The sequence below is a fragment of the Pseudonocardia sp. genome, assembly GCF_025465255.1.
In the GTDB taxonomy this organism is placed as follows: domain Bacteria; phylum Actinomycetota; class Actinomycetes; order Mycobacteriales; family Pseudonocardiaceae; genus Pseudonocardia.
Map to the genome: position 1 here is coordinate 1 of NZ_JAODNI010000026.1, position 56197 is coordinate 56197.

Annotated in this window: 55 protein-coding genes (1 of these 55 cut by a window edge); 13 read left to right on the forward strand and 42 right to left on the reverse strand. The window is 73.7% G+C overall.

All coding sequences use genetic code 11. The features are described 5' to 3' along the window. From nuoI to JWP64_RS02525, 11 genes are all read right to left on the reverse strand, one after another. Window positions 1–338, reverse strand: a 338-nt coding sequence (gene nuoI / locus JWP64_RS02475) for an NADH-quinone oxidoreductase subunit NuoI (protein WP_297491779.1), incomplete at its 3' end; no start/stop codon positions are given. Continuing rightward, window positions 339–1631, reverse strand: a complete 1293-nt coding sequence (gene nuoH / locus JWP64_RS02480; protein WP_297491781.1) for an NADH-quinone oxidoreductase subunit NuoH — start codon at window positions 1629–1631, stop codon at window positions 339–341. Further along, window positions 1628–4090 (reverse strand): NADH-quinone oxidoreductase subunit G, encoded by a 2463-nt coding sequence (locus JWP64_RS02485; protein WP_297491783.1) that lies wholly within the window; start codon window positions 4088–4090, stop codon window positions 1628–1630. Before JWP64_RS02485 ends, nuoH begins: the two co-directional genes overlap by 4 nt. Further along, the gene (gene nuoF, locus JWP64_RS02490; RefSeq protein ID WP_297491964.1) at window positions 4087–5391 is read right to left on the reverse strand and encodes an NADH-quinone oxidoreductase subunit NuoF; all 1305 of its coding nucleotides are present in this window, start codon (window positions 5389–5391) and stop codon (window positions 4087–4089) included. Before nuoF ends, JWP64_RS02485 begins: the two co-directional genes overlap by 4 nt. Before the next feature lie 97 nt (window positions 5392–5488). Then, a complete protein-coding gene (gene nuoE, locus JWP64_RS02495) occupies window positions 5489–6295 on the reverse strand; it encodes an NADH-quinone oxidoreductase subunit NuoE (RefSeq protein ID WP_297491785.1) in 807 nt (268 codons plus the stop codon). Then, window positions 6292–7644: an NADH-quinone oxidoreductase subunit D gene (locus JWP64_RS02500; protein ID WP_297491787.1), complete on the reverse strand. Its 1353-nt coding sequence runs from the start codon at window positions 7642–7644 to the stop codon at window positions 6292–6294. Before JWP64_RS02500 ends, nuoE begins: the two co-directional genes overlap by 4 nt. Next, window positions 7641–8492, reverse strand: a complete 852-nt coding sequence (locus tag JWP64_RS02505; RefSeq protein WP_297491789.1) for an NADH-quinone oxidoreductase subunit C — start codon at window positions 8490–8492, stop codon at window positions 7641–7643. The genes JWP64_RS02500 and JWP64_RS02505 overlap by 4 nt, the downstream gene beginning before the upstream one ends. Window positions 8493–8499: 7 nt before the next feature. Further along, the gene (locus JWP64_RS02510; RefSeq protein ID WP_366889263.1) at window positions 8500–9048 is read right to left on the reverse strand and encodes an NADH-quinone oxidoreductase subunit B family protein; all 549 of its coding nucleotides are present in this window, start codon (window positions 9046–9048) and stop codon (window positions 8500–8502) included. A 27-nt stretch (window positions 9049–9075) separates the two neighbouring features. Then, window positions 9076–9441 (reverse strand): NADH-quinone oxidoreductase subunit A, encoded by a 366-nt coding sequence (locus JWP64_RS02515; RefSeq protein WP_297491791.1) that lies wholly within the window; start codon window positions 9439–9441, stop codon window positions 9076–9078. Between the two features lie 89 nt (window positions 9442–9530). After that, the gene (locus tag JWP64_RS02520; RefSeq protein WP_297491793.1) at window positions 9531–9725 is read right to left on the reverse strand and encodes an FAD-dependent oxidoreductase; all 195 of its coding nucleotides are present in this window, start codon (window positions 9723–9725) and stop codon (window positions 9531–9533) included. Between the two features lie 104 nt (window positions 9726–9829). Further along, on the reverse strand, window positions 9830–10528 hold the full coding sequence (locus JWP64_RS02525) for a demethylmenaquinone methyltransferase (RefSeq protein WP_297491795.1): 699 nt from the start codon (window positions 10526–10528) through the stop codon (window positions 9830–9832). 116 nt (window positions 10529–10644) lie between these two features. On the opposite strand from JWP64_RS02525, the gene JWP64_RS02530 reads away from it, so the two are divergent. Beyond that, window positions 10645–10848, forward strand: coding sequence for a hypothetical protein (locus tag JWP64_RS02530; RefSeq protein ID WP_297491797.1), 204 nt, complete (start codon window positions 10645–10647; stop codon window positions 10846–10848). Between the two features lie 43 nt (window positions 10849–10891). Here the strand turns inward: JWP64_RS02530 and JWP64_RS02535 are convergent, their stop codons facing one another. Both JWP64_RS02535 and JWP64_RS02540 read right to left on the reverse strand, forming a co-directional pair. Further along, window positions 10892–11995, reverse strand: a complete 1104-nt coding sequence (locus JWP64_RS02535) for a glycosyltransferase (RefSeq protein ID WP_297491799.1) — start codon at window positions 11993–11995, stop codon at window positions 10892–10894. Between the two features lies 1 nt (window position 11996). Beyond that, window positions 11997–13154, reverse strand: a complete 1158-nt coding sequence (locus JWP64_RS02540; protein WP_297491801.1) for a glycosyltransferase family 1 protein — start codon at window positions 13152–13154, stop codon at window positions 11997–11999. A gap of 164 nt (window positions 13155–13318) precedes the next feature. Here JWP64_RS02540 and JWP64_RS02545 point away from each other — a divergent pair, with 164 nt between their 5' ends. Then, complete coding sequence (locus JWP64_RS02545; RefSeq protein WP_297491803.1) at window positions 13319–14167, forward strand: inositol monophosphatase; 849 nt, start codon at window positions 13319–13321, stop codon at window positions 14165–14167. Here the strand turns inward: JWP64_RS02545 and JWP64_RS02550 are convergent. Next, a complete protein-coding gene (locus tag JWP64_RS02550; RefSeq protein ID WP_297491805.1) occupies window positions 14164–14634 on the reverse strand; it encodes a DUF3592 domain-containing protein in 471 nt (156 codons plus the stop codon). The genes JWP64_RS02545 and JWP64_RS02550 overlap by 4 nt on opposite strands. A 127-nt stretch (window positions 14635–14761) precedes the next feature. Between JWP64_RS02550 and JWP64_RS02555 the strand changes: the two genes are divergently transcribed. Beyond that, on the forward strand, window positions 14762–16012 hold the full coding sequence (locus JWP64_RS02555) for an isochorismate synthase (protein ID WP_297491807.1): 1251 nt from the start codon (window positions 14762–14764) through the stop codon (window positions 16010–16012). 41 nt (window positions 16013–16053) lie between these two features. On the opposite strand, the gene JWP64_RS02560 is transcribed toward JWP64_RS02555, so the two are convergent. Both JWP64_RS02560 and menD read right to left on the reverse strand, forming a co-directional pair. Continuing rightward, window positions 16054–16866: a hypothetical protein gene (locus JWP64_RS02560; RefSeq protein WP_297491810.1), complete on the reverse strand. Its 813-nt coding sequence runs from the start codon at window positions 16864–16866 to the stop codon at window positions 16054–16056. 113 nt (window positions 16867–16979) lie between these two features. Then, entirely contained in the window at window positions 16980–18623 is a 1644-nt protein-coding gene (gene menD / locus JWP64_RS02565) for a 2-succinyl-5-enolpyruvyl-6-hydroxy-3-cyclohexene-1-carboxylic-acid synthase (protein WP_297491812.1), read from the reverse strand. Between the two features lie 139 nt (window positions 18624–18762). Between menD and JWP64_RS02570 the strand changes: the two genes are divergently transcribed. After that, window positions 18763–20394, forward strand: coding sequence for an ABC-F family ATP-binding cassette domain-containing protein (locus JWP64_RS02570; protein WP_297491815.1), 1632 nt, complete (start codon window positions 18763–18765; stop codon window positions 20392–20394). Between the two features lie 17 nt (window positions 20395–20411). Beyond that, window positions 20412–21605 carry an MFS transporter gene (locus JWP64_RS02575; RefSeq protein WP_297491818.1) on the forward strand — a complete coding sequence of 398 codons (1194 nt, stop codon included), beginning with the start codon at window positions 20412–20414 and terminating at the stop codon, window positions 21603–21605. A 127-nt stretch (window positions 21606–21732) separates the two neighbouring features. Here JWP64_RS02575 and JWP64_RS02580 read toward each other — a convergent pair whose 3' ends face one another. The 9 genes from JWP64_RS02580 to JWP64_RS02620 all read right to left on the reverse strand — a co-directional run bounded on the left by JWP64_RS02580 (window position 21733) and on the right by JWP64_RS02620 (window position 31110). Next, window positions 21733–22047 carry an adhesin gene (locus JWP64_RS02580; RefSeq protein ID WP_297491820.1) on the reverse strand — a complete coding sequence of 105 codons (315 nt, stop codon included), beginning with the start codon at window positions 22045–22047 and terminating at the stop codon, window positions 21733–21735. A 76-nt stretch (window positions 22048–22123) separates the two neighbouring features. Beyond that, window positions 22124–22948, reverse strand: a complete 825-nt coding sequence (locus JWP64_RS02585) for an aldo/keto reductase (RefSeq protein ID WP_297491821.1) — start codon at window positions 22946–22948, stop codon at window positions 22124–22126. Between the two features lie 51 nt (window positions 22949–22999). Next, the gene (locus JWP64_RS02590; protein ID WP_297491823.1) at window positions 23000–23860 is read right to left on the reverse strand and encodes a patatin-like phospholipase family protein; all 861 of its coding nucleotides are present in this window, start codon (window positions 23858–23860) and stop codon (window positions 23000–23002) included. Next, window positions 23860–24597 (reverse strand): DUF998 domain-containing protein, encoded by a 738-nt coding sequence (locus JWP64_RS02595; RefSeq protein ID WP_297491825.1) that lies wholly within the window; start codon window positions 24595–24597, stop codon window positions 23860–23862. The genes JWP64_RS02590 and JWP64_RS02595 overlap by 1 nt, the downstream gene beginning before the upstream one ends. 147 nt (window positions 24598–24744) lie before the next feature. Then, window positions 24745–27645: an FAD-binding and (Fe-S)-binding domain-containing protein gene (locus JWP64_RS02600; RefSeq protein ID WP_297491966.1), complete on the reverse strand. Its 2901-nt coding sequence runs from the start codon at window positions 27643–27645 to the stop codon at window positions 24745–24747. Between the two features lie 10 nt (window positions 27646–27655). Next, on the reverse strand, window positions 27656–28132 hold the full coding sequence (locus JWP64_RS02605) for a zinc ribbon domain-containing protein (RefSeq protein ID WP_297491827.1): 477 nt from the start codon (window positions 28130–28132) through the stop codon (window positions 27656–27658). Between the two features lie 65 nt (window positions 28133–28197). Continuing rightward, entirely contained in the window at window positions 28198–29496 is a 1299-nt protein-coding gene (locus JWP64_RS02610) for a hydroxyacid-oxoacid transhydrogenase (protein ID WP_297491829.1), read from the reverse strand. Further along, complete coding sequence (locus tag JWP64_RS02615) at window positions 29493–30305, reverse strand: N-acyl homoserine lactonase family protein (RefSeq protein WP_297491831.1); 813 nt, start codon at window positions 30303–30305, stop codon at window positions 29493–29495. The genes JWP64_RS02610 and JWP64_RS02615 overlap by 4 nt, the downstream gene beginning before the upstream one ends. Window positions 30306–30408: 103 nt before the next feature. Then, window positions 30409–31110: a GntR family transcriptional regulator gene (locus JWP64_RS02620; protein WP_297491833.1), complete on the reverse strand. Its 702-nt coding sequence runs from the start codon at window positions 31108–31110 to the stop codon at window positions 30409–30411. A 257-nt stretch (window positions 31111–31367) separates the two neighbouring features. Between JWP64_RS02620 and JWP64_RS02625 the strand changes: the two genes are divergently transcribed. The 5 genes from JWP64_RS02625 to JWP64_RS02645 all read left to right on the forward strand — a co-directional run bounded on the left by JWP64_RS02625 (window position 31368) and on the right by JWP64_RS02645 (window position 36494). Further along, window positions 31368–32039 carry an ANTAR domain-containing protein gene (locus JWP64_RS02625; protein WP_297491835.1) on the forward strand — a complete coding sequence of 224 codons (672 nt, stop codon included), beginning with the start codon at window positions 31368–31370 and terminating at the stop codon, window positions 32037–32039. Window positions 32040–32071: 32 nt separating this feature from the next. Continuing rightward, window positions 32072–32992 carry a 1,4-dihydroxy-2-naphthoyl-CoA synthase gene (locus tag JWP64_RS02630; protein WP_297491837.1) on the forward strand — a complete coding sequence of 307 codons (921 nt, stop codon included), beginning with the start codon at window positions 32072–32074 and terminating at the stop codon, window positions 32990–32992. Between the two features lie 10 nt (window positions 32993–33002). Further along, window positions 33003–34148 (forward strand): o-succinylbenzoate--CoA ligase, encoded by a 1146-nt coding sequence (menE, locus tag JWP64_RS02635; RefSeq protein ID WP_297491968.1) that lies wholly within the window; start codon window positions 33003–33005, stop codon window positions 34146–34148. A 138-nt stretch (window positions 34149–34286) separates the two neighbouring features. Further along, window positions 34287–35603 (forward strand): hypothetical protein, encoded by a 1317-nt coding sequence (locus tag JWP64_RS02640; RefSeq protein WP_297491839.1) that lies wholly within the window; start codon window positions 34287–34289, stop codon window positions 35601–35603. Between the two features lie 9 nt (window positions 35604–35612). Then, a complete protein-coding gene (locus JWP64_RS02645; RefSeq protein WP_297491841.1) occupies window positions 35613–36494 on the forward strand; it encodes a 1,4-dihydroxy-2-naphthoate polyprenyltransferase in 882 nt (293 codons plus the stop codon). On the opposite strand, the gene JWP64_RS02650 is transcribed toward JWP64_RS02645, so the two are convergent. Then, entirely contained in the window at window positions 36450–36869 is a 420-nt protein-coding gene (locus JWP64_RS02650; protein ID WP_297491843.1) for a DUF4229 domain-containing protein, read from the reverse strand. The two genes, JWP64_RS02645 and JWP64_RS02650, sit on opposite strands and share 45 nt — an antisense overlap. Window positions 36870–37099: 230 nt before the next feature. On the opposite strand from JWP64_RS02650, the gene JWP64_RS02655 reads away from it, so the two are divergent. Together JWP64_RS02655 and JWP64_RS02660 are read left to right on the forward strand one after the other, a co-directional pair. Beyond that, window positions 37100–37321 carry a BldC family transcriptional regulator gene (locus JWP64_RS02655; RefSeq protein ID WP_297491845.1) on the forward strand — a complete coding sequence of 74 codons (222 nt, stop codon included), beginning with the start codon at window positions 37100–37102 and terminating at the stop codon, window positions 37319–37321. A 181-nt stretch (window positions 37322–37502) separates the two neighbouring features. Next, window positions 37503–37718 (forward strand): hypothetical protein, encoded by a 216-nt coding sequence (locus JWP64_RS02660; RefSeq protein WP_297491847.1) that lies wholly within the window; start codon window positions 37503–37505, stop codon window positions 37716–37718. A gap of 87 nt (window positions 37719–37805) precedes the next feature. Here the strand turns inward: JWP64_RS02660 and JWP64_RS02665 are convergent, their stop codons facing one another. From JWP64_RS02665 to hemB, 10 genes are all read right to left on the reverse strand, one after another. Then, complete coding sequence (locus JWP64_RS02665) at window positions 37806–38972, reverse strand: MinD/ParA family protein (protein ID WP_297491970.1); 1167 nt, start codon at window positions 38970–38972, stop codon at window positions 37806–37808. 836 nt (window positions 38973–39808) lie between these two features. After that, on the reverse strand, window positions 39809–40771 hold the full coding sequence (ccsB, locus tag JWP64_RS02670; protein ID WP_297491849.1) for a c-type cytochrome biogenesis protein CcsB: 963 nt from the start codon (window positions 40769–40771) through the stop codon (window positions 39809–39811). Window positions 40772–40775: 4 nt separating this feature from the next. After that, complete coding sequence (locus JWP64_RS02675) at window positions 40776–42434, reverse strand: cytochrome c biogenesis protein ResB (protein ID WP_297491851.1); 1659 nt, start codon at window positions 42432–42434, stop codon at window positions 40776–40778. Beyond that, window positions 42434–43210: a cytochrome c biogenesis CcdA family protein gene (locus JWP64_RS02680; RefSeq protein ID WP_297491853.1), complete on the reverse strand. Its 777-nt coding sequence runs from the start codon at window positions 43208–43210 to the stop codon at window positions 42434–42436. Before JWP64_RS02680 ends, JWP64_RS02675 begins: the two co-directional genes overlap by 1 nt. Before the next feature lie 76 nt (window positions 43211–43286). Next, window positions 43287–43889: a TlpA disulfide reductase family protein gene (locus JWP64_RS02685; protein ID WP_297491855.1), complete on the reverse strand. Its 603-nt coding sequence runs from the start codon at window positions 43887–43889 to the stop codon at window positions 43287–43289. Then, window positions 43886–44566, reverse strand: a complete 681-nt coding sequence (locus JWP64_RS02690) for a histidine phosphatase family protein (protein ID WP_297491972.1) — start codon at window positions 44564–44566, stop codon at window positions 43886–43888. The genes JWP64_RS02685 and JWP64_RS02690 overlap by 4 nt, the downstream gene beginning before the upstream one ends. Window positions 44567–44571: 5 nt before the next feature. Further along, on the reverse strand, window positions 44572–45870 hold the full coding sequence (gene hemL / locus JWP64_RS02695) for a glutamate-1-semialdehyde 2,1-aminomutase (protein WP_297491974.1): 1299 nt from the start codon (window positions 45868–45870) through the stop codon (window positions 44572–44574). Window positions 45871–45941: 71 nt separating this feature from the next. Next, a complete protein-coding gene (locus JWP64_RS02700; protein ID WP_297491857.1) occupies window positions 45942–46832 on the reverse strand; it encodes a hypothetical protein in 891 nt (296 codons plus the stop codon). Window positions 46833–46873: 41 nt separating this feature from the next. Beyond that, entirely contained in the window at window positions 46874–47419 is a 546-nt protein-coding gene (locus tag JWP64_RS02705; RefSeq protein ID WP_297491860.1) for a DUF4282 domain-containing protein, read from the reverse strand. Window positions 47420–47505: 86 nt separating this feature from the next. Then, complete coding sequence (gene hemB, locus JWP64_RS02710; RefSeq protein WP_297491862.1) at window positions 47506–48480, reverse strand: porphobilinogen synthase; 975 nt, start codon at window positions 48478–48480, stop codon at window positions 47506–47508. 88 nt (window positions 48481–48568) lie between these two features. Here hemB and JWP64_RS02715 point away from each other — a divergent pair, with 88 nt between their 5' ends. Continuing rightward, window positions 48569–49333 carry a hypothetical protein gene (locus JWP64_RS02715; protein WP_297491864.1) on the forward strand — a complete coding sequence of 255 codons (765 nt, stop codon included), beginning with the start codon at window positions 48569–48571 and terminating at the stop codon, window positions 49331–49333. Between the two features lie 168 nt (window positions 49334–49501). On the opposite strand, the gene JWP64_RS02720 is transcribed toward JWP64_RS02715, so the two are convergent. The 6 genes from JWP64_RS02720 to JWP64_RS02745 form a co-directional block, all read right to left on the reverse strand. After that, complete coding sequence (locus tag JWP64_RS02720) at window positions 49502–51043, reverse strand: uroporphyrinogen-III synthase (RefSeq protein ID WP_297491866.1); 1542 nt, start codon at window positions 51041–51043, stop codon at window positions 49502–49504. Further along, window positions 51040–52029: a hydroxymethylbilane synthase gene (hemC, locus tag JWP64_RS02725; protein ID WP_297491868.1), complete on the reverse strand. Its 990-nt coding sequence runs from the start codon at window positions 52027–52029 to the stop codon at window positions 51040–51042. The genes JWP64_RS02720 and hemC overlap by 4 nt, the downstream gene beginning before the upstream one ends. Next, window positions 52026–53417, reverse strand: coding sequence for a glutamyl-tRNA reductase (locus tag JWP64_RS02730; protein WP_297491870.1), 1392 nt, complete (start codon window positions 53415–53417; stop codon window positions 52026–52028). The genes hemC and JWP64_RS02730 overlap by 4 nt, the downstream gene beginning before the upstream one ends. Beyond that, complete coding sequence (locus tag JWP64_RS02735) at window positions 53414–54235, reverse strand: redox-sensing transcriptional repressor Rex (RefSeq protein ID WP_297491975.1); 822 nt, start codon at window positions 54233–54235, stop codon at window positions 53414–53416. The genes JWP64_RS02730 and JWP64_RS02735 overlap by 4 nt, the downstream gene beginning before the upstream one ends. 402 nt (window positions 54236–54637) lie before the next feature. Continuing rightward, window positions 54638–55309, reverse strand: coding sequence for a fasciclin domain-containing protein (locus tag JWP64_RS02740; protein ID WP_297491872.1), 672 nt, complete (start codon window positions 55307–55309; stop codon window positions 54638–54640). A gap of 177 nt (window positions 55310–55486) precedes the next feature. Continuing rightward, on the reverse strand, window positions 55487–56197 hold the end of the coding sequence (locus tag JWP64_RS02745; RefSeq protein ID WP_297491875.1) for a molybdopterin-dependent oxidoreductase. 873 nt of this gene lie beyond the right edge of the window; 711 of the gene's 1584 nt are visible here — the last part of the coding sequence; its start codon lies beyond the right edge, outside the window; its stop codon occupies window positions 55487–55489.

Consider the following 56197-nt stretch of genomic DNA (forward strand, 5'->3'; position numbering starts at 1 on the left):
ATCGTGAGCGAGCGCGTGGGGCAGGCCTCGATGCACAGGCCGCAGCCGATGCAGCGCAGGTAGTTGATCTGGTAGATCGCGCCGTAGCGCTCCCCCGGGGAGTAGCGCTCCTCCTCGGTGTTGTCACCGCCCTCGACGTAGATCGCGTCGGCCGGGCAGGCCCAGGCGCACAGCTCGCAGCCCACGCACTTCTCCAGCCCGTCCGGGTGCCGGTTGAGCTGGTGTCGGCCGTGGTAGCGGGGTGCGGCGGGCGGGAAGTCCTCGGGGTACTCCTCGGTGACGACCTTCTTGAACATCGTCGAGAAGGTGACGCCGAAGCCCTTGAAGAAATCGAACATCTACTCGGTCTCCTTCCCCGGGTCGCCGGTGAGAGCCCCGGCGGGCTCGCGCCGCTTCTCGCGCGCGACGGCCTTGCGCTTCGCCGTCCGCCTGGGGGTGTCCGGCACGGCCAGGTCCAGCGGCGGCACCGGGTAGTCCGACGCCGGGTCGACGGCCGCCTCGGCGCGCCGCCGCTCGGGCACCAGGAACGCGATGGCCAGCACCGCGACCAGCACGATGCCCAGCGTGATGAGCAGGACCGCGACGCTGCCGCCGGAGCTGTTCCGGTAGGTGCGGATCGCGAAGATCACCAGGATCCACAGCAGGCTGACCGGGACCAGGGCCTTCCAGCCGAGCCGCATGAACTGGTCGTAGCGGAAGCGGGGCAGCGTGCCGCGCAGCCAGATGAAGACGAACAGGAAGATCAGCGTCTTGACCAGGAACGCGACGAACATCAGCCAGCCGTTGTCGTTGAACGACGACAGCGGCCACGGCCAGCGCCCGCCCCCCAGGAACAGCGTGGTGGCCATCGCCGAGACGGTGACCATGTTGACGTACTCGGCGAGGAAGAAGAGCGCGAACTTCAGCGACGAGTACTCGGTGTGGAAGCCGCCGACCAGCTCGGACTCGGCTTCCGGGAGGTCGAACGGGGCCCGGTTCGTCTCGCCGACCATCGCGATCACGAAGACCACGAAGCTCGGGACCAGCAGCCAGAAGTACCAGCCGCCGCCCTGGGCCTCGACGATGTCCGCGGTCGACATGGAGCGGGAGTAGAGGACCACCGCGACGATCGAGAGGCCGAGCGCGATCTCGTAGGAGATGACCTGCGCGGCGCTGCGCAGCGCGCCGAGCAGCGCGTACGGCGAGCCTGAGGCCCAGCCGCCGAGCACGATCCCGTAGACGCCGATCGAGGAGCAGGCCAGCACGACCAGCACGCCGACGGGGAGGTCCACGAGCTGCAGCACGGTGCGCTCACCGAAGATCGAGACCTCGCCGCCGAACGGGATGACGGAGAAGGCCACGAACGCCGGGATCGTCGAGACGACGGGTGCGATGAAGAAGACCTTCTTGTCCGCGTGCGTCGGCATGATGTCCTCTTTGAACGCCAGCTTGAGCCCGTCCGCGAGGGACTGCAACCAGCCGCCGGGCCCGGTCCGGTTCGGGCCGGGACGCTGCTGCATCCGGCCGACGACCTTCCGTTCCCAGTTGATCATGAAGAGGGTCAGCACGACGCCGACGCCGAACAGCACGACGACCTTGAGGACGATCAGCCAGAACGGGTCGTCGGCGAGGAGCTGCTGGGTGCGCGTCATGCCGCACCGCCGGCACTGACGCGGACCAGCGAGCCGTGGCCGGCGCCGAGCGTGGCCCGTACCGCCGAGCCCGGTGAGTTGGCCGGGAGCCAGACGACGCCGTCCGGGAGGTCCGTGAACTCGACCGGCAGCGTGATCGCACCCCGGTCCGTCGCGACGCTCGCCTCGAGCCCCTCGACGAGCCCGAGGCGTTCCGCGGTGGCCGCGTTGACCCGGGCCCGGGCCGGGCGCGCGGTGCCGGCCAGGGCCGGCTCGTCGATGCTCAGGGATCCGTCGTCGACGAGCTGGCGCCAGGTGGCGAGGACCGCCTGCCCGTACTCGGCGGGGCGCGGCGCGGCGCCGGCCTCGACGGTCGGCCCGGCGGGCGCGGTGCCGGTGTGGGCACCGAGCCGCTGCAGGTCCCCCATCGCCGCGGCCGGGGTCTGGGTGAACAGGTCCGCGTCCATCTCGACGGCGAGCGTGTCCAGCACCCGGCAGTCCGGCAGCACGCCGCTGGGGTCCAGCGTGCTGGGGAACTCCCGCAGCCGGCCCTCCCAGTTCAGGTAGCTGCCGGCGCGCTGGGCGTCCGGGGCCACCGGCAGCACGACGTCCGCCAGCTCGGTGACCGCGGAGTGGTGCATCTCGAGGCTGACCAGGTAGCCGACCTCGCGGAGCGCCCGCCGGGCGAGGGCGGGGTCCGCCAGGTCGTCCGGGTCGACCCCGCCGACGACGAGCCCGGAGAGCTCGCCGCGCGCGGCCGCCGCCAGGATCTCGTCCGTGCTGCGGCCGGGGGTGGCCGGCAGCTCGTGCACGCCCCACGCCTGCGCGACCTCGGCCCGCGCCGCGGCGTCCGCGACGGGACGGCCACCGGGCAGCAGGGTCGGGACCGCGCCCGCGTCGAGCGCGCCCCGGTCGCCGGCCCGGCGCGGGATCCAGGCGACCTTCGCGCCGGTGCGCGTCGCCAGCGCGGTGACGGCGGAGTAGAGGCCGGGGACCTCGGCGGCCCGGTCGCCGACGAGGACCACCGCGCCCGGACCGCTGAGGGCGTCGATCAGCTCGGACGCCGGCGCGTCCTTCTCGCCGGCCGCGGAGATCAGCTCGCGGAGCACGGCGGCCTCGGCCCCCGGGACCGCCTTGACCAGGGTCGCCTCGGTCTTGCGGGTGCCCGGGGTCGTCCACTGGCCGAGCTGGAAGACGCGCTGCCCGCGCTTGCGGACGGCCTTGCGGAGGCGGAGGAAGACGATGCCCGCCTCGTCCTCCGGGTCCAGGGCGACGGTCAGCACCGCCGGAGCCGCCTCGACCGCGGTGAACGTGACCCCGGTGTCAGGAGTGGTCCCGACGGCGTGGGCGGCGAGGAACTCCAGCTCCTCGGCGCTGTGCGGCCGGGCCCGGAAGTCGACGTCGTTGGTGTGGGCCGCGACCCGGGCGAACTTCGCGTAGGAGTAGGCGTCCTCGACGGTCAGCCGGCCGCCGGTCAGCACCCCGATCCCGTTGTGCCCGCGCGCCGCCAGCAGCCCGTGCGCCGCGGCCCGCAGGGCCTCGGTCCAGGACGTCTCGACGAGCTCGCCGTTCTCCTCGCGGATCATCGGCCGGGTGATCCGCCCCTTGGACTGCAGGTAACGGAACGCGAAGCGGCCCTTGTCGCAGGTCCACTCCTCGTTGACCTCGGGGTCGTTGCCCGCGAGGCGCCGCATGACCGAGCCGCGGCGGGCGTCCGTGCGCTGCGCGCAGCCGGAGCTGCAGTGCTCGCACACCGACGGCGTCGAGACGAGGTCGAACGGCCGGGAGCGGAACCGGTAGGCCGCGCTGGTGAGCGCCCCGACCGGGCAGATCTGGATGGTGTTGCCGGAGAAGTAGGACTGGAAGGGCATGTCCTCAGCCGTGCCGATCTGCTGGTTCGCGCCGCGCTCCAGCAGGTCGATGAACGGGTCCCCGGCGATCTCCTCGGAGAAGCGGGTGCAGCGCTGGCAGAGCACGCAGCGCTCGCGGTCCAGCAGCACCTGCGAGCTGATCGGCAGCGGCTTCGGGAACGTCCGCTTGGTCTCGACGAACCGCGAGTCCGTGCGGCCGCTGGTCATGGCCTGGTTCTGCAGGGGGCACTCGCCGCCCTTGTCGCAGATCGGGCAGTCCAGCGGGTGGTTGATCAGCAGCAGCTCCATCACGCCCTGCTGCGCCTTGTCCGCGACGGCGGAGGTGTGCTGAGTCTTGACGACCATCCCGTCGGCCACCGTCATGGTGCAGCTGGCCTGCGGCTTCGGCATCGGCCGGCCGCCCATCTCCACCTCGACGAGGCACTGCCGGCAGGCGCCGGCCGGCTCCAGCAGCGGGTGGTCGCAGAACCGCGGGACGATGATCCCGAGCCGCTCGCAGGTGCGGATCAGGATCTCGCCCTTGGGGGCGTCGACCTCGATGCCGTCGATGGTCAGGCGCACGTACCCGTCGGGCACGGGCTTCGTGTCCTTGTCAGGAGCGATCGTCATGCGGGGGCTCCGGTCAGCTCGGCCAGCTGCTCCGGACGCGCGACCGCAGGCTGCTGCGCGACGAGGTCCAGGAACTCCTGGCGGAAGTACTTGATGCCACTGGTGATCGGGCTCGTCGCACCGTCGCCGAGCGCGCAGAAGGAGCGGCCGAGGATGTTGTCGCAGATGTCGAGCATCGTCTCGACGTCCTCCGCGGTGCCCTCGCCGTGCACCATCCGCTCCAGGATCTGCACCAGCCAGTAGGTGCCCTCCCGGCACGGCGTGCACTTGCCGCAGCTCTCGTGCTTGTAGAACTCGGTCCACTTCATGACCGCCCACGGCACCGAGACGGTCTCGTTGAAGACCTGCACCGCGGTGGTGCCGAGCATCGAGCCGGCGGCTGCGGCGCCCTCGAAGTCGAGCGGCACGTCGAGGTGCTCGGCGGTGAAGATCGGGGTGGACGACCCGCCGGGGGTCCAGAACTTGAGCGGGATCCCGTCCTTCATGCCGCCGGCGAGCTCGAGCAGCTGCCGCAGCGTGACCCCGAGCGGGGCCTCGTACTGGCCGGGCCGCTCGACGTGTCCCGAAACCGAGTAGATCTTCGGGCCGGGGCTCTTCTCGCTGCCCATCGTGCGGAACCAGGCGGAGCCGCCGGCGACGATCGCAGGGACGCTCGCGATGGTCTCGACGTTGTTGACGACCGTCGGCGACGCGTACAGCCCGGCCGTCGCGGGGAACGGCGGCTTGAGCCGCGGCTGGCCGCGCCGGCCCTCGAGGGAGTCCAGCAGCGCCGTCTCCTCACCGCAGATGTAGGCGCCCGCCCCGGCGTGCACCACGATGTCCAGGTCGAACCCGGAGCCGAGGACGTCCTTACCCAGGTAGCCGGCGGCGTAGGCCTCCGCGACCGCGGCGCGCAGCCGGCGGATCGGGTGCAGGGCCTCCCCGCGCACATAGATCGCGCAGAAATTCGCGCGGATCGCGTAGCTGGTGATGACGCAGCCCTCGATCAGCGAGTGCGGGTCCGCCATCATCGTCGGGATGTCCTTGCAGGTCCCGGGCTCGCCCTCGTCCGCGTTGACCACGAGGTACTTGGGCTTGGCGCCCGGGCCGGTGGAGCCCTGCGGGATGAAGGACCACTTCATGCCGGTCGGGAAGCCCGCGCCGCCACGACCACGCAGGCCGGAGTCCTTCACCAACGAGATCAGCTGGTCCGGGTGCGCCGTCAGCGCGGTGCGCAGGGCCCGGTAGCCGTCGAGCTGCTCGTAGGACTCGAGGGTCCAGGAGCGCTCGGCCGTCCAGCGCCGGGTGAGGACCGGGGTCAACGGGGCCGGGCCCTCAGGGCCGGGACCGGTGTCCGCGGGCCCGGCGGTGTCCAGGCCGGAGGCCTTCTCCGGCTTGTCGGGAGTGCTCATCGGCTCCTCACTTCTCCGGGAGGGGCGGGAGGGCGGGGTGCTCGCCGGGCATCGCCGGTGCGGCCCAGCCGCGCTCGGCGGCCATCTGCACGCCGCGCAGCGTCTCCGGGGCGGCCGACGGGCCGGCGACGGCGGCCGCGGCGAGCGCCGGGTCGTCCGTGAAGCCGGCGAGCTCCAGCTCGACGGTCCGCAGGTCCGTCAGCGGCGCCCCGCGCGTCGGCGGGGGCTTCTCCCCGCGGCGCAGCGCATCCACCAGCGCCTCGGCCGAGGCCACGCTCTGGTTGTCGTAGTACTCGTAGTTGACCTGCAGCACGGGTGCGAGGTCGCAGGCCGCGAGGCACTCGGCGTGTTCGAGGGTGATCGAGCCGGTCGTGCCGGGCTCTCCCACCGTCTCCTCGTGGCCGATCCCGAGCCGGGCCTTCAGGGCCGCGTAGATGTCGTCCCCGCCGAGCGCCGCGCAGAGGGTGTTCGTGCAGACGCTCACCAGGTGCTCGCCGCAGGGCGTGCGCTTGTACATCGTGTAGAACGTGGCCACCGCGCTGACCTCGGCGGTCGTGAGCTCCAGCGTCTCCGCGCAGAAACGGATGCCGTCCTGGCTGACGTGGCCCTCCACCGACTGCACGAGGTGCAGCAGCGGGAGCAGCGCGGAGCGGGCCACCGGGTAGCGGGCGATGATCCCCTTGGCCCGCTGGCGGGTGAGCTCGTCGAACGTCGGGGAGACGGGGCCCTGGTCCGGCTGCGCCGTCCAGGTCCGCTCCGCCGGCGCGACGGCCACGCGGCTGTTGGTCTCCGGGTTCCCCTCGGGCAACGTCATCGGTCGACACCTCCCATGACCGGGTCGATGCTGGCGACGGCGGCGATGACGTCGGCGACCATGCCGCCCTCGCTCATCGCCGGCATGCACTGCAGGTTCACGAAGCTGGGGTCCCGGACGTGCACGCGCACCGGCCTCGTCCCGCCGTCGGACACGAGGTGGTAGCCCAGCTCGCCGCGCGGGGACTCGACGGTCGAGTACACCTGCCCGGCGGGGACGTGGAAGCCCTCGGTGACCAGCTTGAAGTGGTGGATCAGGGACTCCATGGACTGTCCCATGATCTTGCGGACGTGCTCGAGCGTGTTGCCCATGCCGTCGCTGCCGATCGAGAGCTGCGCCGGCCAGGCGATCTTGCGGTCGGAGACCATCACCGGCCCGGGCTCGAGCTTCTGCACGGCCTGCTCGACGATCTTGAGCGACTCGTGGATCTCGGCGACGCGCAGCCGGTAGCGGGCGTAGCAGTCCGCCTCGGTGGCCGTCGGGACCTCGAAGTCGTACTCCTCGTAACCCGAGTACGGCTCGACCATGCGCTGGTCCCAGGGCAGGCCCGCGCTGCGCAGGATCGGGCCGGTGGCGCCGAGCGCCAGGCAGCCGTCGACGGGCAGGTACCCGACGCCCTCGAGGCGCTGACGCCAGATCGGCTGGCCGGTGAGGAGCTTGTCGTAGTCGGGAAGGCGCGATTTCATCACCTTGACGAAATCGGTGACCTTCTCCTTCCAGTCCTCGGGGAGGTCCTGGGCCAGGCCGCCGGGCCGGATGAAGGCGTGGTTCATCCGCAGGCCGGTCAGGTGCTCCAGCAGGTGGAGCACCTCCTCGCGCTCGCGGAAGCCGGCCGTCATGCCGGTGAGCGCGCCGAGCTCCATAGCACCGGTCGCCAGGCAGACCAGGTGCGAGCCGATCCGGTTGAGCTCCATCAGGAGCACCCGGATGTGCTGCGCCCGGCGGGGCACCTCGACGCCGAGCAGCTTCTCGACGCCCAGGCAGTACGCGGCCTCGTTGAACAGCGGCGCCAGGTAGTCCATGCGCGTCACGAACGTGACGCCCTGGGTCCAGGTCCGGTACTCGCAGTTCTTCTCGATGCCGGTGTGCAGGTAGCCGATCACGGTGCGGCCCTGGGTGACCGTCTCGCCCTCGAGCTCGAGGACCAGCCGGAGCACCCCGTGCGTCGACGGGTGCTGCGGGCCCATGTTGATGACGATCCGGTCGTCGTGCTCGGAATCGAGCAGCGTGTCCCAGTCCCCGCCGGTGACCGTGTAGACGGTGCCCTCGGTGGTCTCGCGCTGCTGGGCCGCGTACGCGTCCCGGACCGCCTGGGCCTCGCGCGCGTCGAGGTCGTCGGTCGTGCTCATGAGTACGCCCTCCGCTGGTCGGGGGGAGGGATCTCCGCGCCCTTGTACTCCACGGGGATCCCGCCGAGCGGGTAGCTCTTGCGCTGGGGGTGACCCTCCCAGTCGTCCGGCATGAGGATCCGGGTCAGCGCCGGGTGACCGTCGAAGACCACGCCGAACATGTCCCAGGTCTCGCGCTCGTGCCAGTCCGCCGTCGGGTAGACCTCGACGACACTCGGCACGTGCGGGTCGGCGAAGTCCAGGGCGACCTCGAGGCGGATCCGGCGCCGGTACGTCATCGACAGCAGGTGGTAGACGACGTGCATCGGCTTCACCACCGACGCGCCGTCCGGGGCGCTGTAGTCCACACCCGACACGCTGGAACAGAGCTCGAAGCGCAGGTTCGGGTCGTCCCGGAAGATCCGTGCGAGCTCCAGGACCCGTTCGCGCGCAACGTAGAACGTGATCTCCCCGCGGTCCACGGTGACCTGCTCGATCGCGGCGCGCGGGATGCTGCGCTCGTCGAGGGCCTCGGCCAGGTCGTCCGCGAGGTCGTCGAACCAGCCGCCGTAGGGCCGCTCCGCCGGGGCGGGCGCGTAGCCGGGCAGCCGCAGGCCGCCGAAGCCGGAGGTGTCCCCGCTGCCGCGGACGCCGAACATGCCGGAGCGCTCGCGGGTGGCCGCGGGGCGGGTGCCGCCCTCGGGCGCGACACCGGCCTCGTCCGTGGCCTGCTCCACCTCGCCGGCCTCGGGACGTTCGCCGCCCCGGGCGCGCTGCTCGGCCGTCGCGGCACCGCCGGCCTCCGCCGACGACTGCTCGCCGCCGGTGGGCTCCTCCCGGTCCTTGGACGTGCCTGTGGGTTCCGTCATCGCCGCATCACTTCTTCGCGTACTTGATCGACGAGGGCACGAGCTCGGTCCTGTACCCGCTGGCCTGCAGCTCCGCGGCCCGCTTCGAGCCGAGCGGCTCGTCCATGATCTTGGCGTGGATCTTGAGGATCGCGTCCATCAGCATCTCCGGCCGCGGCGGGCAGCCGGGCAGGTACATGTCGACGGGGACGACGTGGTCCACGCCCTGGACGATCGCGTAGTTGTTGAACATGCCGCCGGAGCTGGCGCAGACGCCCATCGCGAGCACCCAGCGGGGCTCGGGCATCTGGTCGTAGATCTGGCGCAGGACCGGGGCCATCTTGTTGCTCACCCGGCCCGCGACGATCATCAGGTCCGCCTGCCGGGGCGAGGCGCGGAAGACCTCCATGCCGAAGCGCGCCAGGTCGTAGCGCGGCGCGCCCGTCGTCATCATCTCGATCGCGCAGCAGGCCAGCCCGAAGGTGGCCGGCCACAGCGAGGACTTCCGGGTCCAGTTGACCAGCTTCTCGACGCTGGTCAGCAGGACGCCGCTGGGCAGGTGCTCCTCGAGTCCCATGTCGGCTCCTCCTCTAGTCCCGTCGACTCAGTTCCAGTCGAGTCCGCCGCGTCGCCACACGTACATGTAGGCGAAGCCGACGGTGATGATGAACAGCACGATCTCCACCAGCCCGAACACGCCGAGCGCGTCCGCGGTCACCGCGAAGGGGTAGAGGAAGACCATCTCGATGTCGAAGAGGATGAACAGCATCGCCGTGAGGTAGTAGGCGACGGGCATCCGGCCGCCGCCCACGACGGGCTGCGGCGAGGGCTCGATCCCGCACTCGTAGGCGTCGAGCTTCGCGCGGTTGTACCGCCGCGGGCCGATGTAGGGCGCCGCGGTCACGGAGAAGAGCGCGAACGCCCCCGCGAGGGCGAACATCAGCACCAGGGGGAGATAGGGATCGAGCATCGTGCACCTTCGTCGTCTGCACTGCTACGTGTATGGATCGATACCGAGCGTGGTGGGGACCATAAGTGCCGCTCGTCACCCCGCCGAGGTCAGGACAGGCTTACCCGGCGATCTTGCGCCCGGTGCGTGCCTGGTCGTGGCGGGTCCTTCTCGAGCAGCAGCACGTCGAGGCCGGCGCGGGTCTGGGAGACCGCGGCGGTGGGCCCCGCCGGACCGGCACCGACCAGGATGACGTCGGCCTCGGATCCCGTCGGGGCGCCTGTGGTGGGTTCGGGCGCGTCCATTCGGCTCCTTGTGAACTGGTTCACGAGGTACTTGTGAACTGTTTCACGAAGTCCGGCGATAAGTCCAGAGAACCCCGCACCACCGGCGGGCGAACCTCAGGGGGTCAGCTTTCGCCCGGTTTGCGGGCCCTGTGCAGGGCGACCGCACCACCCGTCAGGTCCCGCCACGCGGCGTCCGTCCAGCCCGCCCCGATGATCCGTCGCGCGAGCTCCGGCTGGGTGGGCCAGGCGAGGATCGAGTCCGCGAGATAGGTGTAGGCCTCGGGGTTCGACGACACCCGCCGGGCGACGGCAGGGAGCACCCGGCGGAGCATCCCCTCCTGGTAGACGGCCCGGAACGGGGTCCACGTGGGGGTGGAGAACTCGCACACGACGAGCCGTCCGCCGGGCCGCGTCACCCTGGCCAGCTCGCGCAGCGCGAGGTCCGTGTCCGCGACGTTACGCAGCCCGAAGGAGATCGTGACGGCGTCGAACACGCCGTCCGCGAAGGGCAGGTGCAGGGCGTCCGCGGCGACCTTCGGGACCGGGCGGGCCGCGCCGGCCTTCAGCATCCCGAGGGAGAAGTCCGCGGCGACGCACCATGCGCCCGAACGGCCCAGCTCGACGGTGGAGACCGCTGTGCCGGCCGCGAGGTCCAGGACCTTCTCCCCGGGGCGCAGGTCGAGCGCGCGCCGGGTCATGACCCGCCAGCGCCGGTCCTGCCCGCCGGAGAGGAGGGTGTTGGTGACGTCGTACCGCCGCGCGACGCCGTCGAACATCGACGCGACGTCACGGGGGTCCTTGTCGAGATCGGCCCTGGACACGGACACGACCCTACGGGGAGGCCCGTTCCCCGCGCCTGCGGACGTGAGATGAACACCAGCGCTCTTCGATCTCGGCCGGCGGGGCCGCACGGTCCCACGCGACGGCGCGGATCACGATGCGGCGCAGCAGCCGCCGGTCCGCGGACATGTGGTCCGTGATCGGCGGCCCGAACCGCTCGTTCAGGACGGCGACCGCGCTGCCCGCGGCGCGGTCCGTGCAGCGGTTCGCGTCGAACCGGGCCCGGACCTGGCCGCAGCAGAAGCGGTGGGCGGCGGCGGCCGGGCGGCTGAGGTGCAGCAGCGCCTCGGACAGCGCGTAGAGGACCAGCGGCGCGTAGCGCTCGGGCGCCGCCTCCGCCCCCGCTACGGAGCCAGGGTCTCCAGCATCCGGTCGACCGACGCCGGCCAGCCGAACTCCTCCGCCCGGGACCGCGCGGCACCCCGGCGGACGGCCTCGTCCGCGGCCAGCAGCGTCGTCACCCCGGCGGCGAACGCGGCCGGCGAGTCCTCCGCCGCGGCCCCGCTCCCGGCCACGATCTCGGGCAGTGCCGACGACCGGGACACGACCACCGGCGTCCCGCTGGCGAGCGCCTCGAGCGCCGAGAGCCCGAACGTCTCGTGCGGCCCGGGCGCGAGCGACACGTCCGCCGACGCGAGCAGGGCCGCGAGCTGCGCCCGCCCCGGGACGAAGCCCACGAACGTCACCGGGAGCCCGGCCGCGCGCCGCTCCAGCGCGGCCCGCCGCGGCCCGTCGCCGGCCACGACGAGCCGGACGTCGAGCCCCGCGTCGCGCAGGGCCGCCACGGTGTCCACGCTCCGCTCGGGGTGCTTCTCCGGGGACAGCCGCCCGGCGTGCACGAGCAGCGCCTCCGCGCCGCGGCCCAGCTCGGCGCGCAGGGCGGGATCGCGGTGCAGCGGGGAGAACGTCGCGAGGTCCACGCCGAGCGGCACCCGCCGGACGTTGGTGGCGCCGATCCGGTCGAACTCGGCGCCGGCGAACGCCGTCGTGCAGACCACGGTGTCGTAGGCGGCGGCCATCCTGGCGTTGGCCGCGTCCGCGACCCGCCGGGCGACCCCGGCGGGCAGCAGGAACTGGCTCAGCAGCCGGTCCAGCCGCTCGTGCGAGATCACCACGCTCGGCACCCCGCGGCGGGCGGCCCAGGTCCCGAGGCCGCGCAGGGTCAGCCGGTCCGACACCTCGATCGCGTCGGGCCGCAGCCGCTCCAGCAGGCGCTGCACCCGCCACGGGTCGACGGCGCGGTAGCCGCCGGTGCCGGGCAGCCGGGGCGCGGCGATCGTCGCCCGGCGGATCCCGCCGGGCAGCAGGTCGGTGGCGTTGCGCGGGCCGGGCACCACGAGGACGACCTCGTGCCCGCGCGCCACGTACCCGGCGCCGAGGGCGTGCAGGGCGGTGCGCAGGCCGCCGGAGCGGGGACCGTAGAAGTTCGCGAGCTGGACGATCCGCACGTCAGGCGGCCTGTGCCGTCCCGGCGGCGCCCAGCACGTCCAGGTAGTGCGCGATCAGCTCGTCCCCCACCACCGACCAGGTCCGGCGCAGCACCGAGCGCCGCGCCGCCGAGCCGAAGGCCGTGCGGCGCAACGGGTCCCGCAACGTCTCGACGGCGGCGCGCAGCTCGGCGTCCGCGGCGCGCGATCCGGGGTCCGAGGCGTCCGCCCCGTCCGGCCGCGGCGGGACGAGGTAGCCGGTCCGGCCGGGCAGCACCAGGTCCCGCGGGCCGCCCGCGTCCGGCGCCACCACCGGCAGCCCGGACGCCAACGCCTCCTGGACCGCCTGGCAGAACGTCTCGGCCGGGCCGGTGTGGACGAACACGTCGAGCGACGCGTAGATCGACGCCAGCTCGTCGCCGCCGCGGAAACCGAGGAACGCCGCCTCTGGCAGGGCCGCGCGGAGCCGCTCCTCGCTGGGCCCGGACCCGACCACGACGAGCCGCACGCCGGGCATCCCGCCGAGCACCGCCAGCCGTTCCACCTGCTTCTCCGGCGCGAGCCGCCCCACGTACCCGACCAGCAGCTCGCCGTCCGGAGCCAGCTCCGCCCGCAGGTCGGCGGAGCGCCGGGCGGGGGTGAAGCGCCGGGTGTCGACGCCGCGGGCCCACCGGTGCACGCGCGGCACGCCGCGCTCGCGCAGCGCCTCGGTGGCCCAGCTCGACGGCGCGAGCGTCCGGTCCGCCTGTGCGTGCAGGCGGCAGGTCCAGCGCCAGGCGGCGCGGGCGGTGAGCCCGAGGCCGTAGGCCGAGGCGAACCCGGCGACGTCCGTCTGGTAGATCGCGACCGTCGGGATCCCGAGCTTGCGGGCCGCGGCCAGCCCCCGCGCCCCGACGACGAACGGCGCCGCCAGGTGCACGACGTCCGGCGCGAACTCGCGCAGCGCCTTCAGGATCCGTCGGCTCGGCACCCCGACCGGCATCGAGGAGACCACGGGGAGCTCCAGCGCGGGCACCCGCACCACGCGGATGCCCTCGTGGTCCTCGGACTCGTCCGTCCCGGGCGCGATCACCAGGACCTCGTGGCCCGCGGCGCGCAGGTGCTCGCAGACCCTCAGCACGGAGTTCGTGACGCCGTTGACCACCGGCAGGAAGCATTCGGACACGATGGCGACTCGCACGGTGGAACCGTGGCGTCCCCGGGGCGCCGCCGGCCGTCGCGGACGTGTCGGGGCGCCGAACCCCCGGCCAACACCCGGTTCCCGGCCCGGAATTGGCCCGCACGGTCCCGGGTCGTCACCGGCCGGACGCCGCGAGGTCATCCGGCGCGCCGACCCTCGGGCCCATGACGGTCCTGCCCCTGCCCAGGGTTCCCGCCACGGCCACGGACCGGTGGCGGGCCCCCGCCCCGGTCGATCCCGGCCTGCTCTCCCGCGCCCTGGACGTCGCGGGGCGGTTGGCGAACGACGCCGCCGAGGTGATCACCGCGACCACCGGCCGCGGGGTCGCCACCGGCGCCGTGACCAAGGCCAACCCGTTCGACTGGGTCACCGACACCGATCGAACGCTGGAACGGCACACCCGCCGGGTCCTGGCCGCGGAGTTCCCGGACGTCCCGGTCGTCGGCGAGGAGTACGGGGCGGACGCGAACGCGGCCGGGGCGCCGCTGCGCTGGGTGGTCGACCCGGTGGACGGCACGGCGAACTACGTCGCCGGCTTCCCGTGGTGTGCCTACAGCCTGGCACTGGTCGACGCGGACGGCCCGGTCGTCGGCGTGCTCGCCGACCCGAGCCGCGCGCAGATCTACGCCGCGGCGCGCGGCCGCGGGGTCCGGGCGAACGGGACGCCGGTCCGGATCGAACCGCGGACCACCGCCGCGGGCGGGCTGATCTGCGCCGAGTCACCGAGCCAGGAGCTGCTGGACGCCGCGGCCGCGCACCACGCGGGGATCAGGGTGCTCGGCTCGTCCGCGCTGGCGATCGCGCAGGTCGCGCTGGGCCGGGCCACCGCGGCGGTGCTGGATCGGTACCACGAGTGGGACGTCGCGGGGGCGCTGTGCCTGGCCGTCGAGGCGGGCGCGGTGGTCGTCGACCGGGACGGCCGGGCGGACCCGCTACCGGCGGACGGGCTGCTGGTCGCCGCCCCGGGCGTCGCGGACGAGGTGCACGGCTGGTGGCGCCGGGGCTCCGGCTAGCGGGACCGGCGGCGGCGGAGCCAGTAGGACGTCCCGCCGAACACCAGCCACACGACGACGAGCCCACCGGCCATCGACAGCAGCCCGCTCGCGGCGGTGCGCCCGGCGACCCGCACGTTCTCGGGGTTCGTGGCCTCGTACTCGACCGTGATCGTCTGGCCCGCGGTGAGCCCGCGCGGGTAGAGCACGCCGCGCTCGGGCACGACGAACTGCCCGTTGCCGTCGGTGAACCGGATCAGCGTGCGGCCGATGCTCGGGTCGTCCAGCACCTCCGCCGGGGCGACGACGCGGCTGCGGGAGATCGCGACGTCGTCCACGACGGACCCGGCCAGCGCCACGACCGCGAGCACCGTCACGAAGGCCGCGACACCCACCAGGATCTGCGGGAGGAAGCGGTGCAGGGCCCGCCCGACGGTCCGCGAGCTGCCTCGCACGTCGGCGAGCGGATCACCCGCGCCGCTGGTCACGAGGGGTGAGTCTAGGCGGACGACGCCGTCCGGCCGCGGCCGGTGCGCAAGCCCGGCGGACGCCGTGTGGTGACCGCCTCCCCTGGCGGACGCGCATCGCCCGGCGCGGTTCCCTACCCTCGATCACGTGACGATCGCCCCGTTGCCCGCAGGTCTGCGCGTCCGGACCCGGGCCGTCGACCTGCCCGGTGAGGGACTGCTGGACCTCCTGCCGGACTCCTCCGGGGTGCTGAGCTGGGTGCGCGAGGGCGACGGAATCGTCGGCTGGGGCGAGGTCGCGCGGTTCGAGACCGAGGGCCCGGACCGCTTCGCCGAGGCGGACGGCTGGTGGCGCCGGGTCGTCGCCGGGCTGGACGTGCACGACGAGCTGGGCCTGCCCGGCACCGGCGCCGTCGCCTTCACCAGCATCGCCTTCGGCGACCAGTCGCCCGGGTCCGTGCTGGTCGTGCCCCGGGTCGTCGTCGGCCGGCGGGACGGGCAGGCGTGGATCACCGAGTTCAGCAGCGGGGACATGCCGATGCAGCCGCGGTCGCTGCGGGCCGTCACCCCCGTGCGCCGGACCGGTCCGCTGCGCTACGCGGACGGGAACCTGCCCGTCGCCGGCTACCGGCGCGCGGTCGCCGAGGCGGTGCGCCGGATGCGGGCGGGCGAGCTGGACAAGGCCGCGCTCGCGCACGACCTGCTGGCCGTCGCGGACGAGCCGCTCGATCCCCGCTTCCTGCTCGCGGGGCTGGCGCGCCGCTACCCCACGTGCTGGTCGTTCGCCGTCGACGGGCTGGTGGGCGCCACCCCGGAGCTGCTGCTGCGCCGCCGCGGATCCGTCGTCGAGTCCCGGGTCCTGGCCGGCACGATCTGGCCCGGCGAGGGCGCGGACCCGGAGACGGCGCTCCTCGACTCGGGCAAGGACCAGCGCGAACACGCCTACGCCATCGACTCCCTGACCGACGCGCTGCGGCCGTTCTGCACGACGCTCGACGTCCCCGAGCAGCCGTCGATCCTCGCCCTGCGCAACGTCTGGCACCTCGCCAGCGACGTCCGGGGCACGCTGGATCCGGACTTCCCGACGTCACTGCTGCACCTCGTGGAGGCGGTGCATCCGACCGCCGCGGTCGGCGGCACCCCGACCAAGGAGGCGTGCACCCTGATCGCCGAGCTCGAGGGGATGGACCGCGGCCGGTACGCCGGCCCGGTCGGCTGGCTGGACGCGGAGGGCGGCGGCGAGCTCGGCATCGCCCTGCGCTGCGCCCAGCTCGACGGCCGGGTCGCCCGTCTGTTCGCGGGCTGCGGGATCGTCGCGGACTCGGACCCGGACTCCGAGGTGCGGGAGGCCGCCGCGAAGCTCGTCCCGGTGCGGGACGCGCTCGAGGGCGCGGAGTAGCGCGAGCTCGCTCCCCGAGTCACTCCATCCGACGACGGCCCCTACCGGCTGAGCTCCGGCCGCGGTCCCGGAGCCGCGCTCCCCCGCCGCGAGCTGAGCAGGAACGGCACCCCCGCCCCGAGCATCGCCGCGACGCCCGCGAGGTGCAGCGAGACGGACAGCCCGCCGGTCGCGCCGTCCGGGCCGAGCTCCGCGGCGTGCGCGCTCGCGAGGGCGACGAACGCGAGCCCGGTCCGGCGCAGGAGCGGCCGGTCCCGGCGCAGCCCCGCGAGGACGGCCAGCACCCCCGCGGCACCCGCGCCGGACCAGGCGAGCAGGTCCGCGGTGCCGGCCAGGCGGGCCGGGGCGCGGAGATCCGGCGCCAGCGAGGCCGTCATCCCCGCCACGACGATCGCGACCCCCAGGACCGCGGCGGTGATCGCGACGACCGGGGTGACCGCGGCCGAGCGGCGTCGCACGGCGAGCGCGAGCAGCACGACGACGCAGAACATGCCGACCGCCCCGACCAGCGGCCACAGCCCGTGCCGCATCGACAGCCCGAGCGCCCGCGGCAGCGGGACGAGCACCGCGGCGCCGGCGACGGCGGCCGCGATCCGCCCGGCGCGGCGGCTGCCGGAGGCGTGCCCCGCGAGCGCGATCAGCACGGTGGCGATCGCACCGCCGACCGTCACGATCACGGCGGAGACCTGCAGCGACGGCTCGGCGGAGCTCACGAACAGCCCGAAGGCCACGGCCGCACCGACGAGCGCGGCGCATTCGAGGGCGAAGGCCCGCGCGCTGCCGGCGGGGAGCTGGCGCGTCACGGCGCGGGTCACGACGCGGGTCGTGACCGGGGTGCGGGTGCTGGGGATCACCGGCGCCTCGTGGGGAGGAGGGGCGGCAGGTCCGCGGGGTCGGGCCGGCCGGGAGCGCGCAGGCTCCGCACCTCTGTCGACGCCGTCGCGGGGTCCGTTACCGGACACCCCCGTCAGCCGGCCGCGGCGACGGCGGCGCGCACCGCGGCCCTCAGCGCGGCGTGCCCCTCGCGCAGCGTCCCGCGCTCGGCGCGCACCTCGAGCAGCCGCAGCCCCCGCGCGGGTCCGAGGTCCTGCGCGAGCGGGCCGTCGGCGAGCACGTGCGCGGCCCCGAACGCCGCCGCGAGCGCGCGCAGATCCGTGGTGTGCGGGGTTCCGAAGACCCGCTCGAACGACGTCGCGTGCGCCGGCGCACCCTGCTCCAGCAACGAGAAGATGCCGCCGCCGGAGTCGTTGAGCACCACGAACGTGAGGTCCGGCCGCGGCTCGTCCGGGCCGATCAGCAGGCCGGTCGTGTCGTGCAGCAGCGTCAGGTCCCCGAGCAGCGCGTAGGCCGGGCCGGGGTGCGCCAGCGCGGCGCCGACGGCCGTAGAGACGGTTCCGTCGATGCCCGCGACGCCCCGGTTGGACAGCACCGTCACGTCCGCCCGGGGCACCGCGGCGAGGGCCACGTCGCGCACCGGGTTCGACGAGCCGAGCACCAGTTGGGCGCCCGCCGGGAGCGCGCCGAGCAGGTCCCGGGCCAGGCGCAGCCCCCGCGGCGTGCCCTCGTCGAGCGCGGCGTCCAGGGCGGCGGACGCGGCGCCGTCGGCCGCCTTCCAGCGGTCCGCCCAGTCCCCGGGAGGGGCCAGCGGCGGGACCGAACCGACCGCGCGGACCGTCGCCGGGACGTCCGTCCACTGCCCGCCGCGCGGGTCCGCCGCCGCGTAGACCGCGACGTCCGGGTTCGCGAGCAGCCGCTGGACCGGCCGGTGCAGCGTCGGGCGCCCGACGACGACGACCTGCGCGGGCTTCAACGCGGGCTCCTCCAGCAGCCAGGGCCCGGCGCGCAGCGCGTGCCCCCACAGCGAGGACGAGGGCTCCGCGACGAGCGGTGCCCCGCCCAGCAGCGCCGGGTGCACCCCGGCGCCGCCACCGGCGAGGACCAGGGTCGGCGCGGCGGGGTCCAGCGGCAGCGGCGGGACGTCGGCGCGGACGCGGCCGACGGCCGTCCAGGGCCGGCCGTCCGCACGCCCGTCGAGCGGCTCGGACCAGGCCGGATCGGCATCGGGCACCAGCGGTTCCGCGAACGGGAGGTTCAGCTGCACCGGGCCGGGCAGGCCCCCGCGGATGCCGGTGGCGGTCGCGACGACCCGGTCGACGGTGGAGCGCCAACGCGCCTGCTGACCGGCGGCGCTCGTCGCGACCGCGGTGGTGACGGCCAGCCGCACCGCCGTGCCGAAGATTCCGGGCTGCTCGACCGTCTGGCTCGCGCCGGTGCCGATGAGCTCCGGCGGGCGGTCCGCACTCAGCACGACCAGGGGGACCCCGGAGTGTGACGCCTCGAGGACCGCGGGGTGCAGGTTCGCGACGGCCGTGCCGGACGTCGTCGCGACCGGGACCGGGCGGCCCGAGCGCAGCGCGAGGCCGAGGGCCAGGAACCCGGCCGAGCGCTCGTCGATGCGCACGTGCAGACGCAGCCGACCGGCCGCGTCCGCCGCGTGCAGGGCGAACGCGAGCGGGGCGTTGCGCGAGCCGGGGCACAACACGGCGTCGGTGACGCCGGCGCGGACGAGCTCATCGATCACCACCGTGGCCTGCGCCGTCGAAGGATTCACGAAGGCGACACTATGCGCCCGCGCGTCGGACCCGCTCGGGGGCGCGGATTAGAGTCACAAGGGTCATGAGCGAGCTTGCGAGCGAATCAATGTCACAGCGCCCGCGCGCAGCGCCGAGCTCGCGGAGCGAGGGAGAGCGGTGAGCGCGACCCTCCAGGCCACCGACCTCTCGGCCGGCCACGGTTCCCACGTCCTGTTCTCCGGGCTCGACCTCGTCGTCGCCCCCGGCGACGTCATCGGGCTCGTCGGCGTCAACGGCGCCGGAAAGTCGACACTGCTGCGGCTGCTCGCCGGCGAGGACGCCCCGGAGGACGGGGGCATTGCACTGAGCCCGCCGGACGCCACCGTCGGGCACCTCCCCCAGGAACCCGAGCGGACGCCCGGCGAGACGGTCGCCGCCTACGTCGCGCGGCGGACCGGGGTGAGCGCGGCGCAGGCGGACATGGACGCCGCCGCGGAGGAGCTGGCCGCAGGCGGGGACGGCGAGCGCTACGCCGCGACGCTGGACCGGTGGCTCGCCCTCGGAGGCGCGGACCTGGAGGAACGCGCCGCCGAGGTGGCCGCGGACGTCGGGCTGGGTGTCCCGCTGGACACCCCGATGACCGCGCTCTCCGGCGGCCAGGCCGCCCGGGCCGGGCTCGCCGCGCTGCTCCTGTCCCGTTACGACGTGCTCCTCCTCGACGAGCCCACCAACGACCTGGACCTCGACGGCCTGGAGCAGCTGGAGCGGTTCGTCCAGGGGCTGCGGTCGCCGGCCGTGATCGTCAGCCACGACCGCGAGTTCCTGGCCCGCACCGTGAACCGGGTCGTCGAGCTGGACCTGCACCAGCACAGGGTCGGCGTCTACGACGGCGGCTACGACAGCTACCTCGCCGAGCGCGAGGTGGCGCGGCTGCACGCCCGCGAGGCCTACGAGGAGTACGACGACAAGCTCGGCGGCCTCAAGGACCGCGCCCAGATGCAGCGCAACTGGATGGCGCAGGGGGTGCGCAACGCCCGCCGGAAGTCGAAGGACAACGACAAGATCGGCAAGAACAAGCGGGCCGAGACCAGCGAGAAGCAGGCCGCGAAGGCCCGGCAGACGGCGAAGATGATCGAGCGGCTGGACGTCGTCGAGGAGCCCCGCAAGGAGTGGGAGCTGCGGATGACGATCGCGTCCGCGCCGCGTTCCGGGTCCGTCGCGGCCCGGCTGGACGCGGCCGTCGTGAAGCGCGGGGACTTCGTGTTCGGCCCGGCCACGACCCAGGTGGACTGGGCGGACCGGGTCGTCGTGACCGGCACGAACGGAGCCGGCAAGTCCACGCTGCTCGGCGCGCTGCTCGGCCGGATCCCGGTGGAGTCCGGCTACGCAGGGCTCGGCTCGGGGGTGCGGGTCGGCGAGATCGACCAGGCCCGTGGCCTGTTCCTCGGTGACGAGCCGCTGGTGACGGCGTTCGGCCGGGCGGTGCCGGACTGGCCGGACTCCGAGGTCCGCACGCTGCTGGCGAAGTTCGGCCTGACCCGCGAGCACGTGCCGCGCCCGGCGGCGTCGCTCTCCCCGGGCGAGCGGACCCGGGCGGCCCTGGCGCTGCTGCAGGCCCGCGAGGTCAACCTGCTGGTCCTCGACGAGCCGACGAACCACCTGGACCTGCCCGCGATCGAGCAGCTGGAACAGGCGCTCGACGACTTCGGCGGCACGGTCCTGCTGGTCACCCACGACCGCCGGATGCTGGACACGGTCCGCGCCACCCGCCGTTGGCATGTGGAGTCCGGGCGGCTCACCGAGCTGTAGGGCGTACGGTCCGGGACGTGCGACGACGCGCGGTGCCGCCCTGGGTCGCCCTGTGGACGGTCGTGTTCGCCGTCGCGTACGGGACGAACGTCCCCACCCCGCTCCTCCTGCTCTACCGGGACGCCCTGGGCCTGACCCCGACGTCGCTGACGGGCGCCTTCGGCGTCTACGCCGCAGGGCTCGTGCCGGCGCTGCTCCTCGCCGGGCCGGCGTCGGACCGGCTGGGCCGCCCGCGGGTGGTGGTGCCGTTCGTGCTGCTCTCCGTGGTGACCTCGCTGCTGTTCCTGGCCGTGCCCGCCTCGGTGTGGGTGCTGTTCGCGGGCCGGTTCCTGCAGGGTGCGGTGTCCGGGGTGGTGTTCAGCGTCGGCACGGCGTGGCTCGGTGAGCTGATGGCCGCCGGGTCCGACGACGACCTGTCCGCCCGCTCCGCCCGGCTCACGACCGCGGCGCTGGGCGGTGGCTGGGCGCTGGGCCCGCTGACGTCCGGGTTGCTGGGCCAGTGGGCTCCGTGGCCGACGGTCCTGCCCTATCTCGTGCACGTCGCGCTCATGCTGCCCGCGGTCGCGCTGCTGCCGCACATCCCGGAGACGGTGCCGCCGGGCCACAGGCGCATCGGCGGGCCCGCCGTGAACCTCGGCGTGCCGGCGCTCGCCCGGCGCCCGTTCCTACTGGTGGTCGTGCCGATCGCGATCGGGGTGTTCGCCTACCCGTCGACCGCGGTCAACGTCCTCCCGCTCGAGCTGGGCCCCGTGATGCCCGGTGTCGGCGTCGCGGTGACGGGCATCGTCTCCGGGATCACGCTGGGCACGGGTGTCCTCGCACAGCCCCTGGTGCGGCACATCGGTTCCGCATGGGCGGGCGCGATCGGGCTGGGCCTCGGCGCCGCCGGCACCGCCCTCGGGCTGCTCGCGGACCTCACCGGGGCGTGGCCGTTGCTGCTGCCGGTGTCCCTGCTGCTCGGCGTCGCATACGGGATCTGCCTCGCGACGGGCCTCACGCTCGTCGCCCGACTGGCGGGGCCGGCCCGTCGGGGCGCCCTCACCGGGACCTTCTACGCGTGCGCCTACCTCGGCTTCGGCATCCCGGTGCTGCTGTCGCTGGTCGGCGCGGGACACGGCTTCACGCCCGGCCTGGCGGGGCTGGCGGTGGTGTCGGTGGTGGTCGCGCTGGCGCTGTCGACCCGCGGCGCCCGGGGGCTCGTCACGCGCTGACCCGCACGAGCGGACTCGGACGACCGGAAACGCCGACTCGCGCGACGGGAAGTGCCGACTCGCGGAAGGGACGGGGCGACTCTCGCCCGTGCGGGTCGAGAGCCGCCCCGGTCGGGCGTCGTGCGGGTCAGGTCTGAGCGGCCGGCTCCTCGGCCTGCGGGCCGATCGCGAAGCGCAGCTCCTCCTCGCCCTGGGGGTTGGTGAAGGGCTGCACGTCGAGGACCTTGTCCTCCAGGACCTCCGCCGCCAACGGCTCGAGGAAGACGTTGAGCCCCTCGCCGGTGAGGACGGTGTCGCTCTGGTCCGCCTGGGCCGCGAGCGAGAGCTCGAGACCCTGCTCGGGGTCGGTGGCCGCGATGCGCAGGCCGCCGCCGTCGGGCAGCTCCGCATCCGTGGTCAGCGACTTGATGGCTTCGGCCGCGGTATCGGTGATTGCCAACATCGGTCCGACGGTAGCGACCTGCCCCGGGCCGCGCAGCCCGGGACAGGACTGCGTCACATCGGGTGTGAAACCGGCCTCAGCCGAAGTCGTCGGGGTTCGGGCCCTTGCGCTCGCCGGTGTTCAGCGCGTCGACCGCGTCCATGTCCCCGGGCTCGAGCTCGAAGTCGAAGACGTCGATGTTCTCCTTGATCCGCGACGGGGTCACGGACTTCGGAATCACGATGTCGCCGAGCTGGATGTGCCAGCGGAGCACGATCTGCGCCGGGGTCTTCCCGTACTTCGACGCGAGGCTCTGCAGGGCCGGCTCGGACAGCAGGTCGCTGCCCTGGCCGCCGATCGGGCTCCACGCCTCCGTCGCGATGCCGTGCTCGCGGTGGTAGGCGCGCAGCTCGGCCTGCGGGAACCGCGGGTGCAGCTCGACCTGGTTGACGGCCGGCACGGTCGCGGTCTCGGCGGCGAGCCGCTCCAGGTGCGGGATCTGGAAGTTCGAGACGCCGATCGCGCGGGTCCGGCCGTCGCTCTGCAGCTCCTCGAACGCCTTCCAGGTCTCGACGAAGCGGTTCTCCTTCGGGCGCGGCCAGTGGATCAGGTAGAGGTCCACGTGGTCGGAGCCGAGCTTGTCCAGGCTCTCGTCGAGCGCCTTGATCGCGTCGTCGTGCCCGTGCCGGTCGTTGTTCAGCTTGGTCGTGACGAAGATCTCGTCGCGCGGGATGCCGGACTCGGCGATCGCCTGCCCGACCTCCCGCTCGTTGCCGTACATCTGCGCGGTGTCGATGTGCCGGTAGCCCGCATCCAGCGCCGCCCTGACGGCCGCCGCGGTGTCGCCCCGGTCGATCTGGAAGACGCCGAAGCCGAGCTGCGGGATCTCGACGCCGTTGTTGAGCATGATCGAAGGAACCATGCTGGGCGGTTACCCCTGGGGGCGCCCTGCCGAACCGGGTGGCAGGCCTCGTCACACGGGGGAATCCGCGCCCGTCCACACGGCCCTCACCTCGTCGAGCACCGCGGACGCCTGCGCCCGCCCGGCCCGCGCCGCCGGTGCCCGCCGCGCCGGGTCCAGGACGTTCTTCCCGATGGCCTCGACGGCGATCTCCCCCGGCGAGACGACGCACACCCGCGACCGCACCCGCAACGCCTCGGCCTGGGCCTCGACTCCGGCGATCGGGCCCACGCCCCGGACGGCCGGGGCCAGCACGACGACCGAGTCGTAGCCGCCCGCCAGGTCCAGGTTCGCCATGGAGCGCATGCCGCCGTCGATCCAGCGGGTGCCGAGCGCGGTCACCGGCGGCCAGACACCCGGCACCGCGCAGCTCGCCGCGACGGCCTCGACCAGGGACACGCCGGAGGTGCGGTCGAACGCCCGGAACTCCCCGGTCACGGCGTCGACGGCGGTGACCAGCAGCTCCCGCTCCGGCCACTCGTGGGTGGTCAGGCGTTGCCGCATCACGGCGAGGCGCTCGCTCTCCGGCACCGTCTCGGCCGCCAGGGCCAGCTTGCCGATCCGGGCCCGCACCGCCCGGGGCTCCCGCGGACCACCGACGACGGCGAGGGCCAGCCGGACCATCAGCCTCGGCCCGATCCGCGAGGCGATCTCGCCGCGCGCGTCCCGGAGCTGGGCCTCGTACCGCTCCTGCATGTCCGCGCCGGTCGCCACCAGCGCGCCGACGACCGACCCCGCGGAGGTGCCGACGACGAGGTCCGCGTCCGTCAGGTCCACGCCCTTCTCCGCGAGGCCGGCCAGCAGGCCGATCTCCCAGGCGATCCCCGTGATCCCGCCGCCGCCGAGCACCAGTGCCCGAGTTCCGTCACCCATCACCCGATCTTCGGCTCTGCCGATCGCGGGGGCAACGGGGAGACCGCGCGGGGTCGGGCCGCGGCCAGTGCCCAGAGCGCCAGCACCACGACGACCAGCACCTCGGTGAGCGCCAGCCCGCGCTCGACCAGGCCGAGCGGGATCGCCTGCCACCAGCTCCGGCCGGTCAGGGGGCGCAGCAGGAAGCCGCCGAGTATCCAGGCGAACCACAGGTAGGCGACGACGCCGAGCCGGCGGGTCCACGCGGCGAACCGGGACCACAGGGCGTCCCGTCCGAAGCGGTGGCCGATCGTGATCGCGGCGGCCGGCATCGCGAGGAACGCGACCAGGCTGGCGTAGCGGTGGATGTAGCCGCCGACGCTCGGGCCGACCGACCAGTTCGTCTTCTCGAACGCGACGACGGTGCACATCCCGACCGCGAACAGCGCGAGCAGCACCGTGGGCGCGGAGAGGGCCCGGAACAACCGGGCCCGCACCGCGGCGACGGTCACGGTGACCGTGCCGAGCGCCAGGGCGAGCACGCCGACGTCGAACACGGGCTTGTAGGGACCGAGGCCGTACTCGCTGATCGTCCGGCGGATCGGGTCCACGTTCGTCGCGACGAGGTGCAGCCCGAGGATCAGCACCACCGCGATCGCCGCGCCCGCGGTACCGACCAGGGCGAACGTCCGGGTCAGGGGGGCCCGCCCCACGTCCGGCTCGACGACGCCGAGGACGCTGCGTGATTCGACGGACATGCCTCTCCCGGGGATCGTCGTGCTCGTTCACCGTTCAACGGCCGTCCGCCCGCGAGCGTTCCTCCACCCGTCCGTGCCGTGCGTCCCATCCTGACCGGATCGCGAGGTCCGTACCGGTCGGGGCCGGCCCGGTGGCGGGTGAACGGCTCAATGCTCGGAGCGGGCCGGCCGCAGCCCCAGCGCACGCGCCGCGAGCTGCGCGAGGTGCACGGGCTCCCGGGTCCCGGCCTGCCGCAGCTGGGTGCGGCAGCTGAACCCGTCCGCCAGCACTTCGACGTCCGCGTCCGCGGACCGGACCGCCGGCAGCAGCACCCGTTCCGCCGCCGCCATCGACACCTCGTAGTGGCCCTTCTCGAACCCGAAGTTCCCGGCGAGGCCGCAGCAGCCCGAGTCCAGCACCTCCGCCTCGACGTCGAGGGCCCGCATGACCGCGCGGTCGTCGTCCGCGCCGAGCTCCGCGTGCTGGTGGCAGTGCACCTGCACGAGCGCCCGCCGGCTCCCGCCGACGACGAGGCCGGGCAGCTCGTCGAGATGCTCGGCCAGCAGCTCGGCGAAGGTCTTCACCCCGCCCGCGAGGGCCGCGGCCAGAGGTTCCGCCGGGAGCAGCTCCGCGCCGTCCGCCCGCAGCGCGGCGGTGCACGACGGTTCCAGCCCGACGACCGGGACGCCCGCCGACAACCACGGCTCGATGGTCCTGAGGCTGCGCCGCAGCACCCGCCGCGCCGCGCCGACCTGCCCGGTCGACGTCCAGGTCAGCCCGCAGCAGACGCCGCGCGGCGGCAGCTCGACCGAGTAGCCCAACGCGGTGAGCACCGCGACGGCGTCCTCGGCGACGTCCGGGTCGAAGTGGTCGGTGAAGGTGTCCAGCCAGAGCAGGATCCGGCCGCGCGGCGCGGGCGCCACGGGGCCGCGTTCGATGATCGAGTCCGCCCGGGCGCGCGTGGTGAACGTCTCCCGCGCGATCTCCGGGATGTCCCGCTCGGGCGCGATCCCGCCGGCCCGCTTCACGATCCCGGCGAGCCACGGGACGCGCGCGAGAGCGTTGATCCCGTCGACGACGCCGGCCGGCAGCATCCCCACCAGCCTCATCCACCGCGGCAGCGCGCCCATCGAGTAGTGCGACGCCGGGCGGAGCTTGCGGTGGTAGCGCTGGGCGAGGAACTCGGTCTTGTACGCCGCCATGTCCACGCCGACCGGGCAGTCCCGCTTGCAGCCCTTGCAGGACAGGCAGAGGTCGAGGGCCTCGGCGACGGCGTCGTTCTGCCAGCCGCCGTCGATCACCTCGCCGTTGGCCATCTCGAACAGCAGCCGCGCCCGGCCGCGCGTCGAGTGCATCTCCTCCCCGGTGGCCCGGTAACTGGGGCACATCACGCCGCCGTGCGCGGTCACGCACTTGCCGACGCCCAGGCAGCGGCGGGTCGCGCGGGTGAAGCTGCCGCGGTCGTGGGTGAACGCGAGCTGCGGGGTGTCCTGGATCGTGGGCATCCCGACGAACACCCGCAGGTCCTCGTCGAGCCGGGCGGAGCGGACGATGCAGCCCGGGTTCATCCGGTCGTCCGGGTCCCAGATGCCCTTGAACTCCTCGAACGCCCGGATGATCGTCTGCGGGTACATCCGGTCCAGCAGCTCGGACCGGGCCCGGCCGTCCCCGTGCTCGCCGGAGAGCGACCCGCCGTGCGCGACGACGAGGTCCGCCGCGTCCTCCATGAACGCGCGGAAGTTCGCGATGCCGGGCTTGCTGAGCAGGTCGAAGTCGATGCGGACGTGCAGGCAGCCGTCGCCGAAGTGGCCGTAGTAGACGCCCTTGCGGCCGTGCCGCTCCAGCACCGCGTCGAACTCGCGCAGGTAGGCGCCGAACTTCTCCGGCGGCACCGCGGCGTCCTCCCAGCCGGGCCAGGCCTCGCCGCCGTCCGGGCTGCGGGTGAGGATGCCGGCGCCGTCCTCGCGGATCCGCCAGAGCGCCTTCATCTTCGCCGGGTCGCTCACCACCAGGCTCGACGCGCCGTAGGGCTTCATCGCGCGGGCGACGGCCTGCGCGGCCGCCTCGGCCTCGGCCCGGGTCTGCCCGCCCGTCTCGACGTAGAGCCAGCCGCCGCCGTGCGGGAGCGCGCGGCTCGCCGTCTCCACCGGGTTCGACGCGCGCAGGGCCGCGATCAGCCCGGCGTCCATGCCCTCGATGGTCAGCGGCGAGTGCTCGCGGACGACCATCACGTTGTCCGCGGCGATGTAGGCGTCCGGGAAGCCGAGGACGGCGAGCGCACGCACGGGCGGCGACTCGACGAGCCGGACCGTCGCGTTCAGCACGGTGGCGCAGGTGCCCTCGGTGCCGACCATGGCCTTCGCCAGGTCGATCTCGCCGCCGGGCAGAAGTTGGTCCAGGTTGTAACCGGAGACGCGTCGGGTGAGGTCCGGGAAGCTCGTGCGGACCTCGTCCGCGTAGCGCTCGCCGAGGGCGCGCAGCCGCTCCGGGATCGCGCCGGTGGACTGGCCCCGGCCCAGGGTGAGCCGCTCGCCGCGGTAGGTGAGCACGTCCATCGCGTGGACGTTGTCGACCGTCTTGCCCCAGGCCACGGAGTGCGAGCCGCAGGCGTTGTTGCCGATCATCCCGCCGATCGTGCAGCGGTTGTGCGTCGACGGGTCCGGGCCGAACGTGAGCCCGTGCGGCGCCCCGGCGTCCCGCACGTCGTCGCAGATCACCCCGGGTTCGACGCGGGCGGTGCGGGCGTCCGGGTCCACCTCGAGGATGCGGTTGAGGTACTTGCGGAAGTCCAGCACGACCGCGGTGTTCACGGCCTGCCCGGCGATGGACGTCCCGGCGCCGCGCGGCAGCACCGGGACCTCGTGCGCCCGGCAGACCGCCATCGCCGCCTCGACGTCCGCGGCGTCCCGCGGGGCCACGACGCCGATCGGCACCTTCCGGTAGTTGGACGCGTCCGCGGACCACATCGCGCGGTGGGCGTCGTCGAACCGGACGTCGCCGCCGACGGCGGCCCTCAGGTCGGCGGCGAGACCGGCGATTCGGTCGGTACTGGTGACGGGGTCGTGCACGCTCACGCCGTCAGTCTGACGAGGTGGACGGAGTGGCCTTCGAGGCGGGCGGGTCCGCCTTCTTCGGCGCGGGCGCGTGCGAGTGCCCGTGACCGTGTCCGTGGCCGTGCCCCGGCGTCGGAGCGGTCCCCGAGAGCTGGATGTCTCCCGCCCGTAGCGGCGCGTTGTGGAACTTGCCCTCGTGGGCGAGGATCGGCCGCTGGTCGCCGGCGATCTCGGGGTACTTCTCCTCGAGCTTCTGCCGGCCGTCCCACGTCCGGCGCATCCGGTCGATGTACTCGGAGTTGCCGTCGTAGACGCCGCGCCAGGTCTGTGGCATCTCGTCCTTCGACAGCCCCGCGTTCGCCTGGCCGCCCAGGGAGAAGCCGGCCGGGACCTTGTGGGTCTCTCCGCCGCAGACCGGGCAGCCCGGCGCCGCGGTGTCGGTCATGGAGGCGAGGTGCTCGAAGCGCGTGCCGCACTCGCACCGGTATACGTAGATCGGCATTTCGGCAGGTCCTTAGGGGTCGTGAGTGCGTAGCAGCGCTCTGGCGCTGCTACGCACTCACAGGGTCACCAGTTCTCGACGGATTTCGTGAGGATGTCGGCGATGTCGTCCTCGGACGGGGTCTTCGGACAGGTCGCCAGCAGCCGCTGCTGCTTCATCGTCCCCGGGACGAGGTCCGGGACGTCGGCCTCGGTGTAGCCGACGCCGCCGATCCCGTTCGGGATCCCGATGTCTCGCATGAGCCGGACCAGCACCGACGGGAGCTGCTCGCGCGCATCGTTGTGCTTGTCCGCGCGCGGGTCCATCAGCTCCGCGGCCCGCAGGTGCCGCTCCGGCGCGCTCTCGAAGGAGAACCGGAACGCCTCGGGCGCGGTCAGGGACACGGACTGCCCGTGCGGGACCATCGGCTCGTCCTGCGGGTAGCCCGCCGGCCGGTAGTCCTTCACCATGCCCGCGATCGGGTAGGCGTTGGCGTGCGGGATGTGCACCCCGGAGTTGCCGAAGCCCATGCCCGCGAAGGTCGCGGCCATCATCATGTTGGACCGCGCCTCGAGGTCCTCCCCGCCGCGGTGCACCGCGTCCCGGAAGGACTGCGCGAGCAGGGACATCGCCTTCTCGCACCAGAGGTCGGACACCGGGTTCGAGCCGCAGTAGGTCACCCGCTCCTCGGGCTGCTTGCGGTCGAACGTGGTGTAGTACCGCGCCGTGTAGCTCTCCACCGCGTGGCAGACGATGTCCATCCCGGACGCCGCGGTGACCTCCGGCGGCAGGGACATCGTCAGCAGCGGGTCGATCACGGCCAGGGTCGGGCGCAGCCGCCAGTGGCTGATCCCGGTCTTGACCTTCATCGACAGGATGTCCAGCACGCACATCGCGGTGGACTCCGAGCCGGTCCCGGCCGTCGTGGGCACCGCGATCAGCGGCTTGAGCTGGCCCGGCGGCACCTTCGCGTTGCCGATCGGCTTGTTGATGTAGTCCATCAGCTCGCCGGGGTGGCTGGTCAGCAGGTTGATCGCCTTCGCGGTGTCGATCGCCGAACCGCCGCCGACGGCGACGAAGCCGTCCCACGGGCCCTGCACGCGGGCGTACTCGGTGGCCTTGTTCATCGAGTCGTCGGTCGGCTCGACGTGCACGCCGTCGAAGATCTCCGAATCGATGTCGTAGCGCTTGAGGTTGTCCGCGAGCCGCTGCGGCGCGCCCAGGGCGTTGATCCCCGGGTCGGTGACGATCAGGACCCGCTTGACGCCGTAGCCGGACAGCTCGAAGCCCACCTCGTCGATGGCCCCGGCGCCGAACTTCAACGGCGGGGCACCCCAGGTGAAGATCGTCTCCTCGGTCAGTTGCACATCAGCCGGGTACGTCACGTGTACGAACCCTCCGGAGCCTTGCGCAGCTCCTTGATCTGCCGGGCGTCGTGCCCGAAGACCATCGTCGCGTCGGTCTTCTCCTGGATGCCGCGGAGCTTCTCGACGGACTGGAACCACTGCTCGAGGTTGTTCACGATGGCCGCGGGGGCGGCGGGCGGGCCGTAGCTCTCCCCCATGTACACCGCGTCCGACGTGAAGATCATCGTTCCCGAGTCCGGCAGGTCGACCTGCATGGACATGGTGCCGACGGTGTGGCCCGGGGCCTGGATCAGCTTCACGCCGGGCAGGATCTCGACGTCGCCCGAGACGGTCTCCCAGTTCAGTCCCTCGTAGTCCGCCTTGAGGTGGGCCCCGTTGAAGTCGCCCTCGAAGTTGAGTGCGAACTCCTTCTCCTTGTCCGAGCAGATCAGCTTCGCGTTCGTGTTCTTGAACATCTGCGCGTTGCCGGCGTGGTCGAAGTGCAGGTGGGAGAGCACGACGTAGTCGATCTCGTCGAGGCCGACGTTCATCTTGTTGAGCTGGGCGTCGAGGTACTCGTCGTCGTCGACCTGGTCGTAGGGGAAGAACTCCTGCAGCCCGGTGGGCTTCCACCGGGTCTCCCAGTCCGACGGACAGCTGGTGTCCCACAGCAGCTTGCCCTCGTCGGTCTCGACGAGGACGCAGTGCGTCGGCACCTCCACCCAGCTGATCTTGTCCTCCTTGTCGGAGCGGGTCTTGATGCTGACCCCCGGCTTGAGGAGGAGGAACGTCAGGTCGGCGTGCATGGCCCCGCACGGGATGACGCTGAGCTTGTTCGCAGTTGCCATCGTGGTCCCTTCGGCACTGAGGGGTCGCGTGCGTCACACGCGATGCCCCCGAACGGTGGCATGTGGCATGCCACCCGTCAATCGGTGCGCATGTGCGCATCCCTCAGGCGGGGTTCGTCCACCCCAGGTCGATGTCCAGGACCCCGGTGCCGGCACCCGCCTCCTGCGCGATGAGCAGCTCCGCCGTGTGCTGGACGTGGACACGCATGGCCTCCGCCGCCCCGTCCGCGTCCCCGGCCTCGATCAGCGCGAGGATCTCGGCGTGCTCGGTCACGATGTCGTCCAGGCTGCGGGACTCCCGAGCGGTCGAGACGCCGCGGCGCAGCACCATGTCCCGCAGCCCGTCGACGTAGGTGGCCAGCCGGGTGTTCCCGGAGGCCTCCAGGACGACGCGGTGGAAGCGGCGGTCGTGGCCCAGCATCGTGAACTCGTCGTCCGCCTTCGCGGCCTTCTGCATCGCCGCGAAGAGCTTGCGGAGCTCCTTGCGCGTGGACTCGTCCATCCGCGTCACGGCGCGCCGCACAGCGGCCGGCTCGAGCAGCAGCCGCAGCGCGAAGACCTCCTCGAGGTCGTGCAGCGACGTCTGCAGCACCCGGACGCCGCGATTGCGCTCGAACCGGACCATGCCCTGCTGGGCGAGCTTGATCAGCGCCTCGCGCACCGGGGTGCGGGACACCCCCAGCTGGGTGGCCAGGGTCTGGACGGAGTGCAGGGTGCCGGGTGCCAGCTCGCCGGTGATCACGGCGGTGCGCAGCGCGGCGAGCACCTGCGCGTTGACGGTCTCGGTCTGCCCCAGTGCCTTCACCGGCTCGGCGCCTTCATACCCGGAGATCCTTCTCCCGGCATGCACCGCCGCGTCGTCGCACCCGCCGAGGGTGACATGCCACACACCACCGGTCAATTCGCGGGCGCCTCCCCTCGCCGAGGGCCGGGGCGCCGGCTCGTCGTGTCGGGGAGTCGGTCACCGGGGACGGGTGCGCCGCTTGGTAACGTCCTCCGGAGCAGGTCCAGCAGCGAGGCCCGCGGTCCCTTCACAGACCGAGACCGCTGGACAGGTGCCCAATGCCCGACGCCCTCGATCCCGCACGCCCGATCGAGGCCCGCCCCGACTCCCGGTACGGAGTCGGACTCGACGCGTTGAGCGGATCGTCCCCCGCCGAGTGGGTCGGCCGTTTCCGTCTCGACCTGCGCAGCGGCCAGTGGGAGTGGTCCGGCGACGGGTCGCTGCACCCGGCCGAGCTGCTCGCCGACCGTCATCCCGAGGACCGGCCCGAGGCGTCCGTCGTCACGGTGCCCGTCGGCGAGAACCGGCCCTTCGGGACCGGGTTCCGGCTCATGTCCTCCGTCGAGCGCCAGGTGATCGTGGTCGGCGAGGGCGAGCGGGCCCCGGACGGTGAGGTGGTGGCCCTGACGGGTTACGTCGCGGAGCTCGACGGCGTCGTCGAGCGCTGGCAGTCCGGGCTGCGCGAGCGGGCGGAGCAGTTCGAGCGCGCGCTGCGCAGCCGGCCGACGATCGAGCAGGCCAAGGGCATGCTGATGCTGACCCACGGCTGCGACGACGAGCGCGCCTTCCAGCTCCTGGTCGCGGCGTCGCAGGCGTCCAACCGCAAGCTGCGCGACGTCGCGGCGCTGATCGTCGACGCCCTGCCCGCGGGCCGTCCGCTGCCCGACGACCTCATGGCGGCGCTGCAGGCCGAGGGCGGGCGGCTGCGCCGCGAGAAGGTCCCGGACTGATCACCGACCCCGCTGGGGTTAGTGTCCGGGGCGTGAGTGCACCGGCATCCGGATCCGTCTCCGAGCTGTTCGATCCCACCGCGTGGCGTGAGGTCCCCGGCTTCGGCTTCACCGACATCACCTACCACCGGGCGGTGGACACGGGTGCCGTGCGGATCGCGTTCGACCGGCCCGAGATCCGCAACGCGTTCCGCCCGCACACGGTCGACGAGCTCCACCGCGCCCTCGAGCACGCGCGCACCTCCTCCGACGTCGGGTGCGTGCTGCTGACCGGCAACGGCCCCTCACCGCGCGACGGCGGCTGGGCCTTCTGCTCCGGCGGCGACCAGCGGATCCGCGGACGCAGCGGCTACCAGTACGCCTCGGGCGAGACCTCGGACACCGTCGACCCCGGGCGCGCCGGGCGGCTGCACATCCTCGAGTGCCAGCGGCTGATCCGGTTCATGCCGAAGGTCGTCATCGCGGTCGTCCCGGGGTGGGCCGCCGGGGGCGGGCACTCGCTGCACGCGGTCGCGGACCTGACGCTGGCCAGCGCCGAGCACGCGCGGTTCAAGCAGACGGACGCCGACGTGGGCTCGTTCGACGGCGGCTACGGCTCGGCCTACCTCGCCCGCCAGGTGGGCCAGAAGTTCGCCCGCGAGATCTTCTTCCTCGGCCGGACCTACACCGCGCAGCAGATGCACGAGATGGGCGCGGTGAACGAGGTCGTCCCGCACGCCGAGCTCGAGGCCACCGCGCTGCAGTGGGCGAAGGAGATCAACGGGAAGTCCCCGCAGGCGCAGCGCATGTTGAAGTACTCCTTCAACCTGATCGACGACGGCCTGGTCGGCCAGCAGCTCTTCGCGGGCGAGGCGACCCGGCTGGCCTACATGACCGACGAGGCCGTAGAGGGCCGGGACTCGTTCCTGCAGAAGCGGGAGCCGGACTGGTCGCCCTACCCCTGGCACTACTGACGTGCGGGAGCTGCGCGCGCTCGCCGTCGACGGGACCCCGGAGAGCGTCGAGCACCTGATCGGGGCCCTCGCCGCGGCGCTCGACGGCAGCGGGCCCGCGGTCGTGCCCGGGCTCGCCGAGGGGCCGGCGGCGGAGGTGCCCGACGACGTCGCCGTGGTCATCGCGACGTCCGGCTCCACCGGCGAGCCCAAGTACGTGATGCTCACGGCCGCGGCGCTCACGGCGTCCGCCCGCGCGACCGAGGCCCGGCTCGGCGGCCCCGGCCGCTGGGTCCTCGCCCTGCCCGCGGACCACGTCGCCGGGGTGCAGGTGGTGCTGCGCGCGCTGCTTGCGGGGCAGCCACCGGTGGTCCAGGACGTCCGCGAGGGGTTCCGGCCGGCCGGGTTCGTCCGCGCGACGCGGCGGCTGCCGCACGGCGCGCGCCGCTACGTCAGCCTGGTCCCGACGCAGCTCCTGCGGATCCTCGCCGACGCCGGCGCCGCGCTGCACGCGCTCGCCGGCTACGACGCGGTGCTGGTCGGCGGCGCTGCGCTGGCCCCCGCCCTGCGCGAGCGGGCGGAGGCGGCCGGGATCCGCGTCGTCACGACCTACGGGATGAGCGAGACCTGCGGCGGCTGCGTCTACGACGGCGTCCCGCTCGACGGCGTCGACGTCCGGGTGGCGGAGGACGGGCGGCTGCTGCTGGGCGGGCCGACGCTCGCCCGGGGCTACCTCGGCGACCCCGGGCTCACCGCCGACAGCTTCGCCGGCGGCTGGTTCCGCACGGGGGACGTCGGCCGGATCGTCGACGGGCGGGTCCGGGTCCTCGGCCGGGCGGACGACATGATCGTCACGGGTGGGGAGAAGGTGGCCCCCGCGGCCGTCGAGCGGGTGCTGGCGGCGCAGCCGGGCGTGGGCGCGGCGTGCGTGGTCGGCGTGCCGGACCCGGAGTGGGGCTCGCTCGTGGCGGCGGCCGTCGTGCCGAGCGGCCCGGTGCCGGACGAGGTGGCGCTGCGGGACGCCGTGCGGGCCGCCGAGGGGCGGGCCGCGGTGCCCCGTCGGTTCTTGTTCCTGGACGAGCTGCCGGTGCGCGGGATCGGCAAGCCGGACCGCCGGGCCGTGGCCGCTCTGCTCGCCCTCACCCCTGTGCACATTCCAAACGACCCGACCAGGTGACTTCCGGCTACACCCCATCAGGTCGCTCACTCTCCGCTTCTTGACCATTACCGGGTCATCCGATGTGCTGCGTCCCAAGCGGCACTTCCTCACCTGCCGTCACAGGTTTCACACGAGTCGCGGGGAACGGAGATGTGGATGCAGGTGCGCACGGCCGTACTGACACGCAGGGCCGTACTGACTGCGGTCCTCGTCGGGGCGCTGTGTGCGGGCGGCGTGGTGCCGGCGTCGGCGGCGGAGACGACGGCCGCGCCGGCGAGCTGGCGGGAGAGCCTCGCGACGGGGGAGGCCGCGGGCGTCACGACCCGCGACGGTGCCGCCGGCCTGGACCCCTCGTCCGCCTACCTCGCCCCGCAGGACTCGGCGTCCGCCCAGGCCGAGGGCGTCACCGACAGCCCGGCCCTTGTCCCGACCGGCCTGCTCACCCTCGGCCTGCGCACACTGGAGCGGCCCACCAGTCGGGTCGACTCGGTCCTGGACGCGGACGTGCCCGAGGGCACCACGGCGTCCGTCGACGTCCGGGGGAAGCGCGCGAACGGGAGCTGGACCGAGTGGATCCCGTCGACGACCACCGGGACGAACGCCGGCACGGCCGCCCTGCCCGAGGCCACGGACGTCATGCAGGGACGGCTCGTGCTCACCGGATCGGCGGCGGACCCGGCTGCCCGGCCCGTCGTCCGGGACGTCACGCTCACCGCCGGGCCCGCGGCGGCGACGACAGAGAGCGCCGTCACGGAGGCCCTCGCGCTCCGCTACTCGGTCTTCGCGACCCGTGAGGGGCTGGTCGGAGGCACCACCGCGAACGGCCACAGGATCGTGAACCGGGACCACTTCGTGGCCCTTCCGTCCCGGCGCGCGCTCTCCCCGCGGGGCACCAGCGACTACTCGGTGAAGGTCTGCGCACCCAACGGCCGCTGCGCGTTCGCGCCGGTCTGGGACATCGGCCCCTGGAACACCCGGGACGACTACTGGAACCCGCCCGCCCAGCGCCAGGAGTGGAAGAACCTCCCGCAGGGGACGCCGCAGGCCCAGGCCGCGTTCAGGACGGGCTACAACGGCGGCAAGGACCAGTTCGGCCGCAAGCTCGTCAACCCCGCGGGGATCGACCTCGGCGACGGCGTCTTCTGGGACGCGCTCGGCCTGAAGGACAACTCGCAGGTCACCGTCGACTACCTGTGGACGGGCTCGCTGCGGCTCTCCAAGGTCGTCGCGGTGGGCGACTCGCAGGAGAGCGCCGACGGCCTCGTCACGGTGCGCGCGGCTCCGGACGCCGCCGCCTCGATCGTGGGGATCGCCGCAGAGCACGCGAGCGTCCCCGTGGAGTGCCTCGCCGGCTCCGGCGACGCGTGGGTGCGGATCGGCGCAGGTCAGTTCGTCGTCGCGGCCGCCCTGCCGGGCGCGGGGCACGTCACATCCTGCGGTTCCGGCGCGGGCTCCGGGGCACCGACGGACTAGGTTCGTGGTGTGGCCACGCTGTCGCAGTGGGTCGAGGGCGCACGACCCCGCACCCTCCCCACCGCCGTCTCCCCCGTCCTCGTCGGCACCGGCGCCGCCATCGGATCCGGCACCGTCGACATCGGACGGGCGATGCTGGCGCTGGTCGTCGCCGTCGCCCTGGTGATCGGCGTGAACTTCGCCAACGACTACTCCGACGGCATCCGCGGGACGGACGACGACCGCGTCGGGCCGATGCGGCTCGTCGGGTCGAAGGTGGCCGCGCCCACCGCGGTCCGCACGGCCGCGCTGGTCTGCTTCGCGATCGCGGCGCTGGCCGGGCTCACGCTGGTCTCGCTGTCGGAGGCGTGGTGGATGATCGCCGCCGGCGCCGTCTGCATCGCCGGGGCCTGGTTCTACACCGGCGGCAAGCGGCCCTACGGCTACGCGGGGCTCGGCGAGGTCGCGGTGTTCGTGTTCTTCGGCCCGGTCGCGGTGCTGGGGACGACGCTGACGCAGGCGGGCTCGATCGGGCCGCTCGCCGTCGTGTGCTCGGTGGCCGTCGGGTTCCTGACGTGCGCCGTGCTGGTCGCGAACAACGTCCGGGACATCGCGACGGACGAGGTCTCCGGCAAGCGCACGCTCGCCGTCACGCTCGGGGACAGGGACACGCGCCGGCTCTACGCGGCGCTGGTCGTCCTGCCGTTCCTGCTCTCGATCGGCGCCGGGATCCGCAGCTGGCCGATGCTGCTCGGGCTGCTGGCGTTGCCGCTGGCGGTCGGGCTCGTCCGCCGGGTGCTGGCCGGGGCGGACGGCCGGAAGCTGATCAAGGTGCTCAAGGACACCGGGCTGACGCTCCTGGCCTGGTCAGCCGCGACCGGCGTCGGCCTCGCGCTCGGCGCGCTGTTCTGAGGGCTGCCCTTCCTCGCCGCGGATGCCGTCGCCGCCGGTACCGGCCGCGCCGAGGTCCGCGGGCCGGGGCTCCTCGCCCCGCAGCTCCTCGCCCCGCAGCCGGGAGCGCAGGGACTCGCGCTCGGCGGAACGTCGCCGACGCGCCTCCCCGAGCGCCAGGTCCAGCCGCGCGCGCAGGGACCGGAACACCACCAGGGACAGCGGCAGCGCGACGATCAGGCCCAGCAGGACCGACAGCAGCAGCGGGACCCCGGCGACCGACAGCAGCGCCGCGATGACGCCCACGAGGGCGATTCGCGCGAGCGCGTAGAGCGCCAGGGTGGACGCGAGGCCGGGTGCGGCGTGCGGGGTGCCGGAGTCGTCGGACGTGCTCATGCGGTCGAGGGTACGACGCCCGCGCGTGTCGCGTCGCCGCAGGTGGGGACCCTCGTCGCGGCGCGGGAACTCCGGGCGGGCGGTGTTCGTTCTCGAGGCGCGGCGTTCCGCGGATCGGGCCCTTGCGTCCGTTTTGCCCTTTAAGAGCCCTTTACCTCCGCCCAACCGTTCGAGTACCCGGGGTCCCAGGTGTCACGATGGCCCGGTAATCGACGATGCGGAGGCTTTGGATGTCTGCTCCGACCACGACCGGAAACGAGCGGCTCCTCACCCCAGGTGAGGTCGCCACCCTGTTCCGCGTCGATCCGAAGACCGTGACCCGCTGGGCCTCGGCCGGACGGATCGGATCGATCCGGACGCCCGGTGGCCACCGGCGCTTCCGGGAGTCCGAGGTGCGCGGCATGCTCGCGGACCTCACCAGTGAGGCGACGCTGCCGACGCGCCACCCCTGAACGACGACGCGAGCCGGGGCCCGGTCATGGCGACCGGGTCCCGGCTCGTCGTCTCGTCCGGGGCTCCGCCGAGGGGCACCGCGGCCCGGCCGACCCCTGGTATCGGGCGTCACCCGATGACGGTCGCTTTACCCGGGCATTGCCCTTCCTCCGCTACGCTCGACTGCGGAGGTGGTGGTTGATGCTGTTCCTGATCGCATTCGCCGGCGCCGCGATCATCGCCCTGCTGCTGTGGCGGGCGATGCAGACCGATCGCGCCGAGGTACCGGGCGGTACCGCCCAGCAGTCCGCCCCGGCGGCGCGTCGACCGCGCGCCACCGGCCCGGACGACGATCCCGATTTCCTGCGGCACCTGGACGAGTCCATCAAGCGTCCCGAGGACCCGCCCTCGCCCTGAGCAGATCCCTCCCGGGGTCGCGTCCGCGACCCCGGGACCAGGTCGCTCCCCCACCGCGATCCCGCCTGCGGGGTCACGCCCCTCACCTCAGGAGGGGAAGCCGTCCGCCACGGACGCCGCGAGCTCCAGCAACGCGATCTGCGTCGCCTGGTCCAGCCGCTCCAGGTCCACCTCCGCGCCCTCCTCGAGATGTGCGTCGAACGGGATCTGCACCACCGCCCGGCAACGGCCCGAGAAGTGCTCCGCCACCCGCTGCAGATCCACCCCGCCCGCGCTCCGGTGCACGCAGTTGATCACCGCGACGGCGTTGCGGACGAGGTCCTGATGGCCGTGCGCGTCCAGCCAGTCCATCGTCGCCGACGCGCTGCGAGCGCCGTCGATCGAGCCCGACGAGACGATGATCAGCTGGTCCGCGACGCCGAGCACGCCGTACATCGCGGAGTGCATCAGTCCGGTGCCGCAGTCCGTCAGGACGATGTTGTAGAAGTGCTCGAGCAGGGTGACCGTACGGCGGTAGTCCCGCTCGCTGTAGGCCTCGGACACGGCCGGGTCCTGCTCGCTGGCCAGCACCTCGAGCCGGGACGCGCCCTGTGAGGTGTAGGCCCGGACGTCGGTGTAGCGGCGGACCCGCTGGGCGTCGCGGAGCAGGTGCCGGACCGTCGCGCTGGTCTCCAGCGGGATCTTCTGGCTGAGCGTGCCGCGGTCCGGGTTGGCGTCGACCGCCACCACCCGGTCCCCGCGCAGCGACGCGAAGGTGGCGCCGAGGGTCGCGGTGATCGTGGTCTTGCCGACCCCGCCCTTGAGGCTCAGGGTGGCGATCTTGTGGCAGCCCAGCAGCGGCTGGTTGACCCGCGCCGTGAGCTCGCGCTTGCGGACGTCCGCGGGGCTCTCGCCGGGGTTGAGCATCCGGCCGGTGAGCAGGTACAGGAGCTTGCGCCAGCCGGACTGCGGCGGCCGCTTCGACGGCCGCAGCAACCGCGCCGAGGAGAGGGCCGCATCGTCGGTCAGGGCCGCTTCCGCCGTGCGGGCGCGGTGCGCCTCCTGCGCGGCGACGGCCCCGGGGTCCGTCCAGCGCCCGACGCCCCGCGTCGCCCGGCTCTGCTCGCCCGGCTCGGCGGGCCGGGCACCGACGTGCGTCCCGTCGGCCGGACGGGCGGCCGGATCGCGGGCCGGGGCCGGCGACGGCGCGGCGTGGGCGCCGGTGTCGACGGACGCCTCGGCGGTCTGCGCGGGCAGGTCGAGTCGGGCAGGGATCCCGGGCCAGGCGGACGAGGGCGTCTCGGGCTGCTCGGCCGGCTCCTCGCGGTACGCCGGCTCCGCACGAGGCGGCTCCGGACGGCGCTGCGGCCGGGGCCGCCACTCCTGCGTCGCCGCTGCCTCGGCTGCGGGGGCATGGGGGGGCGGCGCCTGCGGGGCCGGGGAGTGGGCGGCGGGAACGTGCGAGTAGCCGACGCCGCTGTGCCGGCCCGAGCTCGTCGCCACCTGCGGGCCGGTGTGCTCGTCCGTTGCGGGCCGGTGCTGCCCCTGCTGCTCGGTCCCCTCAGGCGGCGTCCGGGTGTCGTCCGGGGCCGGGACGTCGGCCAGGTCGTCCTCGAGGTCCTCGTCGAGCAGCGCCGCACCCCAGTCCCCGGTGTCCGGGACCACCCCCCAGGCCTCGGAGTCCCGGCGGAAGCCGAGCTCCGGGCGTCGAGCCGGGTCGACCGGCGGGGGAACCTGGGCGTGGCTCCCGTTCGTCCGTTCCTGCTCGGTGACCTGCGACGCCGCGTGGCCGCTCACCGGGGGGTGCTCGGCGGCCGGGCCGTCCTCCGCAGGAGCGGCCGCGGGGGCATCGTCCTCGACGGGCCGGGTCTCGATGTCCGGCCGCGCCCGGGGCGACGGTGTCAGCGGTGTCGTCCGGCGCGACCGACCCGACGGCGGCCGGCCCGCCGCGGCCCAGCGTTCCCGGACGTACCGGCCCACCGAGCCGTCAGGCAGCTGGTCCGGCTCTCGCTCGCTCACGGTTGCCGACCGTAGTCGTGGAAACGGTCTTGTGCGAGAAGACGGGATCCGAACCACTCACGGGGGGCGCCCGCCCGATGCGACGGCGGCGCTCAGAGCCCCGCGTACGAGTGCAGCCCGGCCACGACCATGTTGATGAAGAACAGGTTGAACATGACGGTGGCGAAGCCCAGGACGTTGATCCACGCGGCGCCGGTGGTGCGCCAGCCGGCGGTCGCCCGGGCGTGCAGGTACGCGGCGTAGACGACCCACGCGATGAAGGCGACCGTCTCCTTCGGGTCCCAGCCCCAGAACCGGCCCCAGGCCGCCTCGGCCCAGATCGCGCCCGCGATCACCGCGAACGTGTACAGCGGGAACGCGACGGCCGAGATGCGGTAGGCGAGCCGGTCCAGCGCCTCGACCGAGGGCAGCTTCGCGGTGAACCCGGAAAGCTTCCCCGACCGTCGCAGCAGGTAGGCGATGCTCGCGAAGCCCGCCACCAGGAACAGGCCGGACGCGATCGTGACCGTGGTGACGTGGATGATCAGCCAGTAGGACTGCAGCGCCGGGACGACCGGGGCCGCCTGCGCATAGAGCACCGTCCCGGCCAGGTACAGCAGGATCAGCACGGGCGGCAGCACGAACGCGCCGACCCGGCGGATCGACGGGGTGCGACGCAGCACCACGAGCCACGTGACGACGGCGGCCAGCCCGATCGCCGACGCGAACTCGTACATGTTGCCCAGCGGCCAGCGCCCGACCGCCAGCCCGCGCAGCACGATCGCGCCGACGTGCAGGAGCACGCCCAGCACGGTCAGCGACACGGCCATGCCGCCGAAGCGGTCCGACCGGGTCCGCCCGCCCGCGGGAACGGCCCGCTCGCCGTCCGGCGGCGTCGCGGTGAGGGTCCCGCCCACCTCACCCTCGGCGGAGGCGCCCGCGAGCGCCGGGACCGGCGCGGTCGTGCGGGCCAGCACGTACTCGACGGCGTGCATCAGCATCGCGATGGTGTAGACCGCGACCGCGGCCTTGAACACCAGGTCGCTGTACGCGGACAGCATCGGGTCGACGGGCATTGCCTCAACCGTCCTTCTTGTCGTCTGACTTCGGGTCCAGCAGGTCCGCCCGGAGGCGGTCGAACTCCTCGCCGTACCCGGCCTGGTCCGTGCGGGCCAGCCCGCCCAGCTCGACCAGCGTGCGCCCCTCCCCGGCCGGGGTCAGCCGCACCCAGAACCGCCGCCGTTTGATCGACAGCGACAGGCCCAGCCCGATCAGGATCAGGATCGCGAAGACCAGCACGGAGAACTGGCCCGGATCGTGGCTGACCTGCAGGGCGACCCACGGGGTCACGTCGTCGAAGCGGACCACGGTGCCGTCGTCCAGGGTCGTGGACTCGCCCGGGACCAGGTTGGCCCGGGCGACGCGGACGAGCTGCCCGGAGTCGACCTTCGACTGGTCCACGGCGAAGATCGACTGGCCGCGGCCGTCGTCCAGGCCGAGGTCCCCGCGCAGGACGTCGATCGCGACCTCGGGGTTGCGCATCTCCGGGTAGGTGGACGTGACGACCTTCCCGCCGGAGCTCGTCGGCGCGAAGAGGCCGGTGATCGCCAGCGAGCTCTTCTGCCGCTGCGCGTCGTCCGCCACGCCGGGGCGCTCGAACTTCGTGGCGCCCTGCGAGAGCAGCGTGGTCTGGTCCACCGGCTGCCACTGGATCTCGCCGGTGCGCTGCTCGCCGTTGGGCCAGGTGACCGTGAACCGGGGCGCGTAGCCGTGGCCGGTGAGGTAGACGCGGGCGCCGTCCAGGCGCAGCGGGTGGTTGACCGCGAGCTCGTAGGGGCTCCAGATGCCGGCGTCCCCGGACTCGACCTGCGTGCTGTCCTGGTAGCCGATGTCCGCGCGGTAGGTGTCCGGCTGGCCGTTGGGCAGGTAGTCCGCGGTGAAGTCGTCGATCTGCACGCAGAACGGCTGCAGGTCCGTGCCGTCGACGCGCAGGCCGGGCCGGAACGAGTCGTAGCCCAGGATCGAGGTGTTGCAGAACTGGTTCCCGTTCGCCAGCACGATGACCTGGCCCTCGTAGCCGAAGAGCTTGCCGACGGCGATGCCCACGAGCAGCCCGACCAGGCTGATGTGGAAGACCAGGTTGCCGGTCTCGCGGAGGTAGCCCTTCTCCGACGAGACGGTGCGGACGCCTTCGGAGTCCGTGGCCTCCGCGCTGCGCCAGCCGAACCGGGACCCGACGCCGAGCCGGGAGCGCACCCGGGCCGCGACGGCGTCCGGCTCCTCGTCCAGCGTGGCCGACGCATGGTGCGGCAGCCGGGCGAGGTTGCGCGGCGTGGCGACGGGGGTGGCCCGCGCGGCGCGCACGCCCTCGAGCGAGCGCGGCAGCAGGCACCCGCACAGCGAGATCATCAGCAGCAGGTAGATGGCGGCGAACCACGGCGTCGCGAAGACGTCGAACGCGCCCACCCGGTCCAGCCGGGGAGCCAACGACGGATAGTCCGCGAAGTACTGGTCGACGAGCTGGGCGTTCAGCGAGCGCTGCGGGAGCAGCGCGCCGGGCAGCGACGCCAGGGCCAGCAGGAACAGCAGCACCAGGGCGGTGCGCATGCTCGTCAGGCCGCGCCAGGTGTTGCGCAGGAACGCGAGCGGCCGGCGGGCCGGGGACGGCCCGCTCGCGGGGGGCTCGGCTCCTGGAGCGGTCTCCGGCAGGGACGGGGGCGCCGTGGGCGGGGAGCTCATCAGATCGCCGGGGTGAAGCCGGCGACGGAGACCTGGAGCTGCACGAGCAGCGAGCTCCACAGGCCGGTGAGTAGCAGGATCCCGACGGCGACGAGCAGCATGCCCCCGGAGATCTGGATGGTGCGGGTGTGGCGGCGCAGCCAGCCCAGCGCCCGCACGGCACGCGAGGCGCCCAGCGCGATGACGACGAACGGCAGCCCGAGGCCCGCGCAGTAGGCCAGCGTGAGGACGACGCCGCGCAGCGATCCCCCGCCCGTGCCCGCCGCGACCGCGACGACGCCCGCGAGCGTCGGGCCGATGCAGGGCACCCAGCCGAGGCCGAACACCGCGCCGAGCAGCGGCGCACCCCAGAGGCCCGCCCGCGGCACCCAGTGCACGCGCCGCTCGTTCTGCAGCACCGGCAGCAGGCCGACGAACGCCAGCCCCATCGCGATCATGACCACGCCGCCGACGCGCTGCAGCACGGCCTCGTTGCGCACCAGCACGTCCGACAGCCAGACGACGCCGACCAGGATCGCCCCGAACACCACGGTGAACCCGGCGACGAACAGCGCCGCGGCACCGGCGACGCGCCAGCGGCCCTCACGGCGCTTCCCGGCCTCGGCGGGGGTGGCCGGCGGGGAGTCCGCCCCGACCAGCCCGGCGAGGTACGCGAGATAGCCCGGAACGAGCGGGACCACGCACGGCGATGCGAAGCTCACGGCTCCCGCGAGCACGGCGACGACCGCTGCCACCAGCAGCGGGCCCGAGATCGCGAGGGTGGTCGACGCATCCATCACCGACCAGGGTATGTGCGGGCACCGACACCTCGCGCACCGGGTTCTACACGCTGTAGTGGATCGCGGTCCCGGGTCAGGCGGGCGGCGGTTCCTCGGCGGCCAGCCGCTGCACGACCGGGATCAGCTTCGCCACCTGGATCGCGCCGAGGTACACCGCCGCGACGCGGTGCCGCCGGTCCAGCACGATCGTCGATGGGACGGCGTTGCGGGGGTAGCCGGAGAGCCCCACGAGACTGCGCCCGGACGGGTCGTAGATCGAGTCGTAGGTGATCCCGCGGTCCCGCACGAAGTCCGCGGCGGCGGACCGCGAGTCCTGGACGTCGATGCCGAGCATGCCGACCCCGGAGGCCCGGGTCTGCTGCAGCACGAACTCCAGGTCCGGCGCCTCGGTGCGGCACGGCCCGCACCACGACCCCCAGATGTTGACGACGACGACCTGGCCGGCGAAGTCGTCCAGGCCGACCTTCCGCCCGTCGTTCAGCAAGCTGTCCCCGGACAGGGTCGGCACCGTGCCGCGGGACGACGGCGGGTCGTACATGATCTCGGTCTTGCCGCCCGGCGCGACGAACGTGAAGGTCTGCTGCGACTGCGCGACGGCGTCCTTGCTGGTCGAACAGCCGGTGAGCAGCAGCACGGCGCCGAGCAGCGCCGCGGCGAGGGCTTGCGGGCTTCTCATGCGCCGGTCCGGGCCGGGTCGCTCGCCCCCGCCGGCTCGCTGTAGCGCAGGCCGGTGAGGGTGGTGCCGGTGAACTCGCACGTCGTCAGCGACGCGAGGGCGCACTGACGCCTCCGGGGGTCGTGCCACAGCCGCTGGCCCAGCAGGTAGCGCCGCAGCGTCCAGACGGGCAGCTGGTGGGACACGCAGACGGCCTCGTGGCCCTCGGCCAGCGCCCGGGCCCGCTGCAGGACGCCGAGCATCCGGTGCGCGATCGCCAGGTACGGCTCGCCCCAGGACGGCGTGAAGGGGTCCCGCAGCAACGGCCAGTTCGCCGGGCGCCGCAGCGCACCGTCGCCGACGCCGAAGCGGCTGCCCTCGAACTCGTTGCCGGCCTCGATCAGGCCCTCGTCGGTGACGATCTCCAGGCCGTGCTTCACGGCGATCGGCGTCGCGGTCTCCTGCGCGCGCTGCAGGGGCGACGCGAGGACGGCCGTGACGTCGGAGTCCGCGAGCGCGCTCGCGACCAGCCCGGCCTGCTCCTGGCCCCGCTCCGAGAGCCGGAAGCCCGATCGGCGGCCGTAGAGGATGCCCTCGGGGTTGTGCACCTCGCCGTGCCGTAGCAGGTGGACGACGGTCCGCGGACCGGTGGGCTCGGGGGTGCTCAGCTGACCCGGCCCGGTCCTCGCACCGACCACCCGGCTCACGGGGCCACCGCCGAGGCGGCCGCGCGGGCGGCGCCCGGCAGCGCCTTCTCGATCACGGCGAACGCGTCGTCGTCCAGCGCCGCGGAGACGAACCAGGCCTCGAACGCGCTCGGCGGGCCGTAGACGCCCGCCTCGAGCAGGGCGTGGAAGAACGGCGGGAAACGCCAGGTCTGGGCGGCGCGGGCGCCGTCGTAGTCGTGCACCTCGTCCTCGGTGAAGAAGATCGAGAACATGTTCCCGGCCGTCTGCACGCGGTGCGGCACCCCGGCCGCGCTCAGCGCGTCACCGAAGAGACCGACGAGCCGGGCGGCGTTCGCGTCGAGCTTCGCGTAGACGTCCGCGTCCGCGGCGCGCAGGGTGGCGAGCCCGGCGGCGACGGCGACGGGGTTCCCCGAGAGCGTCCCGGCCTGGTAGACCGGCCCCACCGGCGCGAGGTAGGACATCAGCTCGGCGGAGCCGCCGAAGGCGGCGGCGGGCAGCCCGCCGGACATGACCTTGCCGAACGTGTAGAGGTCCCCGGCGACGCCGTCGAGGCCGTACCAGCCGGCGGGCGAGACCCGGAACCCGGTCATGACCTCGTCCATCACCAGCAGGGCACCGTGCTCACGGGTGATCTCGCGCAGGCCCGCGTTGAAGCCCGGGAGCGGCGCGACGGCGCCCATGTTCCCGGCGGCGGCCTCGGTGATCACGCAGGCGATCTCGCTGCCGCGCTCGGCGAAGACGGCACGCACCGCGGCCAGGTCGTTGTAGGGGACGACGACGGTGTCCGCGGCCTGCGCGCCCGTCACACCGGGGCTGGTGGGCAGGCCCAGCGTCGCGAGGCCGGAGCCGGCCTGGACGAGCAGCGCGTCGACGTGACCGTGGTAGCAGCCGGCGAACTTGACGACCACCTTCCGCCCGGTGATGCCCCGGGCCAGCCGGATCGCGCTCATCGTGGCCTCGGTGCCGGAGTTGACCAGCCGCACCTGCTCCACCGGCGCGACCCGGCGGATGATCTCCTCCGCGAGGTCCAGCTCGGCGGCCGTCGGCGCGCCGAAGGACAGCCCGCTCGCCGCGGCCGTCTGCACCGCCTCGACGACGGCCGGGTGCGCGTGGCCCAGGATCATCGGGCCCCACGACGAGATGAGGTCGACGTAGCGGATCCCGTCGGCGTCGGTGAGCCAGGGGCCCTTCGCGGAGACTATGAAGCGCGGGGTGCCGCCGACCGAGCTGAAGGCCCGGACCGGCGAGTTGACCCCGCCCGGGATGAGCTCGGTCGCGCGCGCGAACAGCTGAGCGGACTTCTCTGGCGTGATCGGGGCACTCACACCCGCCAGTCTTACAGCCGCGGCGGGTTCCGGCCCGTGCGGTCCCCGTGACGCGTGCGTCAGCGGCGGGCCCGGGCGCGGCGGGAGGCGAACCAGGCCGACGCCGGTGGGGTCCGCATGAGCAGCACGCCCGCGATCCCGAGCACCACCGGCGCGAGCACGACGGCGAGCGCCGACGGGTCCCCCAGCACCCCGGGCAGGTTCAGCAGCATGATCACCGAGAACACCGCCGTCAGCACCGTCGCGGTGACCCGGGCCCAGTTCCGGCCGATGAACGCGACCACGGCGAGGACGATGTAGACGAGCGCGAGCAACGCGATGAACGCGAGCAGCACCCGGACCGCCTGGACGAGCTGCTCGAACGTCAGCGTGGACTGCGCGAGCAGCCCGTCCAGGCCGATCTCGGGCGGGAACATGTCGCGGGTCAGCGGGACGGTCATCCCGGCGATGCCGAGGATCAGGAACGGCAGCGCCGCGAGGATCATCAGGACCATCCCCAGGGCGACCGACGCCGGCCGGCGCGGCGCCTCGGGCTCGGCGACCATGCCCGCGGGGGGCGGGGACCAGCCGCCGTAGACGTCCGTGCCGCCGTACCCCGCCTGCTGCGGGGGCGCGTACGGCTGGGGGTAGGGCTGCTGCGGCGCGCCGTACCAGCCGCCCGCCTGGGGGCCGTAGGGGTTCTGCGGGTACTGCGGGTAGTGGCCGGTCGAGGGGCCCGACGAGTTGTAGGGCACGTTCCAGCCGGGCGGGGGGCCTGACTGCGCGGGCCGGGGGTACTCCGGCGGTGCGTCCGGCACCGGGGCGGTCTGCTCCGCGGTGGGCTGCTCCGGGGTCGGCGCACCCTCGTCCCGGCTCCCGGACGACCCGGTCGCGGCCGTCGACCCGTCCCGGGGCCCGTCGGGCCCACCCTCGGGGGTCGGACGGTCCTGGGGTTCCGACGGCGTGCTCACGGCGCCACCGTAGGACCCGGGCCGTCGGGGTGTCCACGCGGTCAAGGGCGGCGGTGCACGTCCTCGGACATCCGCACGATCGCGTAGTAGAGCTCGAGGGTCACGCGGAGCAGCACGAGGTAGAAGAACGCTGCCAGACCGCCCAGCAGCAGGGCGGCGACACCGACCGCCGGGCTCCGGGCGAAGCCGACGATCACGGCGCCCACCCAGCCGAGCGCGAGCACGATGATCCCGACGATGTAGACGACCTTCACCACCACCGGCGTCGCGAACGTGGTGAAGCTGAAGTCGAACAGGGCGGAGAAGAAGCCGCGGGCCTCCCCCTGCGGGCCCGCGACCGGCGGGGCGCCGTACGGGCTCTGCGGGGGATACCCGGCCTGCGCGTAACCGGCCTGGGGGTAACCGGCCTGGGGATAGCTGCCCTGGCCGTACTCGCCCTGGCCGTAGCCCTCAGGGGGTCCGTAGCCGCCCGGGGCGGCCTGACCGTAGCCGGGTGCCTGGCCGTGACCGCCCTCGTACGGCGGCGGCTGCTGCGCCCCGCCGTCCCAGCCCTGGCCGCTTCCACCGGATGACGGGTCGTGGCTCATCGGACGCTTTCCCCTCGGTCACCGGCCTCCGCCGCGGAGACCCTCGGATCAGGGGCGCAGCCTAGTGCGTGGCCGCCGCCACCGGATCAGTCCAGCCCGGGAGCGACCTCGGCGGCCCAATAGGTGAGCAGGAAGTCCGCGCCCGCGCGACGCAGCGAGGTGAGCGTCTCGTGGATCGCCCGCTCGCGCTCGATCCAGCCGTTCGCGGCGGCGGCCTCGAGCATCGCGTACTCGCCGGACACCTGGTAGGCGGCGACCGGGACGTCCGCGGTCTCGGCGACGGTCCGCAGCACGTCCAGGTAGGGCAGCGCGGGCTTGACCATGACCATGTCCGCGCCCTCCTCGAGGTCCAGCGCGAGCTCGCGCAGCGCCTCGCGCAGGTTCGCGCCGTCCTGCTGGTAGGTCTTGCGGTCGCCCTTGAGCTGGGACTGCACGGCCTCGCGGAACGGCCCGTAGAAGGCCGAGGAGTACTTCGCGGTGTAGGCGAGGATCCCGGTGTCCAGGTGCCCGGCGGCGTCGAGCGCCGCCCGGATCACGCCGACCTGGCCGTCCATCATGCCGCTGGGGGCGACGACGTGCGCCCCCGCCTCGGCCTGCGCGACACCCATCGCGGCGTAGATCTCCAGCGTGGCGTCGTTGTCCACCGCGCCGTCGGCGTCGAGCACGCCGCAGTGGCCGTGGTCGGTGAACTCGTCCAGGCACAGGTCCGACATCAGGACGGTGGCGTCCCCGACCTCCGCGCGGACGTCCCGCAGTGCGACGTTGAGGATCCCGTCCGGGTCGACGGCACCCGAGCCCGTCGCGTCGTGCTTCTCCGGGACGCCGAACAGCATCAGCCCGCCGACGCCCGCCGCCACCGCCTCGGCCGCGGCCTTGCGCAGCGAGTCCCGGGTGTGCTGCACGACCCCCGGCATCGAGGAGATGGGCACCGGCTCCGCGGCGCCCTCCTTGACGAACAGGGGCAGGATCAGGTGGCGGGGCCGCAGGTCGGTCTCGGCCACCAGCCGGCGCAGCGCCGGGGTGGAACGCAGCCGGCGCGGACGTTGGACGGGGAAGGCCATCGCTCCAGGGTACGACCGGGCGTCGACCTGCCGGCGCCGACGTGGGCCCGGGAGCGGGGCTGCTCACCCGATACGGCATCCTGCGTGCGTGACAAAGCCGGGACGCACCGTCATCGCCCTCCTTCTCGATCGATCCAGTTCCCTGAAGCCGGTCCGCGACGACGTGCGCGCCGGGGTCACGGACCTCCTCGCCGCCCATCGCGACCAGGACGGCGAGCTGCTCGTCAGCGTCGTCCGCACGGGCCGGAGGTTCACCGCCCCCAAGCCGGCCGCGGACGTCCGCGCGCCGCGCCTGCACGGCGGCGGCACCGCCGCGGTCCGGGACGCCCTCGGCGGCCTCGCCGCGGACCTCGGCGCCACGCTGGCCGCCATGCCGGAGGAGGAGCGGCCCGCCCGCATCCTCGTGCTCACCGTCCGCGGCACCGCGGACGAGGGCAGCGCCACGTGGGGTCCGGACGAGCTCCGGGACCTCGTCGCCACCCAGGAGCGCGACTACGCCTGGGAGTTCGTCACCGTCACCATCGGGCACCACGCCGGCCTGGCCCCGTGGGGTGCCGGGCACCGCAGCATCGGCGCCGCGCCGACGTCGGAGGGCGTGCGCGCGGGCCTCGCGGCGGCGTCGGCGTACCTGGCCCGGGCGCGGCAGACCGGCCCGTGGGAGCCGGTCGAGGGGATCTCCGAGGCGGAGCGGATCGCGGCGTACCCGCCGGAGCTGCACGCCAGCGAGGCGCGGACCGAGATGATCCCCGTCGTCACGGCCGAGGCCCTGGCGAAGGCGGACGCGGAGCAGGCCGCCGAGACCGCCCGCCGGCGCTGGTGGAACCTGCTCCGCCCGGCGACCGCCAGCTCCTGACCCGCTGCTGCGCGCCCGACCGCCAGGCCGGTCGCCGCACCGGTGCCTGAGTGGCTCAAGCGGCGCAGGGTGGTGCTTGAGCCACTCAAGCGCCGGGGCCGGTCGGCCGCCACCCGCACACGAGAAGGGGCCGCTCCCCGAGGGGAGCGGCCCTTTTCGTGCTCAGGCTCAGCGGCGGCGGGCCTTGGCCTTCTTCGGGGGCGGCAGGGCGCCCTCCGCGCGCAGCCGCGAGGCGTGCGCGGCCAGGGCGTCGACCAGGGCCGGGACCCGGGCGTCGTCCGGCTGGACGTCCACCCGCAGGCCGAACTCCCGCGCCGTCTCGGCCGTCGCCGGGCCGATGCAGGCGACGAGCGTGCGGGCGTGCGGCTTGCCCGCGATGCCGACCAGGTTCCGCACCGTCGACGACGAGGTGAAGCAGACCGCGTCGAACCCGCCGGTCTTGATCGCCTCGCGGATCGGGGCGGGCGGCGGCGCGGCGCGGACGGTCCGGTAGGCCGTCACGTCGTCGATCTCCCAACCGCGCTCGGTCAGGCCGGCGGCGAGGGTCTCGGTGGCGATGTCCGCCCGCGGCAGCAGGACACGGTCCACCGGGTCCAGGATGTCGTCGTGCGGCGGGAAGATCTCCAGCAGCCCCTCGGACGACGAGGTCTGGGACTCCTCCACGTCCGGCACCAGCTCGGGCACGATGCCGAAGGCGCGCACCTTCTCGGCGGTCGCGGTCCCGACGCAGGCGATCTTCACCCCGGAGAACGCACGGGCGTCCAGGCCGAACTCGGCGAACTTCTCCCACACCGCGCGCACGGCGTTGGTGGAGGTGAAGACGACCCACTGGTAGCGGCCGTCGACGAGGCCCTTGACGGCCCGCTCCATCTGGGTGGGCGAGCGGGGCGGCTCGACCGCGATGGTCGGGACCTCCTCCGGGATCGCCCCGTGCATGCGCAGCCGGTCGCTCATCACGCCCGCCTGGTCCTTGGTGCGCGGCACCAGGACCCGCCAGCCGTAGAGCGCCCGGGACTCCCACCACGACAGGTCCGCGCGACGGGCGACCTCCTCGCCGACGGTCAGCACGAGCGGGCCCTCGAGGTCCCCGGCGGCCGACGGCATCGACGCGAGCGTCGTCGCCACGGTCTTCTGGGTGGACTCGGTGCCGTGCGCGGTAACCGCGACCGGGGTGTCCGACGGGCGGCCGTGCTCGGTCAGCGATGTCGCGACCTCGGCGAGGTGCGCGGCGGCGGCGTGCAGCACCAGGGTGCCCGGCGCGACGGCCAGCTTCGCCCAGTCCAGGCCCGCCCGGACGTCCGCCTCGATGTGCCCGGATCCCAGCGGGACACCGGCGTAGGCCGGCACCGCGGTGCCGGCCGGAACGCCCGGGACCACGTCGAAGGCAACACCCTCGGCGGCGACGGCCTGCGCCTCGGCCACCACGGCGTCGACGGTCAGCGGGTCACCGGAGACCAGCCGGACCACCGCGCGCCCCGTGCGGGCCTCGGTGAGCAGGTCCCCCGCCACGTCGGCGGGCTGGCCCACGGCGGGCCTGACCTCGGCGCCCTCGGCCACCAGGCCGAGGATCGCGTCGGGCACGTCCGGGTCGGTGATCACGAGCGGCGCCCCGGCGAGCGCCTCGCGAGCGCGCACGGTCAGCAGCCCGGGATCGCCGGGGCCACTGCCCACGAACGCGATCCGGCCGGGGGTGGACGTTGCCTGGCTCATTGTTGAACTCCCGATCCAGCGATTCTCTCGGCGCCCGGCCCCTGCACGTTCGGCAGGTCGTCGGCGCCCATGTCGAGCAGCTCGAGGGCGAGCGCGGCCCCGAGCTGCTCGGCGTTGTCCATGTCTGCGGTACCGGAGGCGCGCAGCAGCGCCCCCGTGGTCGTGCCGATGATCGCGCGGAGGGACAGCCGGTCGACGATGACGTCGTTCCCGGCTGCGTCCTCCACGTAGTCCGAGACGACGTCCGCGAGCGCACCGATGGGTGCGCTGCAGCCCGCCTCGAGTGTGGCCAGCACGGAACGCTCGGCGGTGACCGCCGCGCGCGTGGCCGCGTCGTCCAGCGACGCGGCGAGGAAGCGGGCGAGCTCCTCGTCGCCGGCCCGGCACTCGATCGCGAGTGCACCCTGGGCGGGAGCGGGGAGCATCTGCAGCGGGTCGAGCAGCTCGCTCGCCTCGTCGACGCGGCCCAGCCTGCGCAGCCCGGCCGCGGCGACGACCACCGCGTCCAGCTCGCCGGACCGCACCTTCCCGATCCGGGTGTCGACGTTGCCCCGGATCGGCACGATCTCGAACCCCAGCCCCAGCGCGGCGAGCTGGGCCGAGCGCCGGGGCGACCCGGTCCCGATCCGCGAGCCGGCGCCGAGCTCACCGAGCACGCGGCCGTCGCGGGCGACGAGCGCGTCCCGGGGGTCCTCCCGGACCGGCACCGCGACGAGCGTGAGCCGCGGGTCCGGTTTGGTGGGCAGATCCTTGTAGGAGTGCACGGCGACGTCCACCTCGCCGGCGACGAGCGCCTCACGCAGGGCGGACACGAACACCCCGACGCCCAGCTCGGCGATCGGCGCGAGCGAGCGGTCCCCGGTGGTGCTGACGTTCACCAGCTCGGCGGGGCGCCCGGCGGCAATGATCCGCTCGGCGATCATCCCGGACTGGGCGACGGCGAGCGCGCTCGGCCGGGTGCCGACGCGCAGCGGTGTGACGCTCATCGGCCTCGCTCCAGGGTCTGCGCGGGCGGCTCGAGCGGCGCCTCGAGCGCGCGGGCGACGTCCGCGCCGGTGAGCTGCTCGGCGGTGCCGGCGACCGCGGCGGGCTTGGTCGGGTCCAGCTCGAACAGGGTGCGCAGCGCCGCGGCGTAGCTGTCCCCGTCGGGTCCCTCCGCGAGGCGCTTCACCTGCACGGTCGGCGTGTGCAGCAGCTTGTCCACCACGCGGCGGACGGTGCGCCCGAACTCCTCGCGCACGCCGTCCTCGAGGTCAGGGAGGCGCGAGGTCAGGCGCAGCAGCTCCGCGTCGACGACCTCGGAGGCGCGCCGGCGCAGCGCGGTGACGGTGGGGGTGACCTCGGCCGAGCGCTGCGCGGCGAGGTAGCTCTGGGCCTCCTCCGCGACGAGCTCGCGGGCCGACGCGACGGACCGGCCGACGCCGGCGTCGCCACCGAGGCGGCGCTGCAGCGCGATCAGGTCCACGACGGTGACGCCCTCGACCCCGGCGATCGCCGGGTCGACGTCCCGGGGCAGCCCCAGGTCGCAGACCACCAGCGGGCGTCCGGCGCGGCCGGTCATCGCCGCCTCGACGGGCGCGAGCTCGACCACGGTGCCGATGGCCCCGGTGCAGGTGACCATCAGATCCGCCTGCGCGAGCTCGGTCTCCAGGTCCTCGAGGAGCCCGGCGCGGGCGGGGGTGCCCTGCTCGGCGGTCTTCTCGGCGAGCCGCTCGGCCCGCTCCGCGGACCGGTTCAGCACGATGATCTCGGCGGCGCCGGCGCGGCGCAGGTGAGCCGCGGCGAGCGCGCCCATGGCCCCCGCGCCGACGATGACGGCCCGCGTGCCGGAGAGGTCCTGCCCGAGACCCGCGGCCGCGTCGGCCAGCGCCTCGGAGACGACGGAGGCCCCTGCGGCGTCGATCCCGGTGCTCGCGTGCACCCGCTTGCCGACGCGCAGCGCCTGCTGGGCCAGCTCGTGCAGCACCCGGCCGACGGAACCGACCTCGTCGGCCGTGGCGTACGCCGTGCGCAGCTGGCCCAGGATCTGGGACTCGCCGACGACCATCGAGTCCAGCCCGGCCGCCACGGAGAACAGGTGCTGCACCGCGGAGCTCGCGTAGTGCACGAAGAGGTGCTCGGTCAGCTCACCGAGCTCGAGGCCGGAGTGCCGGCCGAGCACCGAGGAGACGTCCGCCAGCCCGCCGTGGAACGCGTCCACGACCGCGTAGATCTCGATCCGGTTGCACGTCGAGAGCAGCACGGCTTCGCTGACGTGGGGGCAGCGCAGCATCTCGTCGAGGAGCTTGGGCACGTCGTCGGACGAGACCGCGGCCCGCTCCAGCACCTCGACGGGAGCGCTGCGATGGGAGAGCCCTACGACAAGGACGCTCATCGAGGAAACACCGCCGATCCGTTTGCACCGGTCACAACCTGGGGAACGGTTGCGACGCCCTCTTTGATACGCGTGCCCGTGACGGCCTGCCTCGGGGGAATCCCCTGTTCGGCCCCGGTCACACCCCCGACGGCCTCCGCACTGCGCCGCGCGACGTGGAACGCGAGGACCTGCAGCTCGACGGCAAGGTCCACCTTGCGCACCTCGACCTCGGCCGGGACCTGCAGGAACAACGGGGCGAAGTTCAGGATGGAGCGCACACCGGCCTGCACCAGGAGGTCGCAGACGCCCTGGGCGCCCTGGGCCGGGGTCGCAATCATGCCGATGGTCACACCGCGCTCCGTGCAGATGCGCGGGATGTCCCGGGCGTGCTCGACGAGGATCCCGTTGATGTGGATGCCCACCAGGTCCGGGTCCACGTCGAACAGGGCGCGGACCGGGAAGCCGCGGCCGCCGAAGCCGCCGTAACCGGCCAGCGCGTGGCCCAGGTTCCCGACGCCGACGAGCGCGACCGCCTGCGGGTGGTCCAGCCCGAGCACGCGCTCGAGCTCGTGCTGCAGGGCCGTCACCTCGTAGCCGACGCCGCGGATGCCGTAGGTGCCGATGTAGGAGAGGTCCTTGCGCAGCTTCGCCGAGTTGACGCCGCTGGCCGCGGAGAGCTCCTCGCTGGACACCGTCTCGGCGCCCTCCGCGGCGAGCTCGCCGAGGGCGCGGAGATACACGGCGAGGCGGGCGACGGTGGCCTCGGGAATGGACCGGGAGCCCCGCGCGGGGTCCGCTCCCGGGTCGCCACCCGGGGAGTCGGCCTGCGGCGGCAACGTCACGCTGGCGTCTCCTCGGGCATCGGCACGGTACTTCTGGCAGGACTGTTCTCAGACCACTGACCGGCGGGTTCTTCCGATCGATGGTCGGCCGGCGGGGTCCCGGCTCCCGTGAGAGGAGCACTGACCGGATGGGCAGGGGCCGCATCGGCAACGGCTCCACACGGTAGCCGCTCGTGAAGTCGTGCACAAAGTTGCGATCTTGCTCGACGACGTGCTGAGACCCCGGGTCCGCCCGGACGACCGGTGATCGCCTCCCTGATGCCGCTCGTCGTCGGGACGTGGTGCAGGACACGCGGCGGGCCGCCCCGGACAGCAGGACTCCCGGCGACCGTGCGGTCGCCGGGAGTCCGGGGTCTGCCTTGCCGACACAGAGCGCCCGCGGGCGGGGCGCCGGGATCAGCTGGCGGGCATGAGCACCGAGTCGATCGCGAAGACCGTCGCGTTCGAGGTCGGGATGTTGCCGCAGACCACGTTCGCGGCCTGGCCGTTGCCACCGGTCAGGGTGATCGCGTCACCGCTGCCGCCGACCTTGACCGTGCCACCCGCGAGCTCGGTGGTGGTGCCGGCCGCGAGCAGGCCGTCCTTGTCGTAGCGGGTGCCCGACACGTGGTACGAGAGCAGCGCGCCCAGCTTGGCCTGGTCGTTGAGGACCGAGTTCAGCGTGTCCGCGGGGATCTTCTCGAACGCGATGTTGACGGGGGCGTAGACGGTCAGCGCCGGCGCCGCGTTCAGGGTGTCCGCGAGGCCGGGGACCTTGCCGACGGCGGTGACCAGGGTGGTCAGCAGCGGGTTGGTCGACGCGGCGGTCGCCACCGGCTGCGGGCCCATCGCGTCGAGCGAGCCGGGCTCGCCGCCCTGGGGGAGCGCGGAGCAGGACGGGCCGAAGACGTCCGCCGCGGTGGTGACGCCGGTGCTGGCGGCCGCTGCCGAAGCCGGGGCGGACATGGTGGCCGGGGCGCCGGTCGACGGGGCGGCGGTGGACGGCTGCTCGCTGTTGCTGCAGGCGCCGAGGGTGACGACCAGGGCCGCCGTCGCGCCGAGGGTGGCGAGTCGCTGAGTCTTACGCACGGTGTTCCTCCTACAAGCCGGTCCGGATTGTTCCGGGCCTGTCACATGGATGTTCGATATCGCGCCGAACCCGGTTCAGAAGATTCGGTAACGTTCGGATCACAGTGACGGAAATGCTTGTCCACTGTGGAGCAGACTGGAACGTTCGCCCCGACGGGTGGACCGGTTCGGGCTCTTCTAGGCGACGGTGAAGATCGTCGCCGGCCAGCCGCTGGCGCCGTCCGGAACGGGGTCCGCCCGCTGCTCGGTCTGGGTGTCGCCATCCGCGTCGGTGGCCCGCACCTGCACGGTGTGGCTCCCGGCGGCGAGGTCCAAGCGCGTCTTCCACATCCGCCAGGTGTCACCGCCGACCTCCGTGGCCAGCTCGGCCGGCCGCCAAGGGCCGCCGTCCGTCCTGACCTCGACCTTGCTGATCCCGCGCGGCTGGGACCACGCGATGCCCGCGACGTCGACGGGCCCTGCCGGCACCGAGGAGAAGCCCTTCGGCATGTCGATGCGGGCCTCGGTCTTGATCGGCGCCCGCTCCGCCCAGCCGCGCTGCAGCCAGTAGCTCTGCTTGTCCCGGCCGAAGGTCGTCACCTCCATGTCCACGATCCACTTGGTCGCGGACACGTAGCCGTAGAGGCCGGGCACGATCATCCGCACCGGGAAACCGTGCTCGGGCGGCAGCGCCTCGCCGTTCATCCCGATCGCCAGCATCGCGCCGCGGCCCTGCTCGAGCACGACGTCGGTCGGCGTGCCGGCCGTCCAGCCGTCGGCGCTGGTGCAGAACACCTGGTCCGCGCCCTGCTGCACGCCCGCCTCGAGCAGGATGTCCCGCAGGTCGGCCCCGACGAAGTTCGCCGTGGAGATCAGGTCGCCGCCGACGGGGTTCGAGACGCAGGTCAT

Bases quoted from the DNA above. Each gene is read 5' to 3' on its own strand.
- JWP64_RS02615 (WP_297491831.1), bottom strand. From the start codon at position 30,305: ATGGCAACTGCGAACAAGCTCAGCGTCATCCCGTGCGGGGCCATGCAC.
- nuoH (WP_297491781.1), bottom strand. From the start codon at position 1,631: ATGACGCGCACCCAGCAGCTCCTCGCCGACGACCCGTTCTGGCTGATC.
- JWP64_RS02510 (WP_366889263.1), bottom strand. From the start codon at position 9,048: ATGGGACTCGAGGAGCACCTGCCCAGCGGCGTCCTGCTGACCAGCGTC.
- JWP64_RS02605 (WP_297491827.1), bottom strand. From the start codon at position 28,132: ATGCCGATCTACGTATACCGGTGCGAGTGCGGCACGCGCTTCGAGCAC.
- JWP64_RS02515 (WP_297491791.1), bottom strand. From the start codon at position 9,441: ATGCTCGATCCCTATCTCCCCCTGGTGCTGATGTTCGCCCTCGCGGGG.
- JWP64_RS02485 (WP_297491783.1), bottom strand. From the start codon at position 4,090: ATGACGATCGCTCCTGACAAGGACACGAAGCCCGTGCCCGACGGGTAC.
- JWP64_RS02720 (WP_297491866.1), bottom strand. From the start codon at position 51,043: ATGAGCCAGGCAACGTCCACCCCCGGCCGGATCGCGTTCGTGGGCAGT.
- nuoE (WP_297491785.1), bottom strand. From the start codon at position 6,295: ATGACGTTGCCCGAGGGGAACCCGGAGACCAACAGCCGCGTGGCCGTC.
- JWP64_RS02640 (WP_297491839.1), top strand. From the start codon at position 34,287: ATGCAGGTGCGCACGGCCGTACTGACACGCAGGGCCGTACTGACTGCG.
- JWP64_RS02730 (WP_297491870.1), bottom strand. From the start codon at position 53,417: ATGAGCGTCCTTGTCGTAGGGCTCTCCCATCGCAGCGCTCCCGTCGAG.
- JWP64_RS02680 (WP_297491853.1), bottom strand. From the start codon at position 43,210: ATGGATGCGTCGACCACCCTCGCGATCTCGGGCCCGCTGCTGGTGGCA.
- JWP64_RS02625 (WP_297491835.1), top strand. From the start codon at position 31,368: ATGCCCGACGCCCTCGATCCCGCACGCCCGATCGAGGCCCGCCCCGAC.
- JWP64_RS02685 (WP_297491855.1), bottom strand. From the start codon at position 43,889: ATGAGAAGCCCGCAAGCCCTCGCCGCGGCGCTGCTCGGCGCCGTGCTG.
- hemB (WP_297491862.1), bottom strand. From the start codon at position 48,480: ATGGCCTTCCCCGTCCAACGTCCGCGCCGGCTGCGTTCCACCCCGGCG.
- JWP64_RS02590 (WP_297491823.1), bottom strand. From the start codon at position 23,860: ATGGGTGACGGAACTCGGGCACTGGTGCTCGGCGGCGGCGGGATCACG.
- JWP64_RS02545 (WP_297491803.1), top strand. From the start codon at position 13,319: ATGACGGTCCTGCCCCTGCCCAGGGTTCCCGCCACGGCCACGGACCGG.
- JWP64_RS02595 (WP_297491825.1), bottom strand. From the start codon at position 24,597: ATGTCCGTCGAATCACGCAGCGTCCTCGGCGTCGTCGAGCCGGACGTG.
- JWP64_RS02505 (WP_297491789.1), bottom strand. From the start codon at position 8,492: ATGACGGAACCCACAGGCACGTCCAAGGACCGGGAGGAGCCCACCGGC.
- JWP64_RS02660 (WP_297491847.1), top strand. From the start codon at position 37,503: ATGCTGTTCCTGATCGCATTCGCCGGCGCCGCGATCATCGCCCTGCTG.
- JWP64_RS02675 (WP_297491851.1), bottom strand. From the start codon at position 42,434: ATGAGCTCCCCGCCCACGGCGCCCCCGTCCCTGCCGGAGACCGCTCCA.
- JWP64_RS02650 (WP_297491843.1), bottom strand. From the start codon at position 36,869: ATGAGCACGTCCGACGACTCCGGCACCCCGCACGCCGCACCCGGCCTC.
- hemC (WP_297491868.1), bottom strand. From the start codon at position 52,029: ATGAGCGTCACACCGCTGCGCGTCGGCACCCGGCCGAGCGCGCTCGCC.
- JWP64_RS02585 (WP_297491821.1), bottom strand. From the start codon at position 22,948: ATGGTTCCTTCGATCATGCTCAACAACGGCGTCGAGATCCCGCAGCTC.
- ccsB (WP_297491849.1), bottom strand. From the start codon at position 40,771: ATGCCCGTCGACCCGATGCTGTCCGCGTACAGCGACCTGGTGTTCAAG.
- JWP64_RS02580 (WP_297491820.1), bottom strand. From the start codon at position 22,047: ATGTTGGCAATCACCGATACCGCGGCCGAAGCCATCAAGTCGCTGACC.
- JWP64_RS02705 (WP_297491860.1), bottom strand. From the start codon at position 47,419: ATGAGCCACGACCCGTCATCCGGTGGAAGCGGCCAGGGCTGGGACGGC.
- JWP64_RS02655 (WP_297491845.1), top strand. From the start codon at position 37,100: ATGTCTGCTCCGACCACGACCGGAAACGAGCGGCTCCTCACCCCAGGT.
- JWP64_RS02520 (WP_297491793.1), bottom strand. From the start codon at position 9,725: ATGGACGCGCCCGAACCCACCACAGGCGCCCCGACGGGATCCGAGGCC.
- JWP64_RS02500 (WP_297491787.1), bottom strand. From the start codon at position 7,644: ATGAGCACGACCGACGACCTCGACGCGCGCGAGGCCCAGGCGGTCCGG.
- JWP64_RS02530 (WP_297491797.1), top strand. From the start codon at position 10,645: ATGCGGCGCAGCAGCCGCCGGTCCGCGGACATGTGGTCCGTGATCGGC.